We start from the raw sequence: 57671 nt of genomic DNA, 5'->3' as shown, positions 1-57671 counted from the left end.
CCCTCGCCGTCGTCGGTGCGCTGATCCTGGCCGCCACCACGCTCGTCGTCGGCGAGACCCTGCCGCCCGCGCGGCGCCGCCGGGGCGGTCTCGGGGAGACCCTGCGGAGCTTCGGCGCGCTGCTGCGCGACGGGAACTTCATGCGGTACGCGCTGGCGGGCGGGTGCGGTTTCGCGGCCATGTTCGCGTACATATCCGCTTCCCCCTTCGTCCTGCAGCAGGTCTACGGGCTCAGCCCGCAGGAGTTCAGCCTGGCCTTCGGGGCCAACGCCTTCGGCATCGTGCTGCTGGGGCAGTGCAACGCGTGGCTGCTGCGGCGCAGTTCACCGCGGGTGCTGCTGCGGGCCGGACTCGTGCTGTGCGCGACGGGCGGTGCCGCGCTGCTGCTGTCCGTCGCCGCCGGCCTGGGACTGCCCGCCGTGCTCGCCTCGCTCTTCACGCTGGTCGGCAGCATCGGTCTGATCATGCCGAACTCGACGGCGCTGTCACTCGCGGGCCACCGCGAGGCGGCGGGCACGGCGTCCGCGCTGCTGGGGCTCCTCCAGTACGCGCTCGGCGGCGTCGCCGCACCGCTGGCGGGACTGGGCGGGTCGGCGCTGCCGATGGCCGTGGTCGTGGCGGCCTTCGCGACGGCGGCACTGCTGATGCTCGCCCGCCAGCCGGGCCGCGGCCGCACGGTCGGGGCAGACGCACGGTTGGGATAGACGCACGGTCGGGGTAGACACGGAGGCGGAGGCTCCATCCGGGCGCTTCCACCTCCTCCGGGCGAGTGGCGGACGTCGACACGTCCGCGGCGTACGTGCGGCCCGCGTGCCACGTCTCGCTGCGCCGCGCCTCGGCACCGATCACGTCGACCTCTACATTCATGCACCGGCGCGATCCCGCGGTCCCGATCGGGGAAACCGTGGGCGCCATGGCCGCGTTGGCGGAGGCGGGGACCACCCGCCTCGGGCACTGAGCCCCCACGCACGGCCGGAGGAATGCGGGTGCCCTGCCCTCGGTGACCGGCCCGCGCTCCCGCAGCCGCCGCTACCCGTGGGGATGGTCGTCGCCGGCCGGTCCCCCCATCATCCGCAGCATGGCGGGGCCGCCGGTGTGCCGGAACCGTACGGCCAGCGCCGCGGCCAGGAGCAGGAAGGCGATGTTGAGCCAGGTGGTGTAGTTCCAGCCGATGCCCTCCGTCGGGATCACCGCGTCGGCCCGGTCGGGGATCAGGCCGAGACCGCCGAAGGCGGTCTCGACGGCGTATCCGGCGGCCGCCATCGCCGCGTAGAACGTGACCAGCAGGAACACGGTCATCCGCGGGCCGTAGTACTTCCGGTAGATGTTCAGGATCGGCAGGATCAGGAGGTCGGCGAAGATGAACGCGACCACGCCGCCGAAGCTGATCCCGCCCTTCCACAGCACCACGGCCAGCGGCACGTTGCCGATCGAGCAGACGAACGAGGCCATCGCCACCAGGGGGCCGATCAGCGGGCCCCAGAGTTTCGCGGCCAGCGGATGGCCGTCGAAGAAGAAGGCGCGCCAGAACGAGTCCGGCACCCAGGCGGCGATGGCGCCCGCGACGAGCAGGCCGATCACCAGATCCTTGAGGATCGCGGCCCATTCCATGACGAAGACGTGCGCGACGGAGGTGAAGCCCTCGCGCGAGAACAGCCGCCGCGCGAAGGAGCCCTCCCGCCGGACGGACATGTCCATCGCGGCGTGGCCCTCCATCGACCCGGCCAGGCCCCGCCCGGCCTGTTCCCGGGCCTCGCGCAGCAGCCCGTCCCGCAGGAAGAGCCGGAAGAGCACCGCGAGCAGCACGATCATGACCGGCCCGCCGGCGAATTCGGCGGCGGTGAACTGCCACCCCATCAACAGGGCCAGGATGACGCCCAGTTCGGCCACCAGATTCGTCGAGGCGATCTCGAAGGCCATGGCGGCGGTGAAATCCGCCCCTTTGCGGAAGAGGGAGCGGGCGAGGGCGACGGCGGCGTAGGAGCAGGACGAGGAGGCGGCACCCAGCGCGGCGGCACGTGCCAGGGTGCGCGGCCGGTCGTCACCCAGCAGACGGACGATCGTGGCCTTGCGGACCACGGCCTGGACGACGGCGGACAGGGCGAAGCCCAGGATCAGCGCCCAGGTGATCTCCCAGGTCATGGACCCGGCGATGGCCAGCGCGTGCAGTACGGCCCGCATCCTGCCCCCTTCCGCCAGGAGAAGTCTGGGGCCTGGGCACGCCGCCGGGCGAGCGACGCGCCCTCATGCGCGGCCGCAAACGGCGGACGCCGCCAGGCCCCTGGGTGGGGCCTGGCGGCGTCCGCCGTGGAAGGTGCGGGGTCGTCGCGCCTACGACTCGGACTGCAGCTCCCGCTCGCGCTGGAGGCGGGCCACCCGGCCCCGCACGACGTACCAGCCGCCGACCAGGGCCGCCACGATCAGCGGGAGGCACAGGACGGTGGTGCGGCCGGGCCCGTCGTCGGCGGCCATCAGGCCCAGGACGCCGGCGAGGAAGACCAGGGTGACGATCTGCGTGTACGGGGCCCAGGGCAGGCGGTAGCCGGGGCGGGTGACCCGGCCGTCCTTGGAGCGGCGCCAGAACAGCAGGGAGCAGAGCATGATCATGCCCCAGGTGCCGATGATGCCGATCGCGGCGAAGTTCAGCACGATCTCGAAGGCGTCCTTCGGGACGACGAAGTTCAGCACGACGCCCAGGATGCAGAAGAACGCGGTGAGCAGGATGCCGCCGTAGGGGACCTTGCCCTTGTTCATGCGGCCGGTGAACTGCGGTGCGGAGCCGGACATCGCCATCGAGCGCAGGATGCGGCCGGTGGAGTAGAGGCCGGAGTTGAGGCTGGAGAGCGCCGCGGTGAGGACGACGAGGTTCATCACGCCGGCCGCGTACGGGACGCCGATCTTGGACAGGACGGTGACGAAGGGGCTCTCGTCGCCGGTGAAGACGTTGTACGGCAGCAGCAGGGCGAGCAGCACGACCGAGCCGACGTAGAAGAGACCGACGCGCCACATGATCGAGTTGATCGCCTTCGGCATGATCTTCTCGGGGTTCTTGGTCTCGCCCGCGGCGACGCCGCACAGCTCGACCGAGGCGTAGGCGAAGACGACGCCCTGGATGACGAGGAGCATCGGCATCACACCGGCCGGGAAGAGGCCGCCGTGGTCGACGATGTTCGACAGGCCCGGGGTGGAGCCGCCGACGTCGTGCTGCGTCATCAGCAGGAAGATACCGATGATCATGAAGAGGACGAGCGCGCCCACCTTGATGATCGCGAACCAGAATTCCATCTCGCCGAAGTACTTCACGGAGATCAGGTTCACGGTGAGTACGACCGCGAGTGCGATGAGTGCAAGGACCCACTGGGGAATGCTGCTGAACATTCCCCAGTAATGGGTGTAGGTGGCGACGGCGGTGATGTCGGCGATGCCGGTGGTCGCCCAGTTGAGGAAGTAGAGCCAGCCCGCGGTGTAGGCGCCCTTCTCCCCCATGAACTCACGGGCGTAGCTGACGAAAGCGCCGGAGGACGGGCGGTAGAGAACGAGCTCGCCGAGCGCCCGGACGACGAAGAAGGCGAAGAGACCGCAGACCGCGTAGGCGATGAAGAGGGAGGGGCCCGCGCTGTGGAGACGGCCGCCGGCGCCGAGGAAGAGGCCGGTGCCGATGGCGCCGCCGATCGCGATCATGTTGACGTGGCGGGACTTGAGGTCCTTGCTGTAGCCCGCGTCACCAGCGTCGACGTGCGGAGACGTCGCGGTCGGCGCCGGTGCGCCGGGCTGGGGGTCGGCCGCAGTGAGGGTGCGGTCACTCATATGGGTTTTCGCCTTCTTTGGGGGGAGCCGACGGGGGGCCGCGCACTTCGTACGGGGACCGCCCGGAGGCTTGTGCCGGGCACTGCCGGGGTCTTCCCGGCGGTGGTCCGATACGCGACAGCCGATTGCCCGTGCCGGGCTGCGGATGCCTGCGAATCCATGCGGTGAATGGTGTGAGGCGGGAACCGGATACGTCAAGAGTTAACGAAAAATTGATTTTCCCGAGAGTCCACGCTATGCCGCAGGTCAAACGTCACGACGAGCCGTACGGCGGGGGCGGGTTACGCATCGGTAATGTTTATGTGAGCGAGCCCGCAGATCGAATAATCCATGGTGATCCGCATCACATGGAGCCGAATATTCGTGTACGGCTCACGAATTCAGCAATGACGCATAGCGGGCGAGGTCGATATTGCCGCCGGAGACGATGACGCCGATTCGGCGGCCGCGCAGGTGCTCGGGAACGTGACGCACGGCGGCGAGCCCGAGGCACCCCGTGGGCTCGACCACGAGCTTCATGACCGAGGCGAACGTACGCATGGTGTCGACGAGTTCGGCGTCGGTGGCGGTCAGCACGGTGGGGGCCGCGCGCCGGAGAAGGGCGAAGGTCAGGACGCCCAGGTGCTGGGTCCGCGCTCCGTCGGCGAGGGTCTCGGGCGTGTCGATGTGGACGACGCGGCCCTCGCGCAGCGACCGCCGGCCGTCGTCGCCCGCCTCGGGCTCGACGCCGAAGAGGCGGCACTCCGGGGCCAGGGCGCGGACGGCCAGCGCCGTACCGGACAGCAGCCCACCACCGCCCAGGGGGACGAAGAGCGAGTCGAGGCCGCCCGCCTCCTCCAGGAACTCCTTCGCCGCGGTGCCCTGGCCCGCGATCACGTCGGGGTGGTCGTACGGCGGGATCAGGGTGAGTCCGTGCCGGGCGGCCAGGGCGCGGCCGATCTCCTCACGGTCCTCGGTGCGGCGGTCGTAGGCGACGACCCGCCCGCCGTAGGCCTCGGTGGCCTCCCGCTTCACGGCGGGCGCGTCGTGGGGCATGACGACGGTGGCGGGGATGTCCAGGAGCCGGGCGGCCAGGGCGACGGCCTGGGCGTGGTTGCCCGAGGAGTACGCGACGACGCCGGCCCGCCGCCGCTCGGCCGGCAGCCGCGACAGGGCGTTGCAGGCGCCCCGGAATTTGAAGGCGCCCGCGCGCTGGAGGTTCTCGCACTTGAACAGCACCTGGGCGCCGGTCCGCTCGTCGATCAGGCGCGAGCGCAGCACCGGGGTGCGGTGGGCGTGGGGCGCGATCCGCTCCGCGGCGGCCAGGACATCGTCATAGGTGGGAAGCCGGTGCATGCGTCGCTCCTTGTCGTCAGGGCCGGTGCGTGGGTGCGAACATCCGCAGGACGGCCGGGAGGACGACGACCGACGGCCCCGGTGTGCCCAGGGCCCCGGCCAGGTCGGCGCGCAGCCGGTCGGGGGCGCTGCGCACGGCGGGGACGCCGAAGGACTCGGCGAGGGCGACGAAGTCCGGGCGGGTCAGTTCCGTCGCCGTGGCCTCGCCGAAGGCGTCGGTCATGTACTCGCGCAGGATGCCGTAGCCACCGTCGTCCACGATCAGCCAGGTCACGGGCAGACCGTACTGCCTGGCCGTCGCCAGCTCGGCGATCGAGTACATCGCGCCGCCGTCGCCGGAGACCGCGAGCACCGGGCGGGCGGGGTCGGCCGCGGCCGCGCCGAGGGCGGCCGGGAAGCCGTAGCCCAGGCCGCCCGCTCCCTGTGCCGAGTGGAAGGGGCCGGTGCGGGGGTCGAAGGCGGACCACGCCCAGTAGCCCAGGATGGTCATGTCCCAGAAGCTCGGGGCGTCGTCGGGCAGGGCGTCGCGGACCGCGGCCAGCACCTGCCGCTCGGTCTCCAGGCCCTGCCCCGCGATGCGGGCGTGGACCGCGGCCAGGAGCGCGCGGGCCCGCTCCGCTCCCCCGCCGCGCGGGCGTCCGGCGACGGCGTCGGCGAGCGCGTCCAGCGCGAGGGCCGCGTCCGCGTGCACGCCCAGGGCGCGGTGGTTGGACTCCAGCTTGCCGAGGTCCGCCTCGATCTGGATCACCCGGCCGCGGGGCCGGAAGGTGTGGTAGTTCGAGGAGAGCTCGCCGAGGCCGGAGCCGACGACGAGCAGGACGTCGGCGTCCTCCAGGAAGTCGGTGGTGTGCCGGTCCTCCAGCCACGACCGCACGGACAGCGGGTGCTCCCACGGGAAGGCGCCCTTGCCGCCGAAGGTGCAGGCGACGGGCGCGTCCAGCCGCTCCGCGAGCCTGCGCAGCGCCCCCTGCGCCCCGGCCCGTACGGTGCCGCCGCCCGCGAGGACCGCCGGGCGGTCGGCCGCGTCGAGCGCCGCCGCGGCCGCCTCGATCAGTTCGGGACGCGGCGGCAGGCTCCGGGGGCGGGCGTCGAGCGCGCGCACGGGCGGCACGTCGGCGGGGGCGAGGAGGACGTCCTGCGGGATCTCGACCCACACCGGCCCGGCGGGCGCCTCCAGCGCGGAACGCCATGCCTCGGCCAGTGCGGAGGGTATCTGCGAGGCGTGGCAGACGGTGTGCACGCTCTTGACGACGTCGCGGAACGAGGCCTGCTGGTCGCGGAGTTCGTGCAGGTAGCCCTTGCGGCCGCCGCCGAGTCCCGCGGCCGGTGTCTGGCTGGAGATACCGAGGACGGGCGCGGACGCGGCGGCCGACTCCTGGAGGGCGGCGAGCGTCAGCAGGGCGCCGGGGCCCGTGGACACCAGCAGCGGGGCCACGCCGCCGGTGACGCGGGCGTGGGCGTCGGCCGCGAAGCCCGCGTTGTTCTCGACGCGCAGGCCCACGTAGCGCAGCGCGGAGCGGCGCAGCGCGTCGAAGAGACCAAGCGCGTGCTGGCCGGGCAGCCCGAAGACCGTGGTGGCCCCGAGCGCGGTCAGTGCTTCGAGGGCCAGGTCCCCGCCGGTGCGGACGGGCTGCGTGGTGCTCATGGGTGTGGTGCCTTTCGGGGTGCGGTCGCGGGGGCGGCGGTGGGGGCGGCGGCCGGGCGGGGGACGGCGGTCCCGCCCGCCGAGCGGTGCCGCCAGGCGGCCAGGACCGCCGTGTCGGTCCGCCGTGTGGCCAGGCTGATCAGGACGTAGGCGACCAGGGAGGCGGGCAGTCCGTACAGGACGGGCTCGTCGGCCTGGACGCCGAGGCAGGCCATCAGGGTCACGACGGTGGCGCAGCCCGTGCCGATGGCCGCCAGCGCGCCCGCGGCCGTGGCCCGGCGCCACAGCAGTCCGCCCAGGATCGGTACGAGCAGTCCGCCGACGAGGAGGTCGTAGGCGACGGTCAGGGCCTCGACCACGCTGCGGAGCGTGACGGCGATCCCGACCACGGCCACGCCGAGGACGAGGATGGCCACGCGGTTGCCGCGCACCTCGTCCGTGTCGCCGTCGCCGCCTTTGCGGTCTTTGCTGTCTCTGCTGCCCTTGCCGTCTTTGCCGTCTTCGCCGCCGGTCGTGCGTCCGCCGGGGCGGAGGCGGGCGCGGATGTCGTGGTCCGCGACGGTCGCGCAGGCGATGAGGGCGCCGGAGGAGGTCGACATGACCGCGGAGAGTGCGGCGGCCAGCACCAGTCCCTTCACCCCGGCGGGCAGGGTGTCCCGGACGAGGGTGACGAACGCGTCGTCGGGGTTGCCGAGTCCGGGGTACAGGACGCGGGCGGCGGTGCCGATGACGGCGCCGCCCAGCGCGTAGAGCAGGCAGTACGTACCGGCCACCGTGCCGCCGGCGCGGGCCACCCGGTCGTCGCGCGCCGTGAAGACGCGCTGCCAGATGTCCTGCCCGATCAGCATGCCGAAGGAGTAGACGAGGACATAGGTGAGGACGGTCCGTGCGCCGATGCCCGTCGGGGAGAAGTAGCCGTCGGGCAGTTCCGCCCGCATCCCGGCGAAGCCGCCCGCCTTGACGACGGCGACCGGCAGCAGGACGAGCAGCACGCCGACGGTCTTGACGACGAACTGCACCATGTCCGTGAGCGTGATCGACCACATGCCGCCGAGCGCGGAGTAGCCGACCACGACGATCCCGCCGAGGACGATGGCGGTGGTCCGGCCCAGTCCGAGGACGACGTCGAAGACCGTGGCGTAGGCGATGGTCGAGGTGACGGCGAGCATCAGGGTGTACACCCACATGACGACGCCGGAGACGGTGCCCAGCGGGCCACGGCCGTAACGGAGGTCGAGCATCTCGCTGACGGTGTACACCTTGAGCCTGCTGATGCGGGCGGAGAACAGGACGCTCAGCGCCAGCAGGCCCAGCCCGATGGCGAAGACCATCCACGCGCCCGACAGTCCGTACCGGTAGCCGAGGCCGACACCGCCGATGGTGGACGCCCCGCCCAGGACGACGGCGGCCATCGTGCCGGTGTACATCACCGGGCCCAGGCGGCGGCCCGCGACGAGGAAGTCGCCGGCGGTGGTGGACCGGCGCATGCCCCACCAGCCGATGGCGAGCATGCCCGTGAGATAGACGACGATCACGGTGTAGTCGACGACGGACACGGCGCCTCCTCGGACCCGGGCCGGGAACCGGTGGGATGCCTGGGACCTTAGATCCCTGTGAGGTGCCCGTGAATTGTACGGATCTTCCAGGTCCGAGCCTCGTACGGTACGAACCGTCCAGCGGGCGGGGTCACATGGGCCGCGTCGGCACGGGGGCCTCTTCTTCTGGCGTCAGCTGGCCGGTGCCCGACCGCACGGCCCAGAAGAAGAGGGCCAGGGCCACGGCGGCCACGGTGAGCGAGTCGTACGGCGCGGGCAGGCGGCCGGAGCCCTTGAAGGTGCCGAGCCAGGACAGGACGGTCAGCGCCGCCAGGTGGACGACCAGCCATGCGCCGGTGCGCAGTTCGGTCAGGAGCGGGGCGTCGGCGGTCCGCCGCATGGCGAGGAAGAGCAGCAGGCCGGCCAGGACCAGGGGCAGGGCCAGGCGCAGGTCGTGCCAGCCCGACCAGTACACGAACTCGCTGGACACCACGAAGCTCAGGGGCGCGATCCAGCGCAGGCCGGGCACCCAGCCCGCCGTGCCGCCGCGCGGGTCGGCCCGGAAGACCGCCACGGCGACCGCGGAGGCGGCGTAGACGAGGAGGTACATGTCGCCCATGACGCTGACGATGTGCTGCCAGCCGCCGAAGGGCAGCAGGAAGACCACGATCACGGCGAGATTGAGCAGGAGGGCCCGGTGCGGGATGCCGGAGCGCGGGTCGACCTGCATGAAGGCCCTGGGGATGGTGCGGTTCTTGGCGAGGGCGTAGGTGTGCCGGGCGTCGATGGCCACGCCGACGTACGCCGAGCCGCCGGGCGAGGCGACGGCGTCCGCGTACAGCAGGCTGGACAGCCAGTGCAGGTTGAGGATCAGCGCGAGCTGGCCGAACGGCGACTCGAAGCTGACGCCCTGCCAGCCGTGGCCGAGCAGATGCTCGGGAACGGTGAAGAGGAAGGCCAGTTGCAGGGCCAGGTACATGAGGACGGCCAGGGCGATGCCCGCGAGGACGGAGCCCGGGATGGTGCGGCGGGGGTCGCGGGTCTCGCCCGAGAAGTCCAGCGGTGCCTGGAAGCCGTTGACCGAGTAGACGATGCCGCCGCCCGCGAGCGCGGACAGACAGGCGGCGTACCCGTACGGCGCGAATCCGCCGTGGTCGGTCAGCCGCCCCTCGTGCCATCCCGAGGCGAACAGGGCGATCACGGTGACCACCGGCACGATGATCTTGAAGATGGAGACAAGGTTGTTCAGGCGGGCGAACGCCCGGACCGTGAACCAGTTCAGCGCCGTCAGCAGGACGCTCAGCGCCACGGCGACGCCCAGGCCGAAGGCGCTGAGGGAGCTGCCGTGGTAGAGGTCGGGCAGGTAGTGGTCGGCGTACTGCATGATCGCGCTGATCTCCGCCGCGGTGCCGCCCACCGAGAGCAGCACCGACCAGCCGATGAGCGTGCCGACCAGCCGGCCGCTCGCGTACAGCGGCCAGCGGACCGTACCGCCGCCCTCCGGCCGCGACGCGCCGAGCTCGATCATGACGAGCGCGACGAGGCCGCACAGCAGGCCCGCGCCGACCCACGACAGCAGCGCCGCGGGCCCCGCCGTCCGGGCCGCGTACATGGCGGCGAAGAGCCAGCCGGAGCCGACGATGTTCGAGAAGCCGATGGCGGTGAGCCCCCAGAACCCCAGGTCCCGGTGGAGCCGGCGCTCCTGGACGAGCACGGTCGGCGCGACGGTCTCCCCCACCGGCTGACGATCCGACACGACGGCCTCCTCGATCCCGGTCCGACGGGCGCGGACGCGGGCCCACCGGGATTCTTCCCGGTCGGCCGGTGAACGCCTTCCCCTCCGGCCCCGCCCGGAGCATTCTGAAGCGCTCGATTCATCCATGCGCACGTCCGGCCGAGGAGAATGTCGAGGAGAATCATGAAAAATCGGCACAGGCTCGTAACGCTGGTGGCGGCCGCCGGGCTCGTGGCCGGTGGCGTGTTCTTCACCTCGTCGGCGTCGGCGGGCACAGCGGCGGCGCCGTCCCCGAAGAGACCGGGCCCGGCGGGTCAACACGCCTTCGCTTCCGCTGCGTTGTCGCAGACCCTCTGCTGGCCCGGGGTCCGCGACGAGCAGCTCATCACCTGGTACGGCGCTCCGGTCACGTCCTCGCAGCCCGTCGTCGCCTCCGCCTCCGAGGGCGTCATGTACGGGGAGGGCGCGGGCGACGCGCATGTCTACGCGGAAGGCGTCACGGTCCTGAACAGCGCGGTGATCGTCCGGGTGCACACCGGCTGGGGTTCCCCGCTCAACGTCTGCATCCACTTCGTGGGCTAGCCACGCCGTGTCGCGCGGGCGCGGCGGCGCCGGTGGCGGGGCTCATCGGCTCTCTCCTGGCTTTCCTCATGGGAACGCCCCCACTCGCCGATCGGACCCGACACCGGCGCGCCGCGCACGCGGTGCCCCGGGCTAGCCCAGTTCGAGGCTGGTGACGCCGTAGACGCGGTCCTCGCGGGCCGGGGGGACGGGGCCGGTGTACATGCGCACGGTGTGGGAGCGGGGGGTGAGGCCGCGGGCCGTGGCGAGGGCGGTGGCGGCGCGGTGGGGTCCGGGGATGTCGAGGGCGACCTCGTCCTCGGGGCCGGCGTGGCCGGTGAGGGCGTCGAACAGGGCTTCCGCGCCCTCGGGGGTGTCGGCGAAGAGGGGGCCGATCCGCAGGCCGTCGTGGGCGGGGCGGATCACGCCGTAGCCGGTGACGTTCCCGTCGCGCAGCTGGACGTAGGCGGTGTGGTCCGCCGCGGTCAGCCAGCGGTCGAGGAAGGCGCGCCGGTCGGCGGGGAAGCACTCCCGGTCGTAGGCGGCGAGGGCGTCGAGGTGCGCCGCGGTGACGGGCACGACGTCCGCCGCCGTGCCCTTGGTGCCGCCGGGGCGTCCGCCGTAGCGGACGGTGGTGTACGCGGGGGCGAATCCGGCGCGGCCGTACGTGGCCTGCTGGGCGGGCACCGCGTCGAGGCCGACGGTGCGGGTGCCCGCGTGCGGGAACGCGGCGCGCCAGGTGGCGAGGCCGAGGCCCCGGCCGCGGTGGTCGGGGTGGACCAGGTAGTAGCCGAGGAAGGCGTAGTCCGGGGAGTAGGTGACGACCGAGACCGCCGAGACGAGCTCGGTGCCGAGGCGGCCGACGAAGAAGCCGTCGGGGTCGGTGGGGTGGAAGCAGGGCAGGTCGCCGGTGCCCGGGTTCCAGCCCTCCGCGGCGGCCCACTCCGCGACCTGGCGCCATTCGTCCAGGGAGGCGCGGGTGACGGTGAACGCGTCGGCGGTGGCGGGAGCCTCGTCGGTGGTGCGCTGCTGCGGGAGTTTCATACGGGGTGTTCGTTCCTTGACTCGTGGGGCGGGTGTGATGACCGATCGGATGTGACGACCGATGCAGATTATTGACGGCGCGTCAGATCAAGTCCATGGCGGCCACCTCGTCGGGCCGGCCGTAGCTGACGGGGCCCTCGAAGCGGCGGCGGGCGCTGGCGAACCACCAGACGGTGGCGATGAGCAGCACCGCGGCCAGCGCGATCGGCGCGTAGTTGAAGGAGGTCACGGTGAGCGGGGAGGCCTGCGGCAGCATGAACAGCACATTGCTGATCACGATCCAGGTCACGGCGACGCGCGCGATGGGCTTGCCGTACCGCCCGAGGTTCCAGGGGCCGGGCTGGAAGTCGTCGCCCAGCCGCAGCCGCAGGAAGATGGGCACGCCGTAGGCGAGGAAGAGGCCGACGACGTTGACGCTGACGACGGCGGTGAAGGCGGTGTGGGACCACCAGCCGGGCGCGACCAGCACCAGGGGGCAGGCGGCGGCGAGCCAGACGGCCTTGACGGGGGTGCGGGTGCGCGGGGACACCGAGTGCCACCAGCGGGAACCGGGCATCGCGCCGTCGCGGGAGAAGGCGAAGATCTGGCGGGTATTGCTGGTCATATTGGCGAGGCCGCAGAAGAGCATGGCGCCGATCACGATCAGCAGGAGCAGATTGGCGGTGCCCGTGCCGAGGGCGTCGATGAGAATCTGCACCGGCGGCGCCGACGCGCTCGCTTCCCGGTCGTAGTCGCGGATGGCGTACACCAGGGCGAGCATGAGGATCAGTCCGGTGATCGCCGAGTACGTGATCGCGCGCATGATGCCGCGCGGTGCGTTGACGGTCGCTTTCACGGTTTCTTCGGACATATGGAAACTGCCGTCGAATCCGGTGAACGTCCAGCTGGTGACGAGGAGTCCGAGCATTCCGCCGTAGATGCCGCTGGTGAACCCGGTGTCATTGACGAAGTGGGTCGCGAACGAGACGGGCTGGTGGTGGCCGGGTTTCGCGGTGAGGGTGGCGACGATCACCACCAGGCCGACCAGCAGCCACCATACGGAGATCCGGTTCAGCACCGCGACCAGCTGGACCGTATAGGTATTGGCGAGGGCCTGGACCAGCAGGATCACCGCGGTGATGCCCACGGTGTGCTCAGGGTGGGGGTGGTAGGAGGGCCACTGCAGGGTGATGAACGCCTGGATGAAGGTGGCGGCCGCGTAGTTGGTGGCGGCCGTCCCGCCGACCTGGCCGACGAAATTCAGCCAGCCCGTGTACCAGGACCAGGCGCCGCGGTGCCGCTTGGCGAGTTTGCCCGCGGAGAAATACAGCGCGCCGCTGGTCGGATAGGCGGAGGCGATTTCCCCCATGGCGGCGCCGACGAAGAGCACCATGACGGACACACCGATCCAGCCGAAGACGAGAATGCGCGGCCCGCCGGCCGTCATACCGAATCCGAAGGAGGAGAAGATCCCCGAGATGATATTGATGATCGTGAAGGAGATCGCGAAATTGTCGAACGCCCGGAATCGGCGGGTGAGTTTTCGTGGATAGCCCATGGCGTGCAGGGTCGCGTCATCGTCCAAGGCGAGTGGCACCGTTTGCTGCCGGCGCTCTCTCAAACGGACGAGGAATGCGGGATCGGGCACAGCCACAGCCTTTCTCAAAAGGTGGACGGGACAACGGGATTCTCCGGCTTTCCGGCGCGTGCCGGATTCCGCGGTGGATCAGGCGGTGCCGGGCACGGGCAGGCCGCAGAGGCGCCTGGCCCTGGTCAGTTGCTCCTCCGGGTCGCCGAACGCGCTCCAGGGCATCCGGGAGGCGTAGGGCCCCATGGCCGTGAGCACGGCCCGCGCCTGGTCCTCGCGGTGCGACATCAGCAGCGCGTGCGCCAGATAGGCCAGGTCCAGCACCGGCGTGAACCGGTACTCGGTCACGTGGGGGAACCAGTTCTCGTAGACCCCCAGGGCCGTGGACCGCCACTGGTGCTGCACCCAGGTGCGGCGGGCCAGCGGGGCGGCCGGATCGTGCTCCTCGACCAGGTTCACCAGGGGCAGCAGGCCCAAGGGGGAGGAAGCCGGTGCCCGTTGGCCGAGGAACGCGGCGACGTCCCATGCCGCGTTGGCCGACCCGCCGTGCCGGGTGAAGAAGAACGCGAGGAAGCGGTGGTGCGCCTCCCGGTGCCAGGGGTCGAGCCGGAGAATGCGGGCGAACAGCGACCAGGGACCGGGCGGCGCGGTGAGCAGCCCACGCGGGGCGGGGTCGCGAGGCCGGTGGTAGCGGGCCAGCGTCAGTTTCGCGACCCACGGCGTGGGGTCGTCGGGCGCCATGTCCGTGGCCCGGTCGCAGGCCGTGAGCGCGATACGGCCGAGGACGACGGCGCGCCGGTCGCGGGCGTCGGCCGCGCGCAGCGCCCGGAGCACCGCGACGCGCGCCCAGAGAAGGGCCGCCTCGGGGCCGGGCTCTTCCGCGAGCCAGCGCTCCGACAGATCCGAATCCGCCGCCTCCGAGGCGAGGACCGACGACCGGTGGGCCCGCAATCCGAAATCCTCCCGCGTTTCTTCCAGCACGTCGCGTGCGCTCAGGTATCGCCCTGCCTGTACGTCCACACAGGCGCGCGCCAGTCGATGGTCCCCGGCCGCCGGATGCCAGACGTACTGCCCCTCGAATAATCCAGCGGCCATGCTCTCCTGCCGTTCCTGCCGACGACATCGCCAACGCCGAACTCAGCCCGCAGTAGTCGTCCTGGCTTCCTCGGCAGCATGCCACACCCTACTCAGCCTCAACTCGAAACGGAACGGGTCATCCGAATTACCTGGTTCCACAGCATTTACGCGCTCCGGAGTTGCCGTGAGTGCGCACTCCATTCACTGATTTCGAGTAGACCTCAGACATATGCCATGTCTATCCCGCGGTCGCACCTTGCCCGGACGGGGCCGGGGCCGCGGGACCCGTGGATCACCCGCCGTCCAGCAGCGCCCTGCCGAGCGCCGTGGGCGAGTGGTGCACCGTATTGCCCGAGCGGCGCGTGACGATCAGCCCCGCGTGCCGCAGCACCGTCGCGTGCTGACTAGCCGACGCGTTGGAGATCCCCACGCGCCGCGCCAGTTCACCCGTGCCGCAGCCGTGTATCACCTCGTACAGCACCTGCGCCCGGGTGCGGCCGACCAGGGTGACCAGGGGGGCGGGCACCGGCGGGCCGTCCGGGCCGCCGTCCATCCAGCGGGCCCGGCGGCCGATCGGATACACCAGGGCGGGGACGGTGCCCGGCTCCCTGAGCATGATGGGCGTGCCCCAGCAGAAGAACGACGGCAGGAGCGTCATGCCCCGCCCGTCGAGGAACAGGTCCTGGGAGACCGGATAGGCCAGGGACAGCACCGGCGGTTCCCAGCGCGCGGCCGGATGCAGCCCCAACAGCAGCCGTTCCGTGCCCCCTTCGGCGAGCGCCGCCATGCGCTCCGCCCGGTCGGCGGCGATCTGCCGCGTCATGTGCCGCCAGTACGGCGCGAGCGCCAGCCGGTGGTACGCGCGCAGCGCGTTCCCCAGCGCGGCGAGCGATTCCGTGTCCCCCGCGGCCAGCCGGGCGAGCCCGCCGTCCACCGGGCCCCGTGCGGCGGCGAGCCGGGTGATGTCGCGGTGGAGCTGCCGCCGGGGCGTGGCGAGCACGGTGCCGAGGGCGGACTCCACGTCGGCCACGCCCGTCGTGGGGGTGAGGAAGTCCGCGGAGTAGCCGGAGGGCGGGGCGAGTTTCCCCAGCAGCACGGCCCGGCGCGGCATCTCCGCTGTCAGCCGCTGCCGCACCGCGCCGCGCCAGCGCAGGAAGTCCACGGCGCCCGGACCCGTGACCCCGGACTGCGCCATGTGCAGGCTGAGCAGGATCTCCCACAGCACGTCGGGCCCGGTGGCGATCCGGGTCCTGGCCAGGTCCTCGCCGGTGAAGTGGATACGCAGCACCGCTCGACCTCCTGGTTCACTCCTGGTTCACGTGCCCTGCCCCACCCGACGCCGCCGCGCGCGGCTCGGGTTGCCCACTGAGCGGCAATTGCCGTTTTTTGGCCCAAGTTGAAAATGTTGATCCGAACCCGAGCGGAAAAGGAAGCTGCTGTTCACGGAAACGGGGGCCCACAGCAGGCAGGGGTGGGCCGTACAGAGAGAAGAGGCTTCCCATGAACGCCATCGTGCGACGCGTCGTCACCACGGCCGCCGGTCTCACCGCCCTCGGCGCCCTGGCCGCGGCACCGGCGGACGCGGCACCCGCCCGGGTCGACGGCAACTGCGGGACCTACGTCTGTGTGATGACCGCCCACCAGAACAAGTTCGTCCAAGACATCACCGTCTACACCAAGGACGGCGTGCCCGGCACCCTGCGCGCCTACTGGGGCGAGTTCCGCAGCGGCCGCGTGAACGCCTCGTCCTACAAGTGGAACGTGGGCTACGAGCAGAACAACTCGCTCGTCTGCGGCGGCCTGGAGCGGGACGGCCGGGCCATCGAGGACGTCTGCGTCACCATCTGACCGGCCCGTGTCACCGGCCGGGCCCGCACGGGCCCGGCCCACCGGTGGGGATGCCGCCGATGCGTGCGGGGGCGTCCCCTCCCGACCCGTCCCTCCCTACCCATCCCTCCCGATTTCGCCCCTCCCGGTTCTCCCCCTCCGATACCTCTCATACAGAGGTACGCTGGAAAGGTGAGCGCAGACGGCCTCTCCGACGAGCTCGCCGGAGTCCTGACGGGTATCCAGCGGCTGGCCCGGCGGAGGATATGGGCCGGCCTGAGCACCCCGCGGCTGCGCGGCGCCCAGGCCGAACTCCTGCGGGTGGTCACGGAACACCCCGGCATCGGGGTCTCCGCCGCCGCCAAAGAGCTCTACCTGGCCGCCAATTCCGTCAGCACCCTGGTGAACCAGCTGGCCAGAGCAGGGCTGTTGCGCCGCGCGGCCGACCCGCGCGACGGCCGCGTCGCCATGCTGTTCCCGACGCCCGCCTGCCGGGAACGGCTGCGGGACCTGGACGCCCGGCGCGGTGCCCTCTTCCGCACCCGGGTGGGAGCGCTCACCCCCGAGGACCGTGCCGCGCTGACCGCGGCGCTGCCCGCCCTCCGAAGGCTCGCCGAGTCGTTCCGCACCACCGGGGAGGCACCGTGACCACCGTGAGCACATCCCCCGCCCCCGGCCGACGGCCGCGGTCCGCTGCACCGGACTGCGCTACGCCTTCGGGAACGTCACCGCGGGCGTCAAGGCGGTGATCCAGGCCGTGGTCGTCATCGGGCTCGCCGCCCTGCTGGGCGTCTCCCTCACCTGGAACCCGCTGAAGCTGCTGGGCGTCGTCGCGGTGGTGCTGCTCGGATCGGCGTTCTTCTCCTGCCTGTCCATGTCGATCGCCGGGATCGTGCTGACCCGCGACCGTCTGATGGGCATCGGCCAGGCCATCACCATGCCGCTGTTCTTCGGCTCCAACGCGCTCTACCCCGTCGCGGTGATGCCGGGCTGGCTCAAGGTCGTCAGCGCGGTGAACCCGCTCAGTTACGAGGTGGACGCCCTGCGCGGCCTCCTCATCGGCACCCCGGCGCACCTCGCCACGGACTTCGGCGTCCTCGTCCTCGCGGCGCTCCTCGGTATCGCGGCGGCGGCAGCCCTCCTGGGCCGCCTGGCCAGGTGAGGCGGCTCGCCACCAGCCGCGGAAGGCCGCCCGGCATCCGGTCCCCGGCCCGGCGGAGCATGACGGTCCGCCGGACCTCGGGCTCGCCCGGCCGGGACGGGGTCAGGCCCGGCCGGGGACGTCCGCGGGGGTTTCCGCCACCGGCTCGGTCACGAAGCGCACCGACGCGTCCAGTCCGCGGACCAGTTCCTGTGCCTCGGCCGGGGTGTCCGCGCCGACGGCGATCAGTGCCACCCGGTTCTCGACCGACCGGTGCGGTTCGATGATGTCGCCCGGTGCCACGGCCATCTCGGCGTGCAGGAGGGCGGGGTGGCGCAGCACTTCCTCCCAGCCCTCGATCGCCACCAGCCGCCCGGGGGGCGGGGTGAGGAAGCGGATGGCCGAGCCGCGGACCGGCTTCAGCGACGCCTTGTCGATCGGCCGGCCGAGCACGTCGTCGTAGACGAGCCCGAACCATTCGAGGCCCGGGACGACGTGCGCCAGCATCCGGTGGATCCAGCCGCCGGCGTTGCGGACGTGGGACTCGCCTAGGACGACGCCGCGCTCGGTCAGCCACAGTTCGACATGGAACTGGCCGAATCGCAGGCCCAGTTCGGTGAGCGCCCGGGTGGCCTGCTCCTCGATCGCGCGCCGGTGCTCGTCCGGCAGCAGCGCCGGGATGACGTACTCGACCTCGAAGAAGTTCGGCGGCGGGAGGAGTTCCTTGGAGGTGACGGCGAGCACGTGCGGGATGCCGCCGATGAAGACGCCCTCGACGCTGTACTCGGTGCCCTCGACGAACTCCTCGACGATGAAGGGCCCTTGTCCGGGCAGGAACTCCAGGGCGGCGTCCAGCTCCGCGACGCCGTCGATCCGGGTGACCCCCTCGCTGCCCATGGCGTCGCGCGGCTTGACGACCCAGGGGCCCGTGGAGTTTTTCAGGAACGCGACGGCCTCGGCCGTGTCGGCGCACACCCGGAAGGCCGGCTGCGGGAAGCCCGCCGCGGCGAGAGCGGCACGGGCCTCGTCCTTGGTCCGTACCCGGTGCACCGCGTCCGGTGTGTTGCCGGGGAGGCCGAGCGCGTCGGCGACCTCGGCGACCGCCTCCTGGGCCATCTCCCGTACGCCGAAGACGATGTCGAAGGTCTCGCCCGCCGCGACCCGCTCGCGGGCCCAGGCGGCGCTGTCCCCCCGGCGCGCGAAGTCGACCGCGGACGCGGCGTCGGCGAGGGCGCTGACGGTGGGGGTGGCGGCGAGCGTCGCCTCCTGGTTGGTCACATGTATGCGCAGGCCGCGGCTGCGGGCCTGGTTCAGGGCCGTCTCCACGACGTCGACGGCGAGGGTGGCATCTCCGGCGCCGCCGACGAAGAGGAGGTTGGGGGTGGTCGGGTCGGCCATGGGGGCTCCTACGAGGTGCGTAGCGGAGGGGTGATCGGAGAGGTGCTCGGATAGTGCGCTCGCGGCCGGTCAGGACGGCGGTGCGGGGCTCTCGCCGAAGAGGTTCGGGAAGTGGTTGATGTCGGCGGTCAGCCCCTTCACCATGTCACCGATCCTCGCGTCGCCGCCCGCCGCGGCGAGAGTGCGGTCGTTGCGTCTCCTCGTGCGGCCGGAGAAGGGCAAGGACCCCGTGGAGAGATAGCGTATGGCCCCGTCGGGTGCGCGACGCGGGATGATCTCGGAAAGCGCGTAACGGCTGGCGCTGAACGGGATGTCGAGGCGCCCGGCCGCGAACGCCGAGGCGATCTCCGCGTACAGGTCGGGGGCCGCCAGTACCGGTTCCACGATCTCCGCCACCTCCTCGAGGATCCCCTCCAGCTCCTCCGAGATCCGGTCCTCGTCGAGCGCGATGAAGCCGAGCAGAGGGGAGTTGGCGCGGGAGGCGAGCAGCAGCCCGTCGATGTTGGCGCGGGTGTCCGGGATTCCGAATGCCTCCAGATAGGTCTTGGTGATGAGCTTGGTGGCACCACCCAGCCGCGCGACGAGGGCGCCGTAGAGGATCAGGTCCTCGGCGTTGCGGCGCTCCCGGGGGAAGACCCCCATGAACTCGTGCAGTACCGCGTGGACTTCGACCGATGCGGGCAGATAGCGCGCCGCGAGCCGGGGAATCGCCCGCAGGGCGGCCACGTCCTGCTCGCAGTGGCCGCCCTGCGGATAGGCCAGCGAAACGCACCGCACGCCCTCGCGCGCCGCCGCCACCGCCTCGAGCACGCCGATCGCGAGGCTGATGGACGGCGGGACGAGCACGGCGGTCAGTGTGCCGAACAGCTCGCGGTCGATGACCAGGCCCCGCTCCGCCAGGTCGCCGCAGAGCACGTCGACCTCCTGCCAGGCCGACAGGGACTCGTTGAGCGGGACCGCCTTGGAGTAGGGGAGGTTGTACGAGATCCCCCCGCCCTCGAACGAGGTGATTCCCGAGGCGACCGCGGTCCGGAACAGCAGGCGGGCGTCGGGCGAACCGTGCCGGATCTCCAGGGGCGCCGCCACGGATTCGTTCAACTGCCGTCCTCTCCGCCACCCGTGGGTGACGAGGGGGTAGCCGTTCAGGTCCGCCGGGTTCCTGAGCAGCGCGGCCTCGGCGTGGTCGAATCGCTTGAGCCGCGTGTGGGAGTCGATGGTCAGCGTGAGGATGTCGGGCCCGGCGTGCCGCTCCAGGTCCTGCAGCAAGGTCATCATCTGGGCGTGGGATCCCACACCGCAGCGGGGCTGCAGCGCGACCCGCCGCGCGGACCGGGCCGCGCGCAGCACCTCCGCGGCGGTGGGCTTCCCCAGCTCCTCGACGTACGCGACGGACTCGGCGAGCGAGGGCAGTTCAGGGGAGCCGGGCAGGGCGGGGGAGCCGTTCATGAGGCGATGGAGGACACCGCTACGGGCTCCGCGGTCCTGCTCCCGCGCAGGGCGTCGAGGGTCTCCGGCAGCAGTTCGGGGTCGGACAGGACGACGTCCACCCCGAGTGCGTGGAGCCGGTCGATGTCGGAGGCGTCCTTGTGGCTCCCCACGGAGAGGTTGCCGCCGAGGATGACGGGGCAGCCGAGGAGACCCGCGCGCCGGGCGGCGGGGAGCTCCTGGAGGTCCTCGTGGGCGTGGCCGTTGAGGCTGCCGATGATCACCGCTTCGGCGCGGGGGTGTTCGGCGTGGGCGGCGGCGAACTCGTCGACCGTGGTGCAGGTGCCGAGGTTGACGACGTGGAAGCCCTGGGCGCGGAGGGCGTGGGCGATGAGGTGGTTGGCAACGACATGGCTGTCGCTCGCCGCCACACCGAGGATGACGGTGCGGGTTACGGTTTCGTGCTGCATGGAGACCCCCGTCAGAGGCAGAAGAGTGGCTTGGTTCCGGACCGGACCGCACAGCCGGCCCGGTCGGTACGGCAGCCGGACCGGCCGCCGGAGTGATGTGCTGACGCGCCGTGCCTAAGCGCTTCGCTGGAAGTCCGGTACGTCGTCTGCGGGTGCGTCGTGGCTGGTCGCGCAGTTCCCCGCGCCCCTTCGGGGCGCTGCCGGACCGCACCGGACTTCGCCAAGCCCGCTTAGTCGTCGAATGCGGCGAAGAGCTCCCGCTTGCTGACCTCGTGGAGGCGTGCGATGTCGAATTCCTCGGGGTCGGCGACGGACAGTGAGTCGAAGACGAGATTGATCGCCGGTATCAGCCCCCAGACCTGCGTGTAGGCAGGCCAGCCCGGACTTCCGGCATCGGCGTCCTCCTGCCGCCCGAAGAGGTAGTTCGCCCATTGTGGCGTGGCGGGGTACCGATGGTGGAAGTCGTGGACCACCGTGTCCCCGGTGAGGACCAGATAGCGCGCGGGTGCGTGCACGAGGAGCATGCGCGCGGTCCATGCGAACCAGGCGGCGGTGCGGCGGCCGTACGGCAGGGCGGACGGCGGCGCCGGCTCCCCGATGAATATGGCGTTGGTGAGGCTGCCGAAGTATTCCTTGCCGCGCCGCACTTCGAGATCCGGGGCGGGGAAGGTGTGCTTCACACACAACCGGAGGGTGTTGCTCAGCTGGAACAACGGAATGAGCGGTACGAACCAGACGATGAGCAGCGCCTGCCAGGTTCCGGTGGCGACGGTGGCGGCGACGGCGACCGTGTACAGGGTGACAGAGGCGGTCTTCTCGCTCGGCGCGGAGCCGTGCCAGAAGGACCGGGCGCGGGACACCGCGAACTGGAGATGGAACCGGGGCGAGAACAGCTTGCCCAGAACGCGCCGCCACATCTGCCGGCGTGTCATGCCGGGGTGCAGGTCCAGGCTGACCAGGAAGGCCTGGACGGTGGGGTCGCGCAGCGTCATATGGTGGGCCGCGTGGTGGTCGCTGACGTGCTCGCGGCTGTACCGGGCGAAATTCTGGATGATGAGCAGGCTGGACGTCGCACGGCCGATGGCCGCGTCCAGCCCGCGTCGGCGGTACATGTTCCGGTGCGAGCACTGGTGATAGACCATCATCCGCAGGTTGCGCATTCCGTGCAGGGTCACGGCCCAGCCGGGCAGCAGCAGAAGCAGCCAGCCGCCCGAAAGACGAAGGCCGGTGCAGCTGATCGCCGTACCGAGAATCATGGAGAGAACAGCGGACACGAGATGGAATCCGGGTGTCCACCAGGACAGCGGTTTCTGTTCGGTCAGTGCCTTGCCGGTGAAAATGGTCAGTGGATACTGGGCGAACCGCGGCAGTACCCGCATGGTTTCGCGGGGGTCTGCACGGTCCGGGAATCTCTCGGTTCGGAAGTCATCGTCGATGACCGCCATCGCACTCCTCCGGGTCGGAGATCAAAGGGGTGTCCGAACGGCTGATACAAATGAATTCGAAGAGTGACCGGAATTCAGGAATCCGTCGTCGGGACCTTGACGGAAGGCGTGTCCTGCGCCTGCTGCTGCGGCAGTTCGCGCCGACTGCGCACCGGAGAGAGGAATACGGGAATGAAAGCCGTGGAGACGAAGGCGGCGCCCACCCACAGCGTGGTGTGGACCGTGGTCAGCTCGCCTATCACGCCGGAAATCGCGGCACCGACGGCGAGGGCCCCGGTGAGAAGGAATCGGAATGTTGCGTTCATGCGGCCGAGCAGGGAATCCGGCGTCATCCGCTGACGCAGGCTGACGCCGAGCACGTTGTCCATGCCCACCTTGAACATGGCGACCAGCCAGCCGGCCCCGGCCAGCACGAGCCACGGACCGTGGTCGATGAGCGGCACCAGCAGCCCCGCGGGCGCCAGGGTCACGCCGGCCAGCCCCAGGGTGCGGCCGTGGCCCAGCCGTGCGGCGATGGGCCTGGCGCAGCGGGCCCCGAGGAGCAGCCCCGCCCCGCCGGCCGCCCAGAACAGCCCCAGCGCGCCGCTGGAGAGACCGAGGTCGCGGACGAACATGATCGGGAGCATGGTGTTGATGATCTGCGAGCCGAGGTTCCCGAGGGCCGCGGTGAGCGCGAGGGCCCTCAACTCCGCGTTGCCGAAGACATGTCGGACCCCTTCCGCGATCTGGGTCCGCAGCCGGGTGGCCTGCCCGGGGAGCGGTGCGGAGGGTGCCGGGGTCCTGCGGATCGCGACGAGTCTGAGGCCCGACGCCAGATACGTCGCGGCGGTGCAGATGACGGCCACCGGCGCGGTGAGCAGGGCGACGAGCCCGCCGCCCGCACTCCGCCCGGCCACGTTGCCGGCCGCGATGAGCGTATTGATGTCGGCATTGGCCTGAACGAGGCTTTCCCGTCCGACGAGTTGCGGCAGGACGCTCTGCGAACCCACGTCGAAGAAGACGGTGGCGCAGCCGTTCAGCAGGACGACCGCGTAGAGCTGCCCGAGCGTCAGCGCGTCCAGCCACCAGGCCACCGGGACCGTGACGAACAGCAGCGCCCGGGCCAGGTCCGCGAGGATCAGCACCCGCCGGTGGCGCATCCGGTCCACCCACGCTCCGGCGGGCAGGCCGATGAGCAGGAAGGCGGCGGTGCTCAGCGTAGCGAGGGCGCCGACCTGTCCCGGGCTCGCGTCGAGCGCGGACACGGCGATGAGCGGCACGGCGACGTAGCTGATGTTGGTGCCGAGCTGGCTGAGGGTGGTCGCGGTGAACAGGATGCGGAAGTCGGCTGTCCGCCATGGTGAGTTGGGCTGCATGGTCCGTTCCTCCGGTGGATACTCCTCGGCGAAGGGTCGGGATCGAAGCATTCGAGCCGAATTCGGCGGTAAGTCTCCGCGCGTGAACACCAACACCACTCCCCCGTCGATCACTTCGAACGCCGCCCCGAGTCGCCTTGAACTACCGACAGTAACAAGCTCATCGCGCCCTGCGTCGGCACTGCCCCATCGGAATTCATACGACGGAACGGGCGGGTGGTGCCGTACGGCCAACGAGGCTGCGGTACCGGCCCATTGCGTCCCGGTCCGGCCGGGCCTCCCCACCGGCAAGGATCAGCGATATCCAACCGATAGGGCAAGTGACGTACGTCACGTATCCGGTTCCTGGCGCCCCGAAGGGCATTGGGCGATCGGCACCACTAACTCGTTGACAGGGGCGGTGAGTTGGGTGAGCATCTAAGAAGATCCGGGGGGATGGGCCTCTCTGAGGCGACCTGCGTGAATGCGGAGTGGATTACTCCAATCGAGCGGAATGCGGCCGGAGACAAGTCGGTTGCGCATGGCTCGGCATTAACGGAGCTCCCCGGCAAGGGCTCTGTTCACGCAGGGCCGTCGAACCCAGATGGGCCAGGTGAATAGCTAGGATGGCCACAGGTACCGCGCTCCTGATCGGCGCCGCGGGTGGAATTCTTCAGGATGTCGCCCGAGGGCTCGCGAAGGAAGGGCACCCGCTCGTTCTTTTCGACAGGGACGAAGACGCGGTGCGGCGCCTCGGAGCCGAACTCGCCCCGCTGACCAAGGTGGACGTGGCCGTCGGGGACATCACCGACATCCCCGCCGCGGAGCGCCTGCTCACCGGGATCGTCGCACGGCACGCGCCGTCCGTCCTTGTCAACGGCGTCGGCGGGGACACCCGGGTGATCGGCTACGCGGATCTCACCACCGACCACTTCGACGAGACCTATCTCGAGAACGTGGTCAGCACATGGATCGCCATCAAGGTGTGTGCGCCCAGGATGGCCGAGGCCGGCTATGGACGCATCGTCAACTTCGCCTCGGCCGGCGGCCGTACGTACAGCCACTTCAACAACGCCGCCTATGTCGGGGCCAAGGCGGCCGTCATCGGCATGACCAAGCAGATGGCCTATGAACTCGCCCCGACCGGGGTCGTGGTGAATGTGGTGGCGCACGGCCCCATCGCCACCGCCCGGGTGGCGGGCGCCTGGGAGCGCCGGGACGAGGAGTCCAGGAAGGCCGTCCTCGCCAAGCTGCCGATGCAGCGCATGGGCACGGTCGCCGAGGCGGTCGGCAGTGTTCTGCACCTGTGTTCCGAGAGCGCCGGTTACTCCACCGGTGCCGTGATCGACATCAACGGCGGCCTCTACATGTGAGGTTCGCGTGGCAGGCGTGTGACGCGCGGCCAGATTTTTGACGGCTTCCAAGGAGCTTCGTGTGGCGAAGTTTGTCGTTGAATTCGAGTACAACGTCGACAGGGCGGGACGTCAGGGCCTGCATCCGGCGCACGCCGAGAATCTCCACGGCCTCGCCGGTCGCGGTGTGCTGCTGGCGGCGGGCCCGTTGGTCGGCGAGAACGCCGGACTGCTGGTCTACGACGTGGAGAACCGTGAGGAACTCCAGCGGCTGCTGGACGACGAGCCCTATGTGAAGGGCGGGGTCGTCGCCAGGACGCGTATCAAGGAATGGGCACCGGGCAAGGGCAGCTGGATCGCCGCGCCGGACCGGTCCACCGGGAAGTCCGATGCGGAAGGATCCGACAGAAATGCTGTCGTTGAAGCATGAGTCGCTGCATGCCGGGGTCGTCGACCCGGAGATGGATTCCATGCGAATCCTCAGCGAGACCGCGCTGAAATATCCCGCCGCCCTGTCGTTCTCGTCGGGGGCACCGTACGACGGGACCCACGACCTGGCGAACATCCCGTTCTACATCGACCGCTACATCAAGCACCTGCGCGACCGCGGGATGACGGAGCGGCAGATCACCCGGCTGTTCTTCCAGTACGGCCCGGTCAACGGCGTCATCCAGGGCGAGGTGGCCCTGATGCTGAAGCGGGACGAGAACATCGACGTACCGGCCGAGGCCGTCATGATCACGCATGGTTTCCAGGAGGCGGCCCTCGTCGCTCTGCGTGGTCTGTTCTCCTCTCCCGATGATGTGCTGCTGAGCGTCTCGCCGGCCTATGTCGGGATCACCGGTGCCGCCCGGATGCTCGACATCCCGGTACGGGGGATCGTCGAGGGCCCCGACGGCCTCGACCCCGAGGAGGTGGCCGCCGCGGCACGGGCCGTGCGGGCGGAGGGCGGGCGTGCCGTGGCCCTGTACCTGGTGCCGGACTTCTCCAACCCGTCCGGGACGGTGCTCCCGTTGGAGGCCCGCCGGCGTCTGCTGGAGGTGGCCGACGACGAGGACCTCGTCATCCTGGAGGACAACCCGTACGGGCTGTTCGCGCGGGACGGCGAGTCGATGCCCACCCTCAAGTCGCTGGACGCCGGGCGCAGGGTCGTCTATCTCGGCTCGTTCGCCAAGTCGGCTTTCCCCGGGGCCCGTCTCGGCTATCTGGTCGCGGATCAGCCGGTCACCGACGACGCCGGTGGGACGCGCCTGCTCGCCCAGGTGCTGTCCAAGGCCAAGGCCATGTTCACGGTCGGTTCGTCCACGCTGTCCCAGGCGGTGATCGGCGGCATCCTCGTCGAGAACGACTACGACCTGCGCTCGCCCACGAGGGAGCTGGCCGCGGTCTATCTCGAACGCCTCGACGCCACGCTCGCGGCGCTCGACGAGCACTTCCCGGCCGGAGAGTTCGCGGACCACGGGGTGCGCCGGAACGCTCCGCGTGGCGGATTCTTCCTCACGCTGCAGGTCCCGTTCACGGCAGACCTGGCGGCGATGGAGCGCTCCGCCCGTGACTACGGCGTCAGTTGGGCGCCGATGAGCATGTTCTACGTCGGTGGCGGTGGCGACCGCACGATGCGGCTCGGGTTCAGCAACCTCGCCCCGGAGGCCATCCGGGAAGGCATCGCGCGGCTCGCCCGCTTCATCAGGGAAACCCCGCACGACTGACCGGCTCCCGCAGGGTGCCGAGGCCGGAACCCCGAATTCCTTGTGCCAGAAGGACGATGAACATGATTAGCACCAGTGACCGGCCGACCGCGGTGGTGGTCGACGGATACTCGGCCGGAAACTTCTACCCCGCGGCCTTCGCCGCGTCCGGAACGCGCGTGATCCACGTGCAGAGCACGCCGGAGCTCATCCCCACCATGCAACCGCCCGACCTGTCGGCGTACGCGGAGAACATCGTCTCCACCGACCACGACGCGCTGGCCGGGCTGCTCCGTCCGTACGACCCGGTCTGCGTCGTCCCGGGCCAGGAGTCCGCCGTGCGGCTGGCGGACCGGCTGAGCGAGGCGCTGGGCATCGCGACCAACGGCACCGAGTTCTCACCGGCCCGCCGTGACAAGTACGAGATGATCGAAACGCTGCGCAGGGCCGGTGTGCGCTGCGCCGAGCAGTTCAAGAGCGGCGACCCCGAGGCCCTGGCCGGCTGGGCCGAGGACAGGGGCACGTACCCGGTCGTCGTCAAGCCGCTGAGCTCCGCGGCCTCGGACGGCGTCGTCATCTGCGGGAACGCCGACGAGGTGCACGCGGCGGCCGAACGCGTGCTGGCCTCCCCCGACATCTTCGGCACCTCGAACACCGAGGTGCTCGTCCAGGCCTATCTCAAGGGCCCGGAGTACGTGGTCGACACCGTCAGCTGTGCCGGCCGGCGTTATGCCTGCGGCGTCTGGCGGTACGACAAGGTCCTGCTCCCGTCCGGCCGGAACATCTACAACCGGGACATCCTCGTCGCCGAGGACAGCGATGCCGTCCCGGCCCTCGTCGCCTACGTGGGCGAGGTCCTCGACGCGCTCAGGGTCGCGTGGGGCCCCTCGCACGCGGAGGTCGTCATGGGGGACGAGGGCCCGGTCCTGGTGGAGATCGCCACACGGCTCAACGGGCAGCTCAACTCCGCCTTCCAGCAGATCTGCCTGGGGCACGACCAGGCGGGGCTCACCGCACGGGCGTACACCGACCCCGAAGGGTTCGTCCGGGAGTACGGCGGGCGCGTCTACAGCATGCGTCAGCCCGCCTTCGTCTACAACACGCCCACCGAACTCGACGGCGTCGTCGGCTCCGTGGACCAGGGGGTCGTCGACCAGATCAGGGAGCTGCCGAGCGTGTTCCTGGCCGGCGCGAAGTACGCGCAGGGCTCCCGGATCCGCCCGACCGTCGACCTTCTGACGACATCCGCGCGCATCTACCTGACCTCGCCCGACGAGCAGGAACTGGTCGCCGACTACGAGAAGTCCATCGGCCTGAAGGACCTGCTCTACCGCCTCGCCTGACGCGCCCGAGTACCGCCTTTTACTTGTCATTTCGTCGAGGGAGACCAGTGCACAGCAGAATCGGCCTTTTCCTTTCCCCTGTTCACGAGACGGGTCAGGACCCGCACCTGGCGATCCAGCGGAATCTCGATCTGGTGGAGCGCGCCGACCGGCTGAACTTCGACGAGGCGTGGTTCGGCGAGCACCACACCCTGGGCTGGGGTCTTGTCGGCGCGCCGGAGACGCTGATAGCCGCCGCCTCCCAGCGCACGCACCAGATCCGGCTCGCGCACGGAGTCGTGCCGCTCTCCGGGCACCACCCCTTCCACGTCGCCAGCCGTGCCGTGCACCTCCACCAGCTGACCCGCGGCCGCTACATCCTCGGCGTGGGCCCCGGTGTGCCCTTCGACGCGAAGATGTTCGGCCTGGACCCGGACATCCAGCGCAGGCGGCTCGACGAGGCCCTGCCGACCGTCCTGGAGCTGGTCAACGGGGAGTCCCGGGTCACCCGGAAGACCGACTGGTTCGAACTGAACGACGCCAAGCTGCAGTTGCCCCGCTTCGGCCCCGGCCCGCTGGAGGTGGCCATGGCCACCTCCGGCACCTCGGTCACCAGCCCCCGTCTGGTCGGCCGGTACGGCCTGAGCATGACCTCGTTCGCGCTGCCGTTCTCCCTGTTGGCACCCGGTTCGGCGGACCACATCGGCCTGGCGCAGCAGTGGAAGCACGCGGAGGCGGCGGCCGACGAGTACGGCCAGGTCATCAGGCGCGAGGACTGGCGCATCGCGTTGCCGGTCCACGTCGGCGAGACGAGCAAGCAGGCCTTCGACGAGGTCCGTGCGGGCTACGACCGCTGGCTGTTCGAGTACTTCGGCAGGGCGGCGGGGCGCACGGTCATCGGCCCGGACACGCCCCGGGAGACGATGCTGGAGGCGAGGGTCGAGGCCGGCGGCGCGCTGGTCGGCTCGGTGGACGAGGTCGCGGCCGGTATCCGTCGGATGCAGGAGGCCACCGGAGGCTTCGGCAAGGTGCTCGTGTACGTCGCGGACTGGACCTCGTACGAGAACACCGACCGCAGTCTGGAGTTGCTCGCCCGCTATGTGGCGCCGCGGATCACGGGTTCGGCGGACCGCCCGCAGGAAGCCGTCGACTGGGCGATCGCGAACCGCGGCCGGTAGGCACGCCGCTTGGGGACTGGGCGTCACTCGTTGCCACAGGTCAAGAACAAGCTAGGGAGAAGCTGAAGCCGTGGGACGTTCGCACTGGCAAGAGCACTGGAACGCACGCCGGTCCCCCTTCGCGGAGGAGTGCAGGCGGGCCCGCGCGGCACTGCTGGCCGACCTCAAGGACCCGAAGGCGGCCCAGGAACGGGTGCTCGGGGACATCATCGAGTTGTGCGCGGACTCGCTCCATTGGAAGGAACAGGGGTACGACTCCGTCGTGGCCGACCCGGGCAGCTTCCGGTCGGTCCTGCCCATCATGCGCTACAGCGATTTCCACGAGGAGATCGAGCGGGAGACCCGTACCAAGGGCGGTGTGCTGTCGTGCAGCCCGGTGCTGCGCTGGCTCAAGACGAGCGGCACCACCGGTGACCCGAAGCGGGTCCCTTACACCCTGCATTGGCTGTTGACCTATCGGATCCCCGCGATGCAGGCCATGTGGGGAACGTATATCGAGCACCACCCCGAGATACTCGCGAACCCTTACGCCACCCTCGACACCCAGACCGTCCACGAGGCCGTCGACGACTTCGTGTACGGCGTCCAGTACCAGGCGATCAGCAATCGGCATCCGCGGATCAACAGCCGGGACTGGAACCCACCGTGGTCCGAGTCCCCGTGGTTCGGCACCGGCGCGCCCTCCTCGCACTCGGGCCGGATGTACCACCGCATCCGTCATCTCGTCGGCCAGGAGCTGCACTTCATATCGGCGATCAATCCGAGCACCCTCATCTCGCTGCGTGACCTGATCGCGGAGCACGGGACGGATCTCGTCCGCGACCTCCGCGAGGGGACCCTCGAAGGGGAGCCCGTCGCCGCGCCGGACCCGGAGGCCGCACGCCATCTCGCGTCGGTGCTGGCCGAGGGGGATTTCACCCTCAAGGACGTCTGGCCGTCGCTGACCCTCTACAGCTGCTGGCTGTCCTCGTCCGCCGGGCTCTACCAGTCCAAGCTGGACACGGTCCTGCCGGGCGTCGGCAAGATGCCGTTCATGAGCTGCGGCACCGAGGGCGTGACCACCGTCCCGGTCGGCGACTCGCTGGACAGCCAGCCGCTCGCCGTCCACCAGGCTTTCTTCGAGTTCGTGCCCGCGGACGTGCCGCTGGGGGAACTCGTCGGGTCGGGCGCCGGGATCGGCACGCTGCTGTTCGACGAGGTGGAGGCCGGACGCGATTACCACCTGATCATGACGCAGGGCAACGGCCTCTACCGGCTGTGGAGCGGCGACATCTACCACGTGGACCGCGTGGTGGACGGCACCCCGTGGGTCCACTTCGTGCACCGTGACGGTGTCTTCCACTCCTTCACCGGCGAGAAGATCACCGAGGCCCAGGTCACCCAGGCCATCGAGCAGGCCATGACCGCCGGTGACCTCGGCAGCGGTCTCTATCTGTGCGGTCCGCAGTGGGGCGAGCCGCCGCACTACGCGGTCGTGGGCGAGGTCCCCGCCCCGCACCCCGCGCTGGACAGGGCGCTCTCCGACGCCGTCGACGACGCGCTCAAGACCATCAACATCGAGTACGCGTCCAAGCGGAACAGCGGCCGGCTCGGCCCGCTCGAATTCTTCACCGTGCCCCACGACACGATCGCGGCCTACACCGAGTCCCGCCGCCAGCAGGGCAACGCCACCCAGTACAAGTACAAGCCGTTCCAGCAGGACGCCGAGTTCGTGTCCGTCCTCGTAGGGCATCCGGGAGTGTGACGGGGTGATAGAGACCAGCAGACCACCGCAGAACACCCGCCGCGAGATCATCACCCTCTCGTCCGGCGGGGCCGACCTGGCGCTCCACCTCTGGCGGCCGCGGGAGATCAAGGGCGCGGTCTTCTACTTCCACGGCCTGCAGTCCCACGCCGGATGGCTGTGGGAGGTGGGGCCGAAGTTCGCCGACAACGACATCGTCTTCTTCGCGCTCGACCGGCGCGGCAGCGGGATCAGCACCGGCAAGCGCCAGGAGATACCCGGTGTCGAGACCGTCATCGCCGACTACGCCGGCTCCCTCGCCCATGTACGGGAGTACATCGGCGACAGCGTCCCGCTCTCGCTGTTCGGCCACTGCCTGGGCGGCTCCTTCCTGGCCGCCCTGATGCACCACCCGGGATTCACCACCCGTTACGAGGCCGCCGTCTTCTGCTCGACCTGGCTGGGCAAGCTGCACGCCACCCTCGGCGACGAGGAGCGGGCGGCGCTCGCCGCCGAGCGGAGCACGGAACTGTGGGACGCCGGCCTGAAGTCCTCGGACTTCACCGACGACGCCAAGTACCGGCACTTCATCGACCACGACGACCTCGCCGTCCGCCGGCTGACCAGGCGCTCCCGGGCCACGCTCCTCGGCCTCGAACAGCTCTACATGGAGCCGCGCCGTGAACTCCCCGACGTGCCGACCGCGTTCGTGTCGGGCCTGAGCGACCCCATCGTCGATCTCGGCGCCGCTCACCGGGTGTTCACGAAAATGGTCTCCGACCGCGGAATGATCATTCAGTTCCCCACCGACAGGCACTACCTCTTCTACACCGACGTCGTCGGCAGCCTCGTCGACTGGGCGTCGGCCCACACCCTCCTCCAGGGGCTGAGCCGCGATGCCTGAGGCGCGGCTGTACCGGGTGGCGTTGCCGATGCGGTCCGGCTTCGACCACCCGGCCGCCCGGCGGAGGACCAGCGACAGCCTCGTCCTGAGCATCAGCGGTGGCGGCGTCACCGGCATCGGCGAGTGCGCGCCGCGCGCCTACGTCACCGGCGAGACCGGCGACAGCGTCGTGGCCGCGCTGCGGCAGGTCCCGATGGACAGGTTCTTCGCCCGGCTGACGGCCCTGTCTCCGGAAGAGCTGCTCGGAAGGCTTCAGGAGGACGGTTTCGAGGCGACGTTCGGCGTCACCGGCGGGAACAATCTGATCTGCCTGCTGGAAACGGCCGTGCTCGATCACATCGGGCGGGCGACGGGGACGGGCGCACGGGAGCTGATGCCCCTCGCCGCCCCCGGGACGGCCGGGCCCCTTCCCGTCTCCCAGGTGCTCGACCTGAGCATCGGCGCCGAGGAGTTCCTGGACTCCCGCGGCCCCTTCCATTTCGTGAAGATCAAGGCGTCCGACGACATCGGGCGGGACGCCCGCACGGTGACGGCGGTCCGTGAGCGGCTCGGTGCGGGTGTCCCCGTCATGGTCGACGCCAATATGAGCTGGTCGGCCGGGACGGCCGGGCCCAACGCCCGCCGGCTGCGGGACTGCGGAGCGGACCACATCGAGGAGCCGCTGCCCCGGCGGTCCTGGGACGCCCTGCGCACGCTGCGCCGTGAAACCGGTGTCAGTGTCATGCTGGACGAGTCGGTGTGCACGCTCGACGACGCCCGCGCCGCGGTCGCGGCCGGGGCGTGCGACGCGATCAACGTCCGGGTAGCCAAGAACGGCGGCCTGCTGAACGCCGCCCGCCTCGTCGAGTACGCCCGGTCCTCCGGCGTGGCCTTCCAGATCGGCGTCCAGGTGGCCGAGACCGGTCCGCTGATCAACGCCGGTCGCGCGCTGGCCTTCGGCAGCCCCGGGGCACTGACCGTCGAGGCCGGCCAGTCCGACCGTTTCTTTCCCGAGATGATCGTCTCGCCCCGTCCGGCCGTGAACCGCCGGGACAACACCGTCTCGCCGGCCGACGGCCCCGGCTTCGCCATGGGCCTGAACCGCGCCGCCGAACGCTGGGCCGCCCTCGGCTGGACCGGGGACCGGCCCGACTGGCACCCCCTGCCCGCCGCCCCCTGATCCGCACGGGCCCACCCACCGCCGGGCACAAAGAGAAATACCCCGGACCGTATTGACGGCCGGGGTATTTCTTCACGTATATTGGAAAGTTCCGCGCACACGGTAACTCGGGGCGTGGGGAAGCTTTATGAGTGCATAATATCCGGGTGGGAGTCGAATTGTCAAACGAGGAAATGCGGAACGAGCAGGAATTCATCGATCTGCTCCACGGGCGCCTCGCCGAACTGCGCACGCAGACGGAAAGGGCGGTCGCCGAGGCGCTGGCGCCGGCCGGCAACGGCCTCCAGGCACGCCTGGAGCGGGATGTCCTCGTGGCCGAGCGGTCCGGCCTGCTCGCCGCCTTCAACGCCGGTGAGAACGGGCTCTGTTTCGGCCGCCTCGCGTTCCGCGACGGCCGCGACCACCACATCGGCCGCATCGGCATGCGCCGCGACGACGCGGACCGCACGCCACTGATCGTCGACTGGCGGGCCGACGTGGCGCGCCCGTTCTACCTCGCCACCGGCCACACCCCGATGGGGCTGCGCCGCAGGCGCCACATCACGACCGAGGGCCGCCGGGTCACCGCCCTGCACGACGAGATCCTGGACCTCACCGACGCCCGGCGCACCGGGCACGAGGGCGCCGACGCGGACGCCGTGCTCCTCGCCGCGCTGGACGCGGCCCGCACCGGCCGGATGCACGACATCGTGCAGACCATCCAGGCGGAGCAGGACCGGATCATCCGCGCCCCGCACCACGGCGTCCTCGTCGTCGAGGGCGGGCCGGGCACGGGGAAGACCGTGGTGGCGCTGCACCGCGCCGCCTTCCTGCTGTACGCGCACCGGGAACAACTGGCCCGCCGGGCCGTACTGATCGTCGGGCCCAACCCGGCGTTCCTCGGCTACATCGGCGAGGTGCTGCCGTCGCTCGGCGAGACGGGCGTGCTGCTCGCGACGCCCGCCGAGCTCTTCCCGGGTGTCACCGCGACGGGCACCGACACGGCCGCGGCCGCCGAGGTGAAGGGCCGTGCCGCGATGGCCGACGCCCTGGCCCGCTTCGTACGGGACCGGCAGACGCTGCCCGGCCCGGTGACCGTCATCGACCACGAGGACGGCGAGCTGCGGCTGGACACCGGCATCGCGGAGGAGGCGCGGCGTCAGGCGCGCGACACCGGTCTGCCGCACAACCTCGCCCGCCCGTACTTCGCGTTCCGCGTCATCGACGCGCTCACCGCCCAGCTCGCCGACCGCATCGGCGCCGACCCGTACGGCGGGCCGAACCTCCTCGGGCCCGACGACATCGCCCAGCTCGGCAAGGCGGTCGCGGCCGACGCCGCCGTGCACGCGGCCATCGACGAACTGTGGCCGGTGCTCACGCCGGAGGGGCTGGTCGCCGACTTCCTCGCCGACCCCGTCCACCTGCCGGAGGCCGACGCGGCCGCGATCCGCCGCGAGGGCGGCGGCTGGACGCCCGCGGACGTCCCGCTGCTGGACGAGGCCGCCGAGCTCCTCGGCGAGGACGCCTCGGCCGCCCGCGCCGCCGCCGAGGCGGAGCGCCAGGAGCGCATCGCGTACGCGCAGGGCGTGCTCGACCTCTCCTACGGCTCCCGCACCCAGGAGTTCGAGGACGTCGACGACGAGGATTCGGAGGTGCTGGCCGCCCACGACCTGGTCGACGCGGAGCGGCTCGCGGACCGGCACGAGGAGGACGACCACCGCAGCGCCGCCGAGCGCGCGGCCGCCGACCGCACCTGGGCGTTCGGCCACATCATCGTGGACGAGGCGCAGGAGCTGTCCGCGATGGCGTGGCGGCTGCTGATGCGCCGCTGTCCCACCCGGTCGATGACCCTGGTCGGCGACCCGGCGCAGACGGCCGAACCCGGCGGCGTCGGCGCGTGGGGGACGATCCTCTCCCCGTACGTGGACGACCGCTGGGAGCACGTCCGGCTCGGCGTCAACTACCGCACACCGGCGGAGATCATGGAGGTCGCGGCGGGGATCGTCCGGTCCGCCGACCCCTCCTTCGTGCCGCCGCGCTCGGTGCGTTCCACGGGCGTACGGCCGTGGGCGCACCGGACCGACGACCTGCCGCGCGCGGTCGCCGATGCCGTCGCGCGGGAGTCCGGCGGGGCGGCCCGCCTCGCGGTGATCGCCCCGCGCGCCCGCCTCGCCGCCCTGTCGGCCGCCCTCCCGGAGGCCTCGGCCGGTCCCGCCCCGGACCTGACCAGGCCGGTGGTCCTGCTCGATCCGCGACAGGCCAAGGGGCTGGAATTCGACACGGTGATCGTGGTGGAGCCCGCGGAGTTCGGGGCGAGCGACCTGTACGTGGCGCTGACCCGGCCGACGCAGCGGCTGGGGGTGGTGCACGCGGCGCCGCTGCCGACGGGGCTGGAATCGCTCGCGGCCGCCGACCACGCGGTCGCGTAGCCGGAGGCGGGGCGTGGCCTCCCGGCCGCGCCCCGGCCGTCGTCGAATACGCGCCCGGCACGGACGACCGGGCTCCCGGGGCGTGCACGGCTGCTACCGTGCCTCCGGAGCCGCAGGCGCGAATGCCAGGGGGGCCGTCATGTCCAGCGACACCAGTCATCGGCCGGCCGCTGTGCGGGTGCCCGCGAGGAGGCCGCCGGGCGTGCGGCTGCCCGCCGTGGTGCAGACCCTGCTGTTCGCGCGCTACCGGCACCGGCTGTTCCCGCTGCTGCGCCGCAGGTACGGGGACGTGTTCACGCTCAGGCTGACCGCCCCGCCCCGGTGCCTGGTGATCCTGGCCGGGCAGGAGGACATCCGGACGGTGTTCGCCGGACCGGTCGAGGTGCTGCACGCGGGCGAGGGCAACGCGATCATGGGTCCGGCCCTGGGCGACCACTCCGTGCTCCTGACCGACGAACGGGAACACCGCAGGGCCCGGCGACTGTTGACGCCCGCGTTCACGGGCGCGGCGCTGCGCGGATACCAGGACATGGTCGTCGGCCTGACGAGGTCCGAGGTGGGGCAGTGGCCGGAGGGACACGCGTTCGGTGTCCACCGGCGGATGCGGGCGCTGACGCTGGAGGTGATCCTCCAGGTGGTGTTCGGGGTGACCGACCGGGAGCGGCTGGCCGAACTGCGCCCGCTCGTCGGGGGGTTGGCGGACATCGGCCCGATCACGTTGCTGGGCCTGCCGTATCCCGCGCTCCGGCACGTCGGACCGTGGCGCCGGTACGCGGGCTTCCAGCGGCGTGTGGACCAGCTGCTGTACGCGGAGATCGACCGCCGGCGGCGGGCCGCGGACCTGGGCAGCCGGACCGACGTGCTGTCGCGGCTGCTGCAGTCCGGGGAGGACGAGCCCGACGGCGGGTTCACCGATGCCGAGCTGCGGGACCAGCTGGTCACGCTGCTGCTCGCGGGGCACGAGACCACGGCGACGGGGCTGGCCTGGGCGCTGCACGAACTGGCCAGGCGGCCAGTCCAGTTGCGCAGGGCGCAGCGCGCGGCGGACGAGGGTGACGACGCGTACCTCACCGCGGTCGCCAAGGAGGCGCTGCGGCTGAGGCCGGTGGTGCACGAGGTGGCCCGGCAGCTCACCGAGCCGTTGGTGGTCGGCGGGTACCGGGTGCCCGCGGGCGCCACGGTGATGCCCGCGATCGGTCTGGTGCACGCGGATCCGGCGCATCACGAGCAGCCGGACGACTTCCGTCCCGAGCGGTTCCTGGACGGCCAGCCGCCCGCGAACACCTGGCTGCCGTTCGGCGGTGGCGCCCGCCGCTGTCTCGGCGCGGGTTTCGCGCTGCTGGAGGCGACGGTGGCGCTGCGCGAGACGCTCCTGCGGTACGACGTCCGTCCGGAGCGGCGGGAGCCGGAGGCCCAGCGGGCCCGCAACGTGACGCTGGTTCCCGCGCGGGGTGCGCGGGTGGTGGTGTCGCGGCGCCGCTGAGGCCCCGGTTCAGCGGGTGCGGCGGGCCAGTTCGGGGAGCTGTCCCGCGAGGTGGAGTTCGCGGCACCGGCCGCGCCGGACCTTGCCGGACGTGGTGCGCGGTATCGAGCCCTTCGCCAGGACGAGGACCTTGTCGGGGGCGTGTCCGAGGTGTTCGCGCAGTGCCGTCATGACCCGGGCCGCGAGGTCGGTGTGGTCGTGGACGTCCTTGGCGGGTTCCACGGCGACGGCCATCCGTTCGGTGCCGGGCAGGGCGAACGCCGCGCACACGGGCCGTACGCCGTCGACCCCGGCCGCCACGTACTCGTAGTCCTCCGGGTAGAGGTTGCGGCCGCCCACGATGATCATGTCTTTGATCCGGCCGCAGACGACGAGGCCGTCGGGGGTGCGGTAGCCCAGGTCTCCGGTGCGCAGCCAGCCGTCGTGCAGGGCTTCGGCGGTGGCTCCGGGTTCGGTCCAGTAGCCGCGCATGAGGGCGGGGCTGTGGACGTGGATCTCGCCGACCTCGCGGCCGGCGAGCGGTGTGCCTTCCGGATCCCTGATCTCGACGCGGACGCCGGGTACGGGGTGTCCGCACACGGCCAGGGTCCGGGCGTCCGGGGCGTCGGGGGCCACCGGGTGCGCGTAGCCGCCGGTTTCGAGCCCGTCGCGGGAGACGTGGTCCCAGGCGACCGGCCGGTCGATGTCCCCCATGGTGACCGCGAGGGCGGCCTCGGCGAGCCCGTACATGGGGGTGAGGGCCTGCGGCCGGAGGCCGTGGCGGGCGCCGGTCTCCGTGAACTGGGCGACGGCGGCGGCGTGGAGGGGTTCCGCGCCGTCGCCGCACACTTCGAGCGCGGACAGGTCGAGGGGGCGCGGCCGCAGGCGCAGGCCGCGGGCGGCGAGGCCGTACGCGAAGTCGGGGGCGACGGTGCTGGTGGCGCGGTGGTGGGACAGTGCCTCCGGCCAGGAGTCCGGGCGGGACAGGAACTCCTCCGGTGGCATGAGCACCAGGGGGATCCGGAAGGCCACGGCGGCGAGCGCCGAGATCAGGCCCATGTCGTGGTGGAGCGGCAGCCAGCTGAGGTGCAGGCTGCGGCCGCGGTCGAGCCGCAGCCGCTCGCAGCACACGGCGGCGTTGGTGAGCATCTGGCGGTGGGTGAGGGCCACGGCCCTCGGCGGGCCGGTGGTGCCGGAGGTGAACTGGAGGTACGCGAGCTCGTCGGCGCCCTCGGGCAGCGGCCGGGTGGTCTCCTGCCGTTCCGCCGCGAGTTGTCCGCAGGTCAGCACGGGCCGGTGCGCGCCGAGTCCGTCGGAGGCGAGGTCAGCGAAGGCGTCGGCGACGACGGCGCAGCGGGCGTCCACGTGGTCCAGCCGCCGCCGGATCCCGTCGACGGCCTCCGTGAGGGTGGAGACCCGGTGGGGCAGCGGCAGGACGACGGGGACGGCGCCCGCCCGCCACGCACCGAAGAGGCCGATCAGGAAGGCGGCCGAGGTGGAGGAGACGAGGGCGACGCGGTCTCCCGGCCGGACTCCGGCCGTGGCCAGGCCGGTGGCGGCCCGGCGCGCGGCGGCGGCGAGGAGCGCGTACGGCAGGGGTGTTCCGGCGAGGTGGCGGTCGGTCACGGTGATCCCGGCCGGGACGGTCGCGGCGCGCTCCAGCGCCCCGGGCACGGTCACCGCGCCGAACATGTCCTCGGGCCGTGGGTACGCGCCCCCGCCCGTCGCGTTTCTCTCGCTCATCGGGTCGCCCCCGCTCATCGGGCTTCCCCCGCCAGCGCGCGCAGTTCGTCGGTGAAGCGGTCGGCCAGGGCGCGGACGGTCGACACGGTGTGCAGGCCGGTGCTGTAGGTCCACACCAGCCGCAGTTCGTCCCCCGCGGTGAATGCCATGAGGTCGAGGACCCTGGGGCGGTGTCCGCGGGCGCCGCGGTGGTGGCCGAAGGCGTCCGCGACCGGGCGGGCGTCCCCGGTGAAGTACTCGCCGACGTCGCCCCAGTAGTTGAAGCCGAGCTCCGGCGCCGGTATCGCGGCCATCCGCGCCCTGACCGCGGGGTCGGGGTGCAGGTGGCGCAGCAGTCCGTACCCGGTGCCCCGGTGGGGGACGGCGCGGATCCGGTCGCGGGTGGTGGCGAGGCCGCCCGGGGGCAGCAGCAGCGGCGAGAGGGTGGAGAACCGGGCGACGGTGCGGGAGACGTCCAGGGCGCCGAACGCGGTGTCGCGGCCGTGCCCTTCCACTTCGACGTACAGCTCGGGCCGTCCGGTCCAGGCGGTGACGGTGCGGGCCAGGGCGGTGAGCAGGAGTTCGCGTGTCTCGGTGCCGTGTTCCGCGGGCGGCCGGTGGGTGAGGCCGACGGTGAGGGTGGTGAGGTGGCGTACGGCGGAGTGCTGGGTGTTGGGGCCTCGCCGGTGGTCGACGGGCAGGGATGCGGGGGCGAGGTCCGTGTAGGGCTGCCAGTAGGGCAGTTCGCCGGCGAGTTCTTCGCTCGCGGCGTGGGCGTCGAGCTGTGCGGCGCACTGGTGCAGGGAGGCGGTCCTGGGTGGCAGGGTCACGGGGCGGCCCTGTTCCAGGGCGGTGTGGGCGGCGCGCAGGTCCTCGTGGAAGATCCTGGACGAGTAGTAGTCCATGACGAGCCAGTGGGCGCTGATCAGCAGCCTGGTGCCGCGGTCCGGTCCGAGGTCGAGGAGGGCCAGCCGCAGGGTCCGGCCGGTGGCGGGGTCGAGGGAGGCGTTGCGGAGGGCGACGTGATGGGCGAGGGCGTCGTCCAGGGCGCTGTCGGGGACCGTGCGGAGGTCCACCGTGTCGACCGGGGGCGCGTCGGCCGGGTCTCCGTCGGGGATGTCGGCGTACGGGCCGTGCCGGTCCCGGTGGAAGCGGGCGCGGAGTCCTTCGTGATGGGCGAGTACCTCGGTGAGGGCGCGGTGGAGCAGGCCGGGGTCGAGGGGGCGGGCGAGGTCGAACAGGGGCCACATGCCGTTCCAGTGGTGGGGATCGGCGAAGTCCTGCTCGAAGAACCAGCGTTGGGCGGGTGTGAGGGCGACGCGTCCGGTGGCCCTCGCGCGCGGCGCCGTCGTCGGTGTCCGCTTGGCCGCTGCCGCCTGTCCGGCGATGGTGGGCGTGGTGTGGAAGTCCTCCGGCGTCAGGTGGATGCCGAGTTCGGCGGCCTTGGCCACGGCGCGGACGCCGAGGAGCGAATCGCCGCCCGCCAGGAAGAAGTTGTCGTGGCGGCCGATGCGCCGCGCCGGGAGCACCGCGGCCCAGGCTTCGGCGAGCGCCTTCTCGACGGGTGTCGCGGGGGGCTCGTACGGGGTGTCGGGGCCCGTCGGGTCCGGGAGCGCGGAGCGGTCGATCTTGCCGTTGGGGCCCAGGGGGAGGCTGTCGAGGGTGCGGAACGCCGAGGGCACCATGAAGGCGGGCAGCCGGTCGGCGAGATGGGTGCGCAGTGCCTCCGCCGTGATGTCCTCGTGTGCCGGGACGACGTGGGCGATCAGCCGTCTGCCGTCCTTGGCGACGACGACCGCCGCGCGCACGCCCGGGTGGCCGGCGAGGACGGTCTCGATCTCGCCGAGTTCGATGCGATGGCCGTTGATCTTGACTTGGAAGTCGTTCCTGCCGAGGAACTCGATGCTGCCGTCGGGGAGGTACGCGCCGAGGTCCCCGGTCCGGTAGAGGCGCTCGCCGGTGTGCGGGTGGGTGAGGAAGCGCTCCCGGGTCTGCGCGGGGTCGCCCCGGTAGCCGTCGGCGAGGCCGGCGCCGCCGATGTACAGCTCGCCGGGCACGTGGTCCGGCTTGGGGGCGAGTTCCTCGTCCAGCACATGGAAGGTCTGGTTCCGTAAGGGGGTGCCGTAGGGGATGCTGCGCCGGGCCGCGTCGGCGGGGGTGATCGGGTGCCGGATCGACCAGATGGCCGCCTCGGTGGCGCCGCCCAGGCCGATCAGCTCCGGCTCGCGCGCGGCGAGGGCGCGGACGCGTCCGGGCAGGGACACGGGGATGCGGTCGCCGCTGAGCAGGACGGTCCGGATCGCCGGGGGGAGGGCGGTGCCCTGCCGCTCGCAGTGTTCGACGAGCAGGTCGAGCAGGGCGGGGACGGTGTTCCACAGCGTGACCCGGTGCGCTTCGGCGAGTGCGGCCCAGCGGCCGGGGTCCCGGGTCTCCTCGGGCGCGGGCAGGACGAGGGCGCCGCCCGCTCCGAGCACGCCGAACACGTCGTACACCGAGAGGTCGAAGCTCAGCGACGACAGCCCGAGGACGCGGTCCTCCGGGCCGACCGCGCAGCGGGCGGTGATGTCGTGGAGGGTGTTGACCGCGCTGCGGTGACTGATCATCACGCCCTTGGGGCGGCCGGTGGAGCCCGAGGTGAAGATGACGTACGCGAGGTCGGCCGGGGTGGTGGCGGGGGCGGCCGTGGGGCCGTCCGGCGCGGCCGGGTCCGGCTCGGCCCCGACGACCACGGCGGTGACCCCGGGCGGTGGTGTCACGCCGGGCTGGGTGACGGCGATCCGGGCCCCGCCCGCGGTGAGGACCTGTGCGATGCGCGCCTCCGGCAGGCCCGCGTCCACCGGCAGGTAGGGGGCGCCCGCGCGGACCACGCCGAGCACGGCGACGGCCTGTTCCCAGCCCTTGCGCGTCAGGACGGCGACCGGGGTGTTCGGCGCGGCGCCCAGGGCACGCAGCCTCCGGGCCAACTGTCCGGCGTGCGCGTCGAGTTCGCGGTAGGTCAGTGTCCGGTGGGCGGTGATCACGGCGGGGGCGTCGGGGCGCTCGGCGGCCCGCCGGTCGATCGCGGCGTGGATGAGCTCGTCCGGGAGCTCGCCCGCGGTGTCGTTGACCGCCGCCCGGACGTCGAGCTGGCGGCGCGGCGGGGTGACGGGGGCGGGGGTGCCGTCCCGCGCGATGCTCTCGACGAGTCCGGTGTAGGCGGTGAACATGTCGTCGAGCACGCCGTCGGGGAACGCCTCGTCCACGGCGTCCCAGCCGACGACGAGGCCACCGCCCCGGACCAGGACCTGGTTGTCGAGATGCACCTGGGGAGTCTGGGAGGCCGTGTGTCCGGTCTCGAACACCACGCCTTCCAGGGCGTCGAGGTCGTCGTGCTCCTGGAGCAGGCTGGTGAACACGACGGGCATCCGCGCCCGCGCGCCGTCCCCGCGGCGGGCCAGTTCGCGCTGCACCTCGACGCCGCTGAACGAGGCGTGTGCCAGGTCCTCCCGCAGCCGTGCGCCGAGCCGGGCGGCCGCTGTCGCCAGGTCGGGGGCCCCGGTCAGGTCGCACTCCAGGAGGAGCGTGCCGGTGAAGTCGCCGAGGAGGCGGGGGACGTCCGGGTGCCACAACGGCCGTTCGGCGAGCGTCAGGTTGACGGTGAAGCGGGGCGCGGCGCTCCAGGTGCGGAGCACCTGCGCGTAGGCGGCGCAGAGCAGCACCGAGGGGGTGACGCCGAGGGCGCGGGCGCGTTCCCTGATCCGCCGCCAGACGGCGGGAGGCAGTTGCTTCTCCCTGCGGACGAACGCCGGGGCGCGGGTGTGGGTGAGGGCCCGTACGGGCAGTCGGGGTGCCGGGGGCAGGGTGCCGGCGCGGTCGAGCCAGTGGGCGCGGGCCCGTTCGTGGGCGGGGGTCCGGCGGTGCCGGGCGACGGCTTCGAGGTGGTCGCGGAAGGTGGGGGCGGGCGCCGGGCCGAGCGAGCGGGGGTCGAGCACGAGCCGGATCCACTCGGACAGCAACAGCCGCAGGCTGCCCGCGTCGACGAGCAGCAGGTCGATGCTCAGGTGCAGGCGGAGCCTGCCGCCGTCGAGGCTGTGGGTGCGGATCTCGTAGAGCGGCCAGGTGTACGGGTCGAGGACCTGGCCGGCCAGCCGCTCCCGGGTCTCCCCCAGGCGACATCGGACGTCGGCGTCGGGAAGCCCCCGCAGGTCCTGGTGGCGGAACCGGTAGTAGGGCACGTCCCGGGCCACTTGCTGACGGCCGTCGGGGAGGAGGACGGCCCGGAGCATGTCGTGCCGGGCGACGAGCCGGTTGAACATCTCCTCGGCGCGCTCGTTCTCCGCCGCGAGCAGGTCGATCTCGCCGTAGAAGTGTGCCGAACGTCCGCCGAGGTCGAATCCCTCGGCACCGAGCCAGTACGCCTGTTGGACATCGGTGAGGGGAAAGGGGTCGTACCGGTGCTCCCCCGTGGCCGTGTGCGCCGGTGCTGTCGTGCCGAGCTGTGCGGTGTGTTCGCGTATCGCCCGGGAGACCGTACGGAGGGTGCAGGAATCGAGGAACACGCCGAGGGGGACATCGGTGCCGAAGGCCGTGTCCGTCGCGGACTTGAACGCGGTGGCGTCCAGGGATTCCAGGAAGAGCGGGTCGTCCGGGCCCGGTTCCCGTTCGTACTCGTCGTTGACGCGGGCGAGGAGCTCACCGAGCAGGGCGAGCACCTCGGCGGTGTCGGAAAACTCGGAAACCTCGGGAACTTCGGAAACCTCGGAAACAGGTGGATCCGGTGAAATGGGTGGATCAGAGCCTAATGACATGTCGCCCCCCAATCCGGCCGTCCGGCCGCGCTGTCTCAGCGCACTGTCGCGAACGCTCCTGTGTCTCCGCGGCGGGCCGCCGGCGCCGGTCGGACGCCCGCCCCCGCCAAATGCCCGGTGATATACGGGCCGAGGCCGTGTGACGCCCCGGTGGGAATTCCGACGGCGCCTCTCGGTTCCAGCACGGACCCACCCCCTGCCGCGAATTCAGCCACAGTGTAGCTCCGCGGCCCGGCGGCTCGACGCCAGGTGGATCGTGACGGCGACCAGGCACAGCCCCGCCCCGGTCAGGGGCACCGTGCCGAGGCCGGCGTGGTCGATCACCGCTCCCCCGGCGACCCCGGACAGCCCGATCCCCAGGTAGAGCGCCGAGGCGTTGAGCGCCAGCAACAGGCCGCTCGCACTGGGCGACAGCTCGATCAGCCGACGCTGGACGGGCGGGTTGAACGCCCAGGTGGACAGGCCCCACAGGAACAGCACGACGGCCGCGGCCGCCACATGACCGGCCGCGGGCAGCACCGCCAGGGCCAGCACGCTCCCGGACACGGCCGTCAGCAACGGCACCCGGTAGCCGTACCGGTCGGCGGCGACCCCGCCGACGACATTGCCGATCGCGCCGCCGACGCCGTACCCGAACAGCAGCAGGCTCAGTGCCCCGCCCTTGACCCCGGCGGTCGACTTCAGCACGGGCGCCACGTAGGTGTAGACGGTGAACACCCCGAGGCTGGCCGCCAGCGTGATGCCCAGGACGGCGACCACGCGCGGGTCCCCCAGGACCGCGAACCGCTGTCGCAGGCTCACCTCCGGCGGCGCGGCGACCGGTGGCAGGGTCACGGCCGTGGCCACCGTCGCGAGCCCGCAGCACGCGGCGACCAGCCAGAACACCCCGCGGTAGCCCAGCGGCCCGACCAGCAGGGAGCCCGCGGGCACGCCGACGATCGTGGCGATCGTCATCCCTCCGAACACCCACGCCACCGCCCGCGCCCTGCGTTCCGGACCGCTGAGTTCGGCGGCCACCGCCGTGGCCGCCGGTGTGAACACGGCGGCGCCCACGGCGGTGACGATCCTGGCAGCCAGCAGGGTGGAGAAGGTGGGCGCCAGCGCCGCGAAGGCGTTGCCGAGCGTGGCCACCAGCAGCGCGGCGATGATCAGCGGGCGCCGCCCCCAGCTGTTGGTGGCCACGGCCAGCAGCGGGGAGCCGACGGCGTACGCCACGGCGAACGACGTGGTCAGCAGCCCGCCCGTGGACACGGAGACGGAGAGTTCGTCGCTCAGCTGCGGGAGTACGCCGGTGACGATGTAGCCGCTGGTGCCGACCGCGAACGCGCCCGCGGCGAGCGTCGGGATCCTGCCGAATCGGTCCATGGGCGGGATCATTCCACGGCGGGCGCGAGGGCCACGACGGGGTCCGCGGCCAACCCCGCGACGGGTGAGCGGAGTTGGGGAGCCCTCTCGGCACCTGTTCCGGCCGGGGGACGCGCGGGGGAAGAGCGGGAGAAGATCCGCCCCGGCCGCCCCGGCCGCCCGCGCGGCCCCCCGGTTCCGGCGCGGTCCGGGCCTGGGGGAAGAATGCCGGAATGCTGAGCCTGCACCACGACGCGCGCACGCCCGTCCACGCCCTGCCCGCGGGGGTGAAGCTGCTGATCCTGTTCGCGGCGGGCACGTCGCTGTTCTTCGTGCACTCCGTCGCCGTCCTCGGCGCGGCCGTCGCGGGGGTCGGGCTGTGTTACGCGCTGGCCCGCGTCCCCTGGCGGACGGCGGTCCGGCAGCTGCTCACGGTGCTGCCGTTCGCGGTGTCGCTCCTGGCCGTCCAATGGCTGCTCTCCGGCTGGGAGACCGCCGTTGGGGTGGGGCTGCGCATCGTGGTGCTGGTGATGCTGGCGAATCTGGTGACGCTGACCACCAGGACGTCCGCGATGATCGCGGCGATCGAGACGGCGCTGCGGCCGCTGGCCCCGCTCGGGGTCCGGCCGGAGCGGGTCGGCCTGGTGGTGGCCATGACGATCCGGTTCATCCCGGTGATCAAGGAGCAGGCCGATCAGGTGCGGGCCGCGCAGCGGGCGCGCGGGGTGGAGCGCAGCACGCTGTTCCTGGCTCCGCTGCTGGTCAAGACGTTGCGGCTGGCGGACGGGCTGGGCGAGGCGCTCGACGCCAGAGGCGTCGACGGCCCCGGGCCGTCCGGGAAGCGCCGCGAACTATGATGATCCGCTGGAGCGAGAGGCGCTCCGGACCGGGGGACCTGGCTTGCGTACGAAGGACATGGCACAGATCGCGCTGTTCGCCGCGATCATGGTGGTGCTCGGTTTCTTTCCGCTGATCGAGCTGCCGCTCGTGCCCGCTCCGTTCACGTCCCAGACGCTCGGGGTGATCCTCGCGGGCGCGGTCATCGGCGCGCGCCGGGGCGGTCTGGCGATCCTGCTGTTCGTCGTGCTGGTCGTGATCGGCCTTCCCGTGCTGCCCGGTGGCCGCGGTGGCCTGGGCGTGATCCTCGGGCCGACCGGCGGCTTCGTCCTCGCCTACCCGGTCGGCGCGTTCGTCACGGGCCTGCTGACCGAACGGCTGTGGAAGCACTACAACCACCTGACGGCCCTGCTGTGCAACTTCGTCGGCGGCGCGCTCGTGCTCTATGCCATCGGCATCCCGTGGATGGCCGTCGCCGCGCACCTGCCGCTCGCCAAGGCGGTCACGGGCTCGGTCGTGTTCCTCCCCGGCGACCTGGTCAAGGCCGTGATCGGTTCGCTGGCCGCGGTGACCGTGCGCAGGGCCTATCCGATGATCGCGGACCGGCCGAGGGTCCGGGACGGCCGCGCGTGATCGAGGTCGAGGGCGTCAGCCACCGGTACGGCGAGCGCCAGGTGCTGCGGGACGTCGATCTGACGCTCACCGAGGACCGCGTCGCCGTCGTCGGGTCGAACGGCTCGGGCAAGAGCACGTTCGTCCGGCTGCTGAACGGCCTGCTGGTGCCCACCGAGGGCCGGGTCGGCGTGGACGGACTGGACACGGGGCGGAAGGGCAGGGAGGTCCGGCGCCGCGTCGGCTTCGTCTTCCAGGACCCGGACATCCAGATCGTGATGCCGACGGTCGCCGAGGATCTCGCGTTCGGGCTGCGGCGCCGGGGGCTGAGCAGGGAGGAGATCGCCGGGCGGGTCTCCGAGGCGCTGGCGGAGTACGGGCTGAGCGAGTTCCGGGACCACCCGGCGCATCTGCTGAGCGGTGGCCAGAAGCAGCTGCTGGCGATCGCCGCGGTGCTGGTGACCCGGCCCCGCTATGTGGTGTTCGACGAGCCGACGACCCTGCTGGACCTGCGGAACAAGCGCCGGGTCGGCAGGCTCATCCGCGAGCTCGACCAGAAGGTCGTGGTCGTCTCGCACGACCTCGAACTGCTCGCGGAATTCGACCGGGTGATCGTGTTCGACCGGGGCCGGGTGGTCGCGGACGGCCCGGCCGACGAGAGCATCGCCGCGTACGTCGCGATGCACCCGCCGCTGTAGTCGCCCTCGGGGAGCCGCCCGGAGCCCTGTGCTCCGGACGGCATCCGGACGGCTCCGGACGATCGGTGGCCGATCGGTGGCCGATCAGCAGCCGTTCAGTGGCCGGACCGGTTCCGCGCGAGCGTGAACGGATCGGCGGAGCCCGCGCCCAGCTTCCTGGCCTGCTCGATCTCGGCCGCCGAGGGCTTGGCCCTGCCGAAGAGGTCGTGGCCGACCATGGTGGACCTCCACTCGTCGGCGTTGGTGGTACCGGAGGTCAGCAGCCACTGGGTGCTGATCCGCGCCTTGTCACCACCGAAGTACTGGCCGCTCCAGGTCGTGGCCGAATGGGCGTTGCGGTACTCGTTGTGCCAGCCGACCGTCCAGCCGAGGGCGGTGCCGCCACTGTCGGAGGCGGCGTCGTCGTAACGGCCGGTCAGGACATAGCGGTTCTGCGCGTTGCCGACGGCGGACTCGTAGGTGCCGGTGAGGCCGCCGTCCGCGTTCGCGGTGACGATCATGGTCGAACCCAGCTCGTTGTACCAGGTGCCGGTGATTCCCGTGGTGCTCCTCTGCGGGGCGGTCGCGTCCCCGGAGTCCGCGGAGGCACTCGCGGACACGGTGACGGCGGACAGCAACAGGGCGGACGCTGCGAAGAGAGTTCTTCTCGTACGGGTCACGAACACACACTCCTTGTCGACACTCGTCGAGCCCGGAAGCGGGTCCGCAGCAGCCTACCGACGTTCCGAGTGCTTGTCCGCCCCTCAACAGTTCCCCGCTCCGCGGGCTCGAACGGCGGTCAGCCGCCGAGCTTCTTCGGGGACGGGAGGGGGACCGGGTCGCCGGTTCTGGCGAAGGTGTCCGTCTTCCCCGCGCCCCAGGAGACCACCAGCGTCTTGCCTTCCGACTTCTCGACGGTCCCCGCGGAGCGCTCCGTGTCGCCGTCCGCGCACTTCAGCGCGAGCGTCACCGGTTTCGCGCGCTCGCCGACGGTGCCGGTGCAGACGCGCTGCCCGTTCTTGGCGTAGACGACGGCCTTGCCCTGGAATATGGACAGGCCGATCGTGCCGTCGTCGGAACGCGCCCCGTAGACGCCGTCGAGGTGTCCGCCGCCGTTCGCGGCCGGGACTTCCCCCGGGCCCGGGGCCTGTGGTGAGGAGGCACTCGCGGACGGCTTGTCGGCCTTGTCGCCACCGCCGCTCCCGCAGCCGGTCATCAGCACCGTGGCGGCCAGCGCCACCCCCGTGCACTGCGCTGCTCTCCGCACCCGACTCCCCCTTCGCGAACCGGCCCCCCGTGGGCCTGATCGCCACGCTACGTCACTGACCCGCCAGCCGGTAACCCCGTTTCGGGACCGTCCTGACCAAGCCCGCGTGCGCGCCCAGTGCCTTGCGGAGGCGGGCGACGGACACGTCCACCGCGTGTTCGTCGGCGCGGCCGCCCGGCCAGGCCCGCCGGAGGAGTTCGCCGCGGCTGAGGACGCTGCCGGGCCGTTCGGCGAGCGCGCGCAGCACGGCGGCGGACAGCGGCGGCAGCCAGATCGGGGCGCCGGCGCCGAGCAGGGCGTCGCCCTGGAGCACCAGTCCGCCCGGTACTCCGGCCAGTTGGCGTCTGCCGCGCTGTTGCAGGAGGTCGGTGAGGGTGCGCACGAGCGCGCCGAGCCGGCCCCGTTCCGGGTGGTGGACGGGCGTACCGGCCGCGCGGAGAGGCTGGGCGCAGAGCTCGCCGACGCAGACGGCGGCGACGTCCGCGCGCAGGGCGGCGAGCAGTTCCTCCCGGCGGCCCGCGGCGGCCGCGGCCTCCAGCAGGGCGACGGCCGCCGGTGCGCTGGTGAAGGTCAGGGCGTGGACGTCGCCGCGCACGGTCGCGTCGACGAGCCTGCGGACGGCTTCGGGGTCCTCCGGCGGTCCCCAGCGGTAGACGGGGACCTCGATGACGTCGGCGCCGCGTTCCCGCAGCGCGGCGGTGAAGCCGTCGAGGGGCGCGCCGTGTTCCTGGACGGCCACGCGGCGCCCGTGGAGGTCGCGGGCCAGCAGCCAGGCGAGGAGGTCGCGGTTGGCCTCGGTCGACGGGGAGAACGCCTCGTCGAGGCCGCTGGCCCGTACCGCCCCGATGGCCTTCGGCCCGCGGCTGACGACGGCGGCGGCCCGGCAGGCGCGGACGAGCGCCGCGCCCTGGCCCCAGCCCTCGGCGGCGCTCATCCAGCCGCGCCAGCCGACGCCCGTGGTGGCGACGACGTAGTCGAGGGGTGCGGCCAGGCAGCGTTCGGTGGCGCGGCGCAGCGCGGTGTCGTCGCCGAGCGGGACGATGCTGAGGGTGGGTGCCTCGATGGTGCGGGCGCCGCGGCGGAGCAGCAGCGCGACGAGTTCCTCGCGGCGGCGCGCGGCCGTCACTCCGATGGTGAAGCCCGTCAGCGGTCCCGGCGCCGGGATGGTGCTCGTACCCATGGGCGCAGGGTGCCCGGACGGTGTTTCCGGGGGGTTGCGGGGTTGTCATGCCGATGCGGCGTGGTCGGTCACGTGTGTTAAATGCGTGCGCCCTGGACATCACCGCGCCACCGGGCGGCGGTGAGGAGTTCGTCCCGCGGCCGCAACACGGTGGATGCGGCGGTGTAACAGGCCGGGGTCACGCTGCGTGCTATGACGACGACCGACACCCACTGCCCGTACTGCGCGTTGCAGTGCGGTATGCGTCTGCGTACGACGGCTCCCCTTGGTGTGCCCGGCGCGCCACCGGTGGAGGTCGTGGAGCGCCCCGCCTTCCCCGTCAACCGCGGGGCGCTGTGCGGCAAGGGACAGAACGCCGCGGCCGTGCTGGCGGGCGGAGTGCGGCTGACGGTGCCGCTGTCGCGCGATCCGGCCACGGGCGTGCTGCGGGAGGTGTCGTGGGAGCGGGCCCTGGACCGGGTGGCTGCCGGTCTCTCCGGTGCGGCGGAGCGGTACGGCCGGGAGGCCGTGGGGGTGTTCGGCGGGGGCGGGCTGACCAATGAGAAGGCGTATCTGCTGGGGAAGTTCGCGCGGGTGGTGCTGCGCACCCCGCACATCGACTACAACGGGCGCTTCTGCATGTCCTCGGCGGCGGCCGCGAACCGTGCGGCGTTCGGCGTCGACCGCGGGCTGCCGTTTCCGCTGGCGGATGTGGAGAACGCGGGATGCGTGATCCTGGCGGGAGGCAATCCGGCGGAGACGATGCCGCCGGCGCTGCGGTACTTCACCCGGATGCGGGAGAACGGCGGGCGGCTGATCGTGATCGATCCGCGGCGTACGCGGACGGCGCGGATCGCCGATCTCCATCTGTCGCCGCGGCCGGGTACGGATCTGGCGCTGGCGTCGGGGCTGCTGCACGTGGTCGTCGCGGAGGGGCTGGTGGACCGGGAGTTCGTCGCGGCCCGTACGGCGGGTTTCGAGGAGGCGCGGGCGGCGGCCCTGGCGCATCCGCCGGAGCGGGTCGCGGAGATCACGGGGGTGCCGGCCGACCAACTCCGCGAGGCGGCGCGCCTGTTCGCGGGGGCGGCCTCGGGGATGGTGCTGACGGCCCGTGGCACGGAGCAGCACAGCAAGGGCACGGACACCGTACGGGCGTGGATCAATCTGTGCCTGGCCACCGGCAAGGCGGGCCGTCCCGGCAGCGGCTTCGGCTGTCTGACGGGTCAGGGCAACGGTCAGGGCGGGCGTGAGCACGGCCAGAAGTCCGATCAGCTGCCGGGCTACCGTTCGCTGACGGACCCCGCCGCCCGCGCGCACGTCGCCGGTGTGTGGGGTCTGGACGCGGAGGATCTCCCGGGGCCGGGGCTGTCCGCGTACGAGCTGCTCGACCGGGCGGGGACCGCGGACGGGGTCCGGGCCCTGATGGTGATGGGTTCCAACCCGGTGGTGTCCGCCCCGCACGCCTCTCATGTCACCGACAGGCTGCGGGCGTTGGACTTCCTCGTCGTCAGCGATGTCGTGCTGTCGGAGACCGCGGAGCTGGCGGACGTGGTGCTCCCGGCGGCGCAGTGGGCGGAGGAGACGGGCACGGTCACCAATCTGGAGGGGCGGGTGATCCTGCGCCAGGCCGCGGTCGCGCCCCCGGAGGGCGTGCGGAGCGATCTGTACGTGCTGAAGGAGCTGGCCGGACGGCTGGGCGCCGGGCGGGGGTTCTCCGCGGACCCGGAGGAGGTCTTCGAGGAGCTGCGGCGCGCTTCGGCGGGCGGCGTCGCGGACTACGCGGGGATCAGCTACGCCCGCATCCGGAGCGAGGACGGGGTGTTCTGGCCGTGTCCGGGGACCGCGCACCCGGGCACGCCACGGCTGTTCCTCGACCGGTTCGCGACGCCGGACGGCCGGGCGCGGTTCGCCGCGGTCTCCCACCGCCCGCCCGCCGAGGAGACCGATGCCGGCTTCCCGCTGCGTCTGACGACCGGCCGGGTGGCTTCGCACTACCAGAGCGGTGCGCAGACCCGGCGCGTCCCGGCGTCCAACGCGGCCGCGCCCGGCCCCTTCGTGGAGATCCATCCACGGCTCGCCGGCCGGCTCGCGGCGGCGGAGGGCGAGTTGCTGACGGTGACCAGCAGGCGCGGCCGGGTCACGGCGCCCGCCAGGATCACGGACACCATCCGTCCCGACACGGTCTTCGTGCCCTTCCACTGGCCGGGGCCGGGCCGGGCCAACAACCTGACCAATCCCGCCCTGGACCCGGAGTCGCGGATGCCCGAGTTCAAGGTGTGCGCGGTGCGGGTGGAGAAGGCCGTCGAGGGCGGCGGTGCCGCGCGGCCGGCCGCCGCGGGCGGTGTCCGGCGGCGGCCGCCCCCCGGCGGCCGGCGGCTGGTCCTCGTGGGGCACGGCATGGTCGGCCAGCGGTTCCTGGAGGCGCTGTACGAGCAGGCGGGGGCGGACCGGCGCTGGCAGGTGACCGTGCTCGCGGAGGAGCCCCGTCCCGCGTACGACCGGGTCCGGCTCACGTCGGTGTTCTCCGGCACCCCCGCCGGCGAACTGTCGGTGTGCCCGCCCGGCTTCCTCGACGAGCACGGCATCGAGCTGCGCCTCGGTGACGCGGTCACCGGCGTGGACCGGCGGGGGCGGACCGTACGCACCGCGTCCGGCCGTCATGTGCCCTACGACACGCTGGTCCTGGCCACCGGCTCGTACCCCTTCGTGCCGCCCGTTCCCGGACACGACGCCGAGGGCTGCCACGTCTACCGCACGCTGGAGGACGTGGCCGCCATCCGTGCCCGCGCGGCCGACGCCCGGAGGGGGGTCGTCGTCGGGGGCGGGCTGCTCGGGCTGGAGGCGGCCGGGGCGCTGCGGACGATGGGGCTGGACACGCACGTGGTGGAGTTCGCGCCCCGGCTGATGGCCGTCCAGGTCGACGCGGCGGGCGGCGCGCTGCTGCGCCGCAAGATCGAGGCGCTGGGGGTGACCGTGCACACGGGGGTGGCCGCCGAGCGGATCGGGGCCGGACCGGACGGCCGGGTCCGGGAGATGACGCTGTCGGACGGCACCCGGCTGGAGGCGGACCTGGTCGTCTTCTCCGCGGGCGTCCGGCCCCGGGACGCGCTGGCCCGGGAGTGCGGGCTGCCCGTCGGCGGGCGCGGCGGCATCGTCGTCGACACCGGCTGCCGTACGGCCGACCCCGGCATCCTGGCGATCGGCGAGTGCGCGCAGGCGGCCGACGGGCGGGTCTACGGTCTGGTCGCCCCCGGGTACGCGATGGCGGAGGCCGCCGCCCGGCGGCTCGGCGGCCGGGACGGCGGGTTCACGGGCGCCGACACCTCGACGAAGCTCAAGCTGCTGGGTGTCGACGTGGCGAGCTTCGGTGACGCGCACGGCACCACCGAGGGCGCGCTGGAGGTGCTGTACGCGGACAGCCGGGCGGGCGTCTACAAGAAGCTGGTCGTCGACGCGGACGGGGCGCTGCTGGGCGGCGTCCTCGTCGGGGACACCGACTCCTACGCCACGCTGCGGCCGCTCGCCGGGAGCGGTGAGCCGCTGCCCGTGCCGCCGGAGCAGTTGCTGCTGCCCGGTGGGGCCGGGGTGGCGCCCGGCGCGGTGGGGCTCCCCGACGACGCTGTGGTCTGTTCCTGCCACAACGTCGCCAAGAGCGCCATCAGGTCGGCCGTGGTGGAGGGCGGCTGTGCCTCCGTGGCCGCGGTCAAGCGGCGCACCAAGGCCGGTACGGGCTGCGGCAGTTGCGAGAAGCTGGTCGGCGGGATCGTGACCGAGGCGCTCGCCGCGTCGGGCGTCGCCCCCGCGCGCGGCCTGTGCGAGCACTTCGCCCTCTCGCGCGCCGAGCTGTACGAGATCGTCCGCGTCAAGGGCATCACCACGTTCGGCAGGCTCGTCGCCGAGCACGGCAGCGGGCGGGGGTGCGCGGTCTGCAAGCCCGTCGTCGCCTCCGTCCTCGCGGGCCTCGGCGACTCCTCGTACATCCTGGACGGCGAGCAGGCCGCCCTCCAGGACACCAACGACCACTTCCTCGCCAACATCCAGCGCAACGGCTCCTATTCGGTGGTGCCGCGCGTCCCCGGCGGGGAGATCACCCCCGAGGGCCTGATCACCATCGGTGCCATCGCCCGGGACTTCGGCCTCTACACGAAGATCACCGGAGGGCAGCGGATCGACATGTTCGGCGCGGCCGTCGACCAGCTGCCCGCGATCTGGCGCCGTCTGGTGGACGCCGGGTTCGAGTCCGGGCACGCCTACGGCAAGGCGCTGCGCACCGTGAAGTCCTGTGTGGGGCAGACCTGGTGCCGGTACGGGGTGCAGGACTCCGTCGCCCTCGCCGTCGAACTGGAGCTGCGTTACCGGGGCCTGCGGGCGCCGCACAAGCTGAAGTCGGCCGTGTCCGGGTGCGCCCGCGAGTGCGCCGAGGCGCGTGGCAAGGACTTCGGGGTGATCGCGACCGCCGCGGGCTGGAACCTCTACGTCGGCGGCAACGGCGGCACCTCGCCCCGCCACGCCGACCTGCTGGCCGAGGACGTCGACCGCGCCACCCTCATCCGCACGATCGACCGCTTCCTGATGTTCTACATCCGTACCGCCGACCGTCTCGAACGCACCGCGCCCTGGCTCGAGCGGCTGGAGGGCGGGCTCGACCACCTGCGGGCCGTCGTCGTCGACGACGCCCTCGGCATCGGTGCCGACCTCGATGACCTGATGGCCCGTCATATCGAGGGCTACGAGGACGAGTGGGCCGCCACCCTGGCCGACCCCGAGCGCCTGCGCCGCTTCGCGTCCTTCGTCAACGCCCCCGACACCCCCGATCCCACCGTGCGCTTCGTCCCCGAGCGCGCCCAGATCCGCCCCGCCCGCCCGGACGAGGACGGCCACGTCCTCCCGCCGCCCGCGGGCACCGCACCCACAGGGAAGGCGACCGCACGATGAACGACGCCGTGCTCCCCGGCACCGAGGCGGCCCCCGCCGCCACCCCGTCACCGATCGTCGAGGTCGGCGACGGCGCCACCTGGACGACCGTCTGCCGCTACGACGACCTCACCCCCGGCCGGGGGCGCGCCGCCCTCGTCGGCGACGAGCAAGTGGCCCTCTTCCGCGACGAGTCCGGCGCCCTGTTCGCCCTCGCCAACCGCGACCCGTTCAGCGGGGCGCACGTCATCTCCCGCGGCATCACCGGCAGCCGGAACGGGGTGCCGGTGGTGACCTCGCCCATGTACAAGCAGACCTTCGACCTGCGCACCGGCGTCTGCCTCGACGAGGAGGCCGCCGGGGACGGCGCACCGCCCGCGCTGCGCACCTGGCGGGTCCGTACGGTCGAGGCCCCGGCGGCTCCCGGCGGCACCGCCGGGGTGCGCCCGCGCGCCCTGACCCTGTCCGAATGGCGGCCCGAGGACACCGGGTTCTGGGAGCGCACCGGCGCCCGGGCCGCGCGCCGCAATCTGGTGCTGTCCGTCGTCACCGAGCACATCGGGTTCTCGGTGTGGAGCATGTTCTCGGTCCTCGTGCTCTTCCTCGGGCCGGAGTACGGCATCGACCCGGCCGGGAAGTTCACGCTCACGGCCCTGCCCACGGCCCTCGGGGCGCTGCTGCGGCTCCCGTACACCTCGGCCGTGGTCCGCTTCGGCGGCCGGAACTGGACGGTGATCAGCGCGCTGCTCCTGCTGGTGCCGACCGTGCTGATCGCCGTGGTCCTCGAACCGGGCGTCTCCTACGGCACGTTGCTGCTCGTCGCGTGCGCGACCGGGGTCGGCGGCGGGAACTTCGCCTCGTCCATGGCCAACATCAACGCCTTCTACCCCCGGCGGCTCAAGGGGCGGGCGCTCGGTGTCAACGCGGGCGGCGGCAACCTCGGCGTGCCCGCGGTCCAGCTCGTCGGCCTGCTGGTGCTGGCGACCGCCGGCGCGGGCCACCCCCGGCTGCTGCCGCTGCTGTACGTCCCGCTGATCCTGGTCACCGCCCTGGCCGCGGCGCTGCGCATGGACAACCTCCCGGCGGGGCACGGCGACCGCCCGGCCCTGCGCGAGATCGCGGGCGACGGCCACACCTGGGCGCTGTCGCTGCTCTACGTGGGCACGTTCGGGTCGTTCATCGGCTTCGGCTTCGCCTTCGGGCAGGTGCTGCAGATCCAGTTCCACGAGCAGTTCGACACCCCGGTGAAGGTGGCCTGTCTGACGTTCATCGGCCCTCTGCTGGGTTCGCTGTCCCGTCCGCTGGGCGGCGCGTGGGCCGACCGTTTCGGCGGCGCCCGGGTCACCCTCGCGGTCTTCGTGGCCATGGGCGCGGCGACGGCCGTCATCCTGGCGTCGTCACGCCGGCACTCCCTCGACGGCTTCCTCGCCGGTTTCGTCGCCCTGTTCATCCTCAGCGGCATCGGCAACGGCTCCACGTACCGCATGATCCCGGCGGTCCACCACGCGAAGGCACGGACCGCCGCGGACACCGACGCCGCGCACCGCCGCGCCACGGCCCTGATCGGCCTGGCGGGCGCCATCGGCGCCCTCGGCGGCGTCCTGGTCAACGTCGCCTTCCGGCAGTCCTTCCTGACGACGGGGCGGGGGGACTCCGCGTACCTCGCCTTCCTGGGGTTCTACGGGGTGTGCGCGGCGGTGGTCCTGACCGTGTACGGCCGGGCCCGGACGGCGGACCGGGTATAACGATCACCCCCATTTGCCGATTAAGCCGAGTTGACACCTTTTGAGCATCCCCATGGTCGTCAACTCGGCTGGCCGACAGCCCTCTTGGACCGGGCATCCGGGGGGGTGGGGGTACGCGGAAAGATCCGCTCCTGATAGTGGTGACCGTGTGATCACTAACGGCTTATGCCCAACCGGCCCGCTCACCACGACGGGTGCCCTTTCGCAGATCCTCTTCGACCACGATGCCGCGCGGGTGCACGAGCCCTGGCGCCGGCTGATCGGAGGGCGTGCCTTCCGGCACCACCCGGGGCTGTCGCCCGCGCAGCGGGTGAACCTGGCGTACGAGCGGCTCGCCCTGCTCAACGCCACGGTGGACGACCCGTTGGCGCTGGCCGCCGATCCGCACCGGCTGGCCGCCATGCACGAATGGACGGCGGTGGTCGACGGCTCGCTGTCGACGGTGGCGGGTATTCATTACAACCTTTTCCTGGGCAGCCTTCTGGACCACGGTGCCACGGTGGACACCGGCGACTTCGTCGCGCTACGGCGCACCGGGACCTTTCTCTGTACCGAGCTGGAACACGGCAACGACGCGGCAGCCCTGCGCACCACGGCCACGTTCGACCGGGCGGGCGGCGGGTTCGTCCTCCACACCCCCGCCGCCGGGGCACAGAAATTCATGCCCAACACCAGTGCCGCCGGCGGCCCGAAGAGCGCGGTCGTGGCGGCCAGGCTCGTGGTCGACGGGGAGGACCACGGCGTGTTCCTCTTCCTCACCCCGCTCACCGACGCGAGCAGTCCGCTGCCGGGCATCCGCATCCGTACACTGCCGGAGCGCACGGGCAGCCCCGTCGACCATTGCCTGACGTCCTTCGACCGGGTGCGCCTGCCGTGGTCGGCCCTGCTGGCGGGCGAGCACGGCGGCCTGACGCCCCAAGGGCTACTCACCGGGCGGCCGGGGAGCAGACGCAAGCGCTTCCTGGACGCCATCGGCCGGGTCTCGATCGGGAAGCTGTGCATGTCCGCGGGCGGGGCGGGCAGCGCCAGGGCCGCGCTGGCCGTCGCCGTCCGCTACGGCCACCACCGCTACATATCCGGCCCGCGCGGCGACGAGCGGGTGCCGCTGGTCGCGCACCGCAGCCACCACGCGCGGCTGCTGAACCATCTGGCCACGGCGTACGCGATGACCTTCCTCCACCGCGAGACCGTACGGCGGTGGGCCACGCACGAGGAACCGGACCGGGCGCGCACCGAGCGCCTCGTCGCGATCACCAAGGCGTGGGTCACCTGGCAGGCCAGGGACATCACCGTCGAGTGCCGTGAACGCTGCGGCGCCCAGGGGCTGTTCCCCGTGAACGGCATCGCCGACTTCCCCCTGAACATCGAGGGGGCGATCACCGCCGAGGGCGACAACCTCGCCGTCTGGGTGAAGGCGGCCGCCGAGCTGGTCTTCGACCCCCGCGCGGAGACGCCCCGGGCCACCGGGGCGCCCTCCCTCGACGACTGCGCCCACCTGCGGGACCTGCTGGCGGCCGTGGAGGCCGCCTGGCACCGGCGCGCCCGTACCCGGCTGCGCCGGGGCCCGCACCCGGACGCGCTCAGCCGGTGGAACGCCGCCGTCAACCCGGCCATGGAGGCGGTCGCCGCCCACGCGGCCGTCCAGGCCGCCGACGCGTTCCTCGCGGCGGTGGCGCGCGTGGAGCACCCGGCGGCCCGCCGTCTGCTGCACGACCTGTGCCGCCTCTTCCTCCTCGGACAGGTCGGGCAGCACACCGGAAGCCTTCTGGTGGACGGCCATATGACGGCGGATCAGGTATGGGAACTGCCGGACGCGGTGGACAATCTGACGGCCTCCCTCGCACCCCATATGACGACCCTGGTGGAGGCGTTCGACCTGCCGGAGACGTTCCTGTCGTCCATCCCTCTGGCCAACCCGTCGTACGCGGACGCGTACGACGACCCGGAAGGCCCCTGGCACCACCCCGCCTCCGGCGGGGTGCCCGCACTGGGCTGAGGTTCCTCCCGCGGAACCCGGCCACGCTCCGCACGTGCCGCCGGACGCCGGACGGGCCGAATCCCGGCC

The 57671-nt window shown here is 72.1% G+C and carries 42 protein-coding genes and 2 pseudogenes (1 of these 44 running past the window's edge); 23 read left to right on the top strand and 21 right to left on the bottom strand.

Annotated elements, in window-relative coordinates:
• Together ACWD4A_RS16895 and ACWD4A_RS16890 are read left to right on the top strand one after the other, a co-directional pair.
• Positions 1-704: the 3' portion of a multidrug effflux MFS transporter gene (locus ACWD4A_RS16895; RefSeq protein WP_451194526.1), read on the top strand. Its footprint begins 529 nt before the window's first position; 704 of the gene's 1233 nt are visible here — the last part of the coding sequence; its start codon lies beyond the left edge, outside the window; its stop codon occupies positions 702-704.
• 65 nt (positions 705-769) lie between these two features.
• Entirely contained in the window at positions 770-958 is a 189-nt protein-coding gene (locus tag ACWD4A_RS16890) for a hypothetical protein (RefSeq protein ID WP_451194524.1), read from the top strand.
• A gap of 71 nt (positions 959-1029) precedes the next feature.
• Here ACWD4A_RS16890 and ACWD4A_RS16885 read toward each other — a convergent pair whose 3' ends face one another.
• The 6 genes from ACWD4A_RS16885 to ACWD4A_RS16860 all read right to left on the bottom strand — a co-directional run bounded on the left by ACWD4A_RS16885 (position 1030) and on the right by ACWD4A_RS16860 (position 10078).
• The gene (locus ACWD4A_RS16885; protein ID WP_451194522.1) at positions 1030-2181 is read right to left on the bottom strand and encodes a permease; all 1152 of its coding nucleotides are present in this window, start codon (positions 2179-2181) and stop codon (positions 1030-1032) included.
• A 150-nt stretch (positions 2182-2331) separates the two neighbouring features.
• Positions 2332-3807, bottom strand: coding sequence for an amino acid permease (locus ACWD4A_RS16880; protein ID WP_451194520.1), 1476 nt, complete (start codon positions 3805-3807; stop codon positions 2332-2334).
• Positions 3808-4179: 372 nt separating this feature from the next.
• Positions 4180-5142: a threo-3-hydroxy-L-aspartate ammonia-lyase gene (locus ACWD4A_RS16875; protein ID WP_451194518.1), complete on the bottom strand. Its 963-nt coding sequence runs from the start codon at positions 5140-5142 to the stop codon at positions 4180-4182.
• A gap of 16 nt (positions 5143-5158) precedes the next feature.
• Positions 5159-6787 carry a thiamine pyrophosphate-binding protein gene (locus ACWD4A_RS16870; protein WP_451194516.1) on the bottom strand — a complete coding sequence of 543 codons (1629 nt, stop codon included), beginning with the start codon at positions 6785-6787 and terminating at the stop codon, positions 5159-5161.
• Positions 6784-8298, bottom strand: a complete 1515-nt coding sequence (locus ACWD4A_RS16865) for a sodium:solute symporter (RefSeq protein WP_451194567.1) — start codon at positions 8296-8298, stop codon at positions 6784-6786. The genes ACWD4A_RS16870 and ACWD4A_RS16865 overlap by 4 nt, the downstream gene beginning before the upstream one ends.
• Positions 8299-8473: 175 nt before the next feature.
• On the bottom strand, positions 8474-10078 hold the full coding sequence (locus ACWD4A_RS16860) for an APC family permease (protein ID WP_451194514.1): 1605 nt from the start codon (positions 10076-10078) through the stop codon (positions 8474-8476).
• 162 nt (positions 10079-10240) lie between these two features.
• On the opposite strand from ACWD4A_RS16860, the gene ACWD4A_RS16855 reads away from it, so the two are divergent.
• Positions 10241-10639: a hypothetical protein gene (locus ACWD4A_RS16855; protein WP_451194512.1), complete on the top strand. Its 399-nt coding sequence runs from the start codon at positions 10241-10243 to the stop codon at positions 10637-10639.
• A gap of 132 nt (positions 10640-10771) precedes the next feature.
• Here the strand turns inward: ACWD4A_RS16855 and ACWD4A_RS16850 are convergent, their stop codons facing one another.
• From ACWD4A_RS16850 to ACWD4A_RS16835, 4 genes are all read right to left on the bottom strand, one after another.
• Positions 10772-11662, bottom strand: a complete 891-nt coding sequence (locus tag ACWD4A_RS16850) for a GNAT family N-acetyltransferase (RefSeq protein ID WP_451194510.1) — start codon at positions 11660-11662, stop codon at positions 10772-10774.
• An 82-nt stretch (positions 11663-11744) separates the two neighbouring features.
• Positions 11745-13199 (bottom strand): amino acid permease, encoded by a 1455-nt coding sequence (locus ACWD4A_RS16845; RefSeq protein ID WP_451194565.1) that lies wholly within the window; start codon positions 13197-13199, stop codon positions 11745-11747.
• A gap of 168 nt (positions 13200-13367) precedes the next feature.
• On the bottom strand, positions 13368-14324 hold the full coding sequence (locus tag ACWD4A_RS16840; protein ID WP_451194508.1) for a hypothetical protein: 957 nt from the start codon (positions 14322-14324) through the stop codon (positions 13368-13370).
• A 274-nt stretch (positions 14325-14598) separates the two neighbouring features.
• On the bottom strand, positions 14599-15594 hold the full coding sequence (locus ACWD4A_RS16835) for an ArsR/SmtB family transcription factor (RefSeq protein WP_451194506.1): 996 nt from the start codon (positions 15592-15594) through the stop codon (positions 14599-14601).
• A 212-nt stretch (positions 15595-15806) separates the two neighbouring features.
• Between ACWD4A_RS16835 and ACWD4A_RS16830 the strand changes: the two genes are divergently transcribed.
• From ACWD4A_RS16830 to ACWD4A_RS16820, 3 genes and pseudogenes are all read left to right on the top strand, one after another.
• Positions 15807-16154 (top strand): hypothetical protein, encoded by a 348-nt coding sequence (locus tag ACWD4A_RS16830; RefSeq protein WP_451194504.1) that lies wholly within the window; start codon positions 15807-15809, stop codon positions 16152-16154.
• A gap of 171 nt (positions 16155-16325) precedes the next feature.
• Positions 16326-16781, top strand: coding sequence for a MarR family winged helix-turn-helix transcriptional regulator (locus ACWD4A_RS16825; protein WP_451194502.1), 456 nt, complete (start codon positions 16326-16328; stop codon positions 16779-16781).
• Between the two features lie 22 nt (positions 16782-16803).
• A pseudogene (locus ACWD4A_RS16820) lies at positions 16804-17295 on the top strand (ABC transporter permease); the annotation flags it as partial.
• A 102-nt stretch (positions 17296-17397) separates the two neighbouring features.
• Here the strand turns inward: ACWD4A_RS16820 and ACWD4A_RS16815 are convergent.
• From ACWD4A_RS16815 to ACWD4A_RS16795, 5 genes are all read right to left on the bottom strand, one after another.
• A complete protein-coding gene (locus tag ACWD4A_RS16815) occupies positions 17398-18672 on the bottom strand; it encodes an ATP-grasp domain-containing protein (RefSeq protein WP_451194500.1) in 1275 nt (424 codons plus the stop codon).
• A gap of 69 nt (positions 18673-18741) precedes the next feature.
• A complete protein-coding gene (locus ACWD4A_RS16810; RefSeq protein ID WP_451194498.1) occupies positions 18742-20118 on the bottom strand; it encodes a methylaspartate mutase in 1377 nt (458 codons plus the stop codon).
• Positions 20115-20567: a cobalamin-dependent protein gene (locus ACWD4A_RS16805; protein WP_451194496.1), complete on the bottom strand. Its 453-nt coding sequence runs from the start codon at positions 20565-20567 to the stop codon at positions 20115-20117. Before ACWD4A_RS16805 ends, ACWD4A_RS16810 begins: the two co-directional genes overlap by 4 nt.
• 230 nt (positions 20568-20797) lie before the next feature.
• Complete coding sequence (locus ACWD4A_RS16800; RefSeq protein ID WP_451194494.1) at positions 20798-21946, bottom strand: stearoyl-CoA 9-desaturase; 1149 nt, start codon at positions 21944-21946, stop codon at positions 20798-20800.
• A gap of 140 nt (positions 21947-22086) precedes the next feature.
• Positions 22087-23367, bottom strand: a complete 1281-nt coding sequence (locus tag ACWD4A_RS16795; protein ID WP_451194492.1) for an MFS transporter — start codon at positions 23365-23367, stop codon at positions 22087-22089.
• A 605-nt stretch (positions 23368-23972) separates the two neighbouring features.
• Between ACWD4A_RS16795 and ACWD4A_RS16790 the strand changes: the two genes are divergently transcribed.
• From ACWD4A_RS16790 to ACWD4A_RS16745, 10 genes are all read left to right on the top strand, one after another.
• Positions 23973-24719, top strand: coding sequence for an SDR family NAD(P)-dependent oxidoreductase (locus ACWD4A_RS16790; RefSeq protein WP_451194490.1), 747 nt, complete (start codon positions 23973-23975; stop codon positions 24717-24719).
• 61 nt (positions 24720-24780) lie between these two features.
• Positions 24781-25128: a YciI family protein gene (locus tag ACWD4A_RS16785; RefSeq protein WP_451194488.1), complete on the top strand. Its 348-nt coding sequence runs from the start codon at positions 24781-24783 to the stop codon at positions 25126-25128.
• On the top strand, positions 25109-26407 hold the full coding sequence (locus ACWD4A_RS16780; protein ID WP_451194486.1) for an aminotransferase-like domain-containing protein: 1299 nt from the start codon (positions 25109-25111) through the stop codon (positions 26405-26407). Before ACWD4A_RS16785 ends, ACWD4A_RS16780 begins: the two co-directional genes overlap by 20 nt.
• Before the next feature lie 62 nt (positions 26408-26469).
• Positions 26470-27729 carry an ATP-grasp domain-containing protein gene (locus tag ACWD4A_RS16775; RefSeq protein ID WP_451194484.1) on the top strand — a complete coding sequence of 420 codons (1260 nt, stop codon included), beginning with the start codon at positions 26470-26472 and terminating at the stop codon, positions 27727-27729.
• A 47-nt stretch (positions 27730-27776) separates the two neighbouring features.
• On the top strand, positions 27777-28886 hold the full coding sequence (locus ACWD4A_RS16770; RefSeq protein WP_451194482.1) for an LLM class flavin-dependent oxidoreductase: 1110 nt from the start codon (positions 27777-27779) through the stop codon (positions 28884-28886).
• A gap of 70 nt (positions 28887-28956) precedes the next feature.
• Positions 28957-30630 carry a GH3 family domain-containing protein gene (locus tag ACWD4A_RS16765; RefSeq protein WP_451194480.1) on the top strand — a complete coding sequence of 558 codons (1674 nt, stop codon included), beginning with the start codon at positions 28957-28959 and terminating at the stop codon, positions 30628-30630.
• A 4-nt stretch (positions 30631-30634) separates the two neighbouring features.
• The gene (locus ACWD4A_RS16760; protein WP_451194478.1) at positions 30635-31513 is read left to right on the top strand and encodes an alpha/beta fold hydrolase; all 879 of its coding nucleotides are present in this window, start codon (positions 30635-30637) and stop codon (positions 31511-31513) included.
• Positions 31506-32672, top strand: coding sequence for an enolase C-terminal domain-like protein (locus ACWD4A_RS16755; RefSeq protein WP_451194476.1), 1167 nt, complete (start codon positions 31506-31508; stop codon positions 32670-32672). The genes ACWD4A_RS16760 and ACWD4A_RS16755 overlap by 8 nt, the downstream gene beginning before the upstream one ends.
• A 173-nt stretch (positions 32673-32845) precedes the next feature.
• On the top strand, positions 32846-35080 hold the full coding sequence (locus tag ACWD4A_RS16750; RefSeq protein ID WP_451194474.1) for a HelD family protein: 2235 nt from the start codon (positions 32846-32848) through the stop codon (positions 35078-35080).
• A gap of 202 nt (positions 35081-35282) precedes the next feature.
• Entirely contained in the window at positions 35283-36563 is a 1281-nt protein-coding gene (locus tag ACWD4A_RS16745) for a cytochrome P450 (RefSeq protein ID WP_451194472.1), read from the top strand.
• A gap of 9 nt (positions 36564-36572) precedes the next feature.
• On the opposite strand, the gene ACWD4A_RS16740 is transcribed toward ACWD4A_RS16745, so the two are convergent.
• The 3 genes from ACWD4A_RS16740 to ACWD4A_RS16730 all read right to left on the bottom strand — a co-directional run bounded on the left by ACWD4A_RS16740 (position 36573) and on the right by ACWD4A_RS16730 (position 44416).
• Positions 36573-38285, bottom strand: coding sequence for an AMP-binding protein (locus ACWD4A_RS16740; RefSeq protein WP_451194470.1), 1713 nt, complete (start codon positions 38283-38285; stop codon positions 36573-36575).
• A gap of 14 nt (positions 38286-38299) precedes the next feature.
• Positions 38300-42955, bottom strand: a complete 4656-nt coding sequence (locus tag ACWD4A_RS16735; RefSeq protein WP_451194468.1) for an amino acid adenylation domain-containing protein — start codon at positions 42953-42955, stop codon at positions 38300-38302.
• A 303-nt stretch (positions 42956-43258) separates the two neighbouring features.
• On the bottom strand, positions 43259-44416 hold the full coding sequence (locus tag ACWD4A_RS16730) for an MFS transporter (protein WP_451194466.1): 1158 nt from the start codon (positions 44414-44416) through the stop codon (positions 43259-43261).
• Between the two features lie 212 nt (positions 44417-44628).
• Here ACWD4A_RS16730 and ACWD4A_RS16725 point away from each other — a divergent pair, with 212 nt between their 5' ends.
• Genes ACWD4A_RS16725 through ACWD4A_RS16715 form a run of 3 tightly spaced genes read left to right on the top strand, consistent with a single transcriptional unit; the run spans position 44629 to position 46542 of the window.
• A complete protein-coding gene (locus tag ACWD4A_RS16725; RefSeq protein WP_451194464.1) occupies positions 44629-45252 on the top strand; it encodes an energy-coupling factor transporter transmembrane component T family protein in 624 nt (207 codons plus the stop codon).
• Between the two features lie 43 nt (positions 45253-45295).
• Entirely contained in the window at positions 45296-45865 is a 570-nt protein-coding gene (locus tag ACWD4A_RS16720; RefSeq protein WP_451194463.1) for a biotin transporter BioY, read from the top strand.
• Entirely contained in the window at positions 45862-46542 is a 681-nt protein-coding gene (locus tag ACWD4A_RS16715) for an energy-coupling factor ABC transporter ATP-binding protein (protein WP_451194461.1), read from the top strand. The genes ACWD4A_RS16720 and ACWD4A_RS16715 overlap by 4 nt, the downstream gene beginning before the upstream one ends.
• A 95-nt stretch (positions 46543-46637) precedes the next feature.
• On the opposite strand, the gene ACWD4A_RS16710 is transcribed toward ACWD4A_RS16715, so the two are convergent.
• The 3 genes from ACWD4A_RS16710 to ACWD4A_RS16700 form a co-directional block, all read right to left on the bottom strand.
• Positions 46638-47201 (bottom strand): avidin/streptavidin family protein, encoded by a 564-nt coding sequence (locus tag ACWD4A_RS16710; protein ID WP_451194459.1) that lies wholly within the window; start codon positions 47199-47201, stop codon positions 46638-46640.
• Positions 47202-47320: 119 nt separating this feature from the next.
• Complete coding sequence (locus ACWD4A_RS16705) at positions 47321-47788, bottom strand: hypothetical protein (RefSeq protein ID WP_451194457.1); 468 nt, start codon at positions 47786-47788, stop codon at positions 47321-47323.
• 52 nt (positions 47789-47840) lie between these two features.
• On the bottom strand, positions 47841-48968 hold the full coding sequence (locus ACWD4A_RS16700) for a uroporphyrinogen-III synthase (RefSeq protein WP_451194455.1): 1128 nt from the start codon (positions 48966-48968) through the stop codon (positions 47841-47843).
• Positions 48969-49160: 192 nt separating this feature from the next.
• Between ACWD4A_RS16700 and ACWD4A_RS16695 the strand changes: the two are divergent.
• The 4 genes and pseudogenes from ACWD4A_RS16695 to ACWD4A_RS16680 form a co-directional block, all read left to right on the top strand.
• A pseudogene (locus ACWD4A_RS16695) lies at positions 49161-51170 on the top strand (molybdopterin oxidoreductase family protein); the annotation flags it as partial.
• A 174-nt stretch (positions 51171-51344) separates the two neighbouring features.
• Positions 51345-53882 (top strand): nitrite reductase large subunit NirB, encoded by a 2538-nt coding sequence (gene nirB, locus ACWD4A_RS16690; RefSeq protein WP_451194563.1) that lies wholly within the window; start codon positions 51345-51347, stop codon positions 53880-53882.
• The gene (gene nirD / locus ACWD4A_RS16685; RefSeq protein WP_451194453.1) at positions 53879-55606 is read left to right on the top strand and encodes a nitrite reductase small subunit NirD; all 1728 of its coding nucleotides are present in this window, start codon (positions 53879-53881) and stop codon (positions 55604-55606) included. The genes nirB and nirD overlap by 4 nt, the downstream gene beginning before the upstream one ends.
• Positions 55607-55754: 148 nt before the next feature.
• The gene (locus ACWD4A_RS16680) at positions 55755-57602 is read left to right on the top strand and encodes an acyl-CoA dehydrogenase family protein (RefSeq protein WP_451194451.1); all 1848 of its coding nucleotides are present in this window, start codon (positions 55755-55757) and stop codon (positions 57600-57602) included.
• Positions 57603-57671 lie beyond the last annotated feature (69 nt).

The sequence above is a fragment of the Streptomyces sp. NPDC002537 genome (genome assembly GCF_053594975.1).
This window is presented reverse-complemented; position numbering and strand designations above follow the sequence as displayed.

What these genes read in the sequence shown, in the direction of transcription:
- ACWD4A_RS16790 (WP_451194490.1), top strand. Translation starts at nt 23,973, where the DNA reads ATGGCCACAGGTACCGCGCTCCTGATCGGCGCCGCGGGTGGAATTCTT.
- nirD (WP_451194453.1), top strand. Translation starts at nt 53,879, where the DNA reads ATGAACGACGCCGTGCTCCCCGGCACCGAGGCGGCCCCCGCCGCCACC.
- ACWD4A_RS16845 (WP_451194565.1), bottom strand. Translation starts at nt 13,199, where the DNA reads ATGGGCTATCCACGAAAACTCACCCGCCGATTCCGGGCGTTCGACAAT.
- ACWD4A_RS16805 (WP_451194496.1), bottom strand. Translation starts at nt 20,567, where the DNA reads ATGCAGCACGAAACCGTAACCCGCACCGTCATCCTCGGTGTGGCGGCG.
- ACWD4A_RS16850 (WP_451194510.1), bottom strand. Translation starts at nt 11,662, where the DNA reads ATGAAACTCCCGCAGCAGCGCACCACCGACGAGGCTCCCGCCACCGCC.
- ACWD4A_RS16700 (WP_451194455.1), bottom strand. Translation starts at nt 48,968, where the DNA reads ATGGGTACGAGCACCATCCCGGCGCCGGGACCGCTGACGGGCTTCACC.
- ACWD4A_RS16855 (WP_451194512.1), top strand. Translation starts at nt 10,241, where the DNA reads ATGAAAAATCGGCACAGGCTCGTAACGCTGGTGGCGGCCGCCGGGCTC.
- ACWD4A_RS16775 (WP_451194484.1), top strand. Translation starts at nt 26,470, where the DNA reads ATGATTAGCACCAGTGACCGGCCGACCGCGGTGGTGGTCGACGGATAC.
- ACWD4A_RS16795 (WP_451194492.1), bottom strand. Translation starts at nt 23,367, where the DNA reads ATGCAGCCCAACTCACCATGGCGGACAGCCGACTTCCGCATCCTGTTC.
- ACWD4A_RS16815 (WP_451194500.1), bottom strand. Translation starts at nt 18,672, where the DNA reads ATGGCCGACCCGACCACCCCCAACCTCCTCTTCGTCGGCGGCGCCGGA.
- ACWD4A_RS16875 (WP_451194518.1), bottom strand. Translation starts at nt 5,142, where the DNA reads ATGCACCGGCTTCCCACCTATGACGATGTCCTGGCCGCCGCGGAGCGG.
- ACWD4A_RS16880 (WP_451194520.1), bottom strand. Translation starts at nt 3,807, where the DNA reads ATGAGTGACCGCACCCTCACTGCGGCCGACCCCCAGCCCGGCGCACCG.
- ACWD4A_RS16870 (WP_451194516.1), bottom strand. Translation starts at nt 6,787, where the DNA reads ATGAGCACCACGCAGCCCGTCCGCACCGGCGGGGACCTGGCCCTCGAA.
- ACWD4A_RS16780 (WP_451194486.1), top strand. Translation starts at nt 25,109, where the DNA reads ATGCTGTCGTTGAAGCATGAGTCGCTGCATGCCGGGGTCGTCGACCCG.
- ACWD4A_RS16730 (WP_451194466.1), bottom strand. Translation starts at nt 44,416, where the DNA reads ATGGACCGATTCGGCAGGATCCCGACGCTCGCCGCGGGCGCGTTCGCG.
- ACWD4A_RS16755 (WP_451194476.1), top strand. Translation starts at nt 31,506, where the DNA reads ATGCCTGAGGCGCGGCTGTACCGGGTGGCGTTGCCGATGCGGTCCGGC.
- ACWD4A_RS16885 (WP_451194522.1), bottom strand. Translation starts at nt 2,181, where the DNA reads ATGCGGGCCGTACTGCACGCGCTGGCCATCGCCGGGTCCATGACCTGG.
- ACWD4A_RS16865 (WP_451194567.1), bottom strand. Translation starts at nt 8,298, where the DNA reads ATGCTCGCCATCGGCTGGTGGGGCATGCGCCGGTCCACCACCGCCGGC.
- ACWD4A_RS16800 (WP_451194494.1), bottom strand. Translation starts at nt 21,946, where the DNA reads ATGCGGGTACTGCCGCGGTTCGCCCAGTATCCACTGACCATTTTCACC.
- ACWD4A_RS16830 (WP_451194504.1), top strand. Translation starts at nt 15,807, where the DNA reads ATGAACGCCATCGTGCGACGCGTCGTCACCACGGCCGCCGGTCTCACC.
- ACWD4A_RS16810 (WP_451194498.1), bottom strand. Translation starts at nt 20,118, where the DNA reads ATGAACGGCTCCCCCGCCCTGCCCGGCTCCCCTGAACTGCCCTCGCTC.
- ACWD4A_RS16725 (WP_451194464.1), top strand. Translation starts at nt 44,629, where the DNA reads ATGCTGAGCCTGCACCACGACGCGCGCACGCCCGTCCACGCCCTGCCC.
- nirB (WP_451194563.1), top strand. Translation starts at nt 51,345, where the DNA reads ATGGTCGGCCAGCGGTTCCTGGAGGCGCTGTACGAGCAGGCGGGGGCG.
- ACWD4A_RS16840 (WP_451194508.1), bottom strand. Translation starts at nt 14,324, where the DNA reads ATGGCCGCTGGATTATTCGAGGGGCAGTACGTCTGGCATCCGGCGGCC.
- ACWD4A_RS16750 (WP_451194474.1), top strand. Translation starts at nt 32,846, where the DNA reads ATGCGGAACGAGCAGGAATTCATCGATCTGCTCCACGGGCGCCTCGCC.
- ACWD4A_RS16740 (WP_451194470.1), bottom strand. Translation starts at nt 38,285, where the DNA reads ATGAGCGAGAGAAACGCGACGGGCGGGGGCGCGTACCCACGGCCCGAG.